The 57,324-nt window shown below is 62.2% G+C and carries 51 protein-coding genes (2 of these 51 only partly in view); 21 read left to right on the top strand and 30 right to left on the bottom strand.

Features of this window, described 5'->3' with window-relative positions; translation table 11 throughout:
• Positions 1–835 carry the 3' portion of an acyltransferase family protein gene (locus tag R3F72_RS08615; protein ID WP_332779439.1) on the top strand. 191 nt of this gene lie to the left of the window's left edge, so only the last 835 of its 1,026 coding nucleotides appear in the window; the start codon falls outside the window, past its left edge; it ends in the stop codon at positions 833–835.
• Between the two features lie 65 nt (positions 836–900).
• Here the strand turns inward: R3F72_RS08615 and pnp are convergent, their stop codons facing one another.
• From pnp to kdgD, 4 genes are all read right to left on the bottom strand, one after another.
• Complete coding sequence (gene pnp, locus R3F72_RS08610) at positions 901–3,030, bottom strand: polyribonucleotide nucleotidyltransferase (RefSeq protein ID WP_332779438.1); 2,130 nt, start codon at positions 3,028–3,030, stop codon at positions 901–903.
• A gap of 218 nt (positions 3,031–3,248) precedes the next feature.
• Entirely contained in the window at positions 3,249–4,826 is a 1,578-nt protein-coding gene (locus tag R3F72_RS08605) for an aldehyde dehydrogenase (NADP(+)) (RefSeq protein ID WP_332779437.1), read from the bottom strand.
• Positions 4,827–4,986: 160 nt separating this feature from the next.
• Entirely contained in the window at positions 4,987–6,342 is a 1,356-nt protein-coding gene (locus R3F72_RS08600; RefSeq protein ID WP_332779436.1) for an enolase C-terminal domain-like protein, read from the bottom strand.
• 159 nt (positions 6,343–6,501) lie between these two features.
• A complete protein-coding gene (gene kdgD, locus R3F72_RS08595; protein WP_332779435.1) occupies positions 6,502–7,419 on the bottom strand; it encodes a 5-dehydro-4-deoxyglucarate dehydratase in 918 nt (305 codons plus the stop codon).
• A gap of 330 nt (positions 7,420–7,749) precedes the next feature.
• On the opposite strand from kdgD, the gene R3F72_RS08590 reads away from it, so the two are divergent.
• Positions 7,750–9,234 carry an amidase gene (locus R3F72_RS08590; protein ID WP_332779434.1) on the top strand — a complete coding sequence of 495 codons (1,485 nt, stop codon included), beginning with the start codon at positions 7,750–7,752 and terminating at the stop codon, positions 9,232–9,234.
• Between the two features lie 179 nt (positions 9,235–9,413).
• Here R3F72_RS08590 and R3F72_RS08585 read toward each other — a convergent pair whose 3' ends face one another.
• Positions 9,414–10,715 carry an SLC13 family permease gene (locus tag R3F72_RS08585; RefSeq protein ID WP_087720449.1) on the bottom strand — a complete coding sequence of 434 codons (1,302 nt, stop codon included), beginning with the start codon at positions 10,713–10,715 and terminating at the stop codon, positions 9,414–9,416.
• 89 nt (positions 10,716–10,804) lie between these two features.
• The gene (locus R3F72_RS08580) at positions 10,805–11,638 is read right to left on the bottom strand and encodes an amidohydrolase family protein (RefSeq protein WP_087720448.1); all 834 of its coding nucleotides are present in this window, start codon (positions 11,636–11,638) and stop codon (positions 10,805–10,807) included.
• A gap of 192 nt (positions 11,639–11,830) precedes the next feature.
• On the opposite strand from R3F72_RS08580, the gene R3F72_RS08575 reads away from it, so the two are divergent.
• The gene (locus R3F72_RS08575) at positions 11,831–12,568 is read left to right on the top strand and encodes a GntR family transcriptional regulator (RefSeq protein ID WP_332779433.1); all 738 of its coding nucleotides are present in this window, start codon (positions 11,831–11,833) and stop codon (positions 12,566–12,568) included.
• A gap of 34 nt (positions 12,569–12,602) precedes the next feature.
• On the opposite strand, the gene R3F72_RS08570 is transcribed toward R3F72_RS08575, so the two are convergent.
• The 7 genes from R3F72_RS08570 to R3F72_RS08540 all read right to left on the bottom strand — a co-directional run bounded on the left by R3F72_RS08570 (position 12,603) and on the right by R3F72_RS08540 (position 20,085).
• A complete protein-coding gene (locus R3F72_RS08570; protein WP_332779432.1) occupies positions 12,603–13,049 on the bottom strand; it encodes a universal stress protein in 447 nt (148 codons plus the stop codon).
• Positions 13,050–13,281: 232 nt separating this feature from the next.
• The gene (locus R3F72_RS08565; RefSeq protein ID WP_071232340.1) at positions 13,282–14,286 is read right to left on the bottom strand and encodes a dipeptide ABC transporter ATP-binding protein; all 1,005 of its coding nucleotides are present in this window, start codon (positions 14,284–14,286) and stop codon (positions 13,282–13,284) included.
• On the bottom strand, positions 14,283–15,383 hold the full coding sequence (locus R3F72_RS08560) for an ABC transporter ATP-binding protein (RefSeq protein WP_332779431.1): 1,101 nt from the start codon (positions 15,381–15,383) through the stop codon (positions 14,283–14,285). The genes R3F72_RS08565 and R3F72_RS08560 overlap by 4 nt, the downstream gene beginning before the upstream one ends.
• Positions 15,384–15,399: 16 nt before the next feature.
• The gene (locus R3F72_RS08555; RefSeq protein ID WP_218777064.1) at positions 15,400–16,299 is read right to left on the bottom strand and encodes an ABC transporter permease subunit; all 900 of its coding nucleotides are present in this window, start codon (positions 16,297–16,299) and stop codon (positions 15,400–15,402) included.
• Positions 16,300–16,311: 12 nt separating this feature from the next.
• Positions 16,312–17,316: an ABC transporter permease subunit gene (locus tag R3F72_RS08550; protein WP_332779430.1), complete on the bottom strand. Its 1,005-nt coding sequence runs from the start codon at positions 17,314–17,316 to the stop codon at positions 16,312–16,314.
• A gap of 75 nt (positions 17,317–17,391) precedes the next feature.
• Positions 17,392–18,978 carry an ABC transporter substrate-binding protein gene (locus tag R3F72_RS08545; protein WP_083387401.1) on the bottom strand — a complete coding sequence of 529 codons (1,587 nt, stop codon included), beginning with the start codon at positions 18,976–18,978 and terminating at the stop codon, positions 17,392–17,394.
• A 225-nt stretch (positions 18,979–19,203) separates the two neighbouring features.
• Positions 19,204–20,085, bottom strand: coding sequence for a glycine betaine ABC transporter substrate-binding protein (locus tag R3F72_RS08540; protein ID WP_332779429.1), 882 nt, complete (start codon positions 20,083–20,085; stop codon positions 19,204–19,206).
• Between the two features lie 258 nt (positions 20,086–20,343).
• Between R3F72_RS08540 and R3F72_RS08535 the strand changes: the two genes are divergently transcribed.
• The 3 genes from R3F72_RS08535 to R3F72_RS08525 all read left to right on the top strand — a co-directional run bounded on the left by R3F72_RS08535 (position 20,344) and on the right by R3F72_RS08525 (position 22,097).
• Positions 20,344–20,718 (top strand): DUF488 domain-containing protein, encoded by a 375-nt coding sequence (locus tag R3F72_RS08535; protein ID WP_303854667.1) that lies wholly within the window; start codon positions 20,344–20,346, stop codon positions 20,716–20,718.
• The gene (locus R3F72_RS08530) at positions 20,715–20,909 is read left to right on the top strand and encodes an acetyltransferase (RefSeq protein WP_071232347.1); all 195 of its coding nucleotides are present in this window, start codon (positions 20,715–20,717) and stop codon (positions 20,907–20,909) included. Before R3F72_RS08535 ends, R3F72_RS08530 begins: the two co-directional genes overlap by 4 nt.
• A 177-nt stretch (positions 20,910–21,086) precedes the next feature.
• Complete coding sequence (locus tag R3F72_RS08525; RefSeq protein ID WP_332779428.1) at positions 21,087–22,097, top strand: Ldh family oxidoreductase; 1,011 nt, start codon at positions 21,087–21,089, stop codon at positions 22,095–22,097.
• Between the two features lie 27 nt (positions 22,098–22,124).
• On the opposite strand, the gene R3F72_RS08520 is transcribed toward R3F72_RS08525, so the two are convergent.
• Positions 22,125–22,424 carry a HigA family addiction module antitoxin gene (locus R3F72_RS08520; RefSeq protein ID WP_442978341.1) on the bottom strand — a complete coding sequence of 100 codons (300 nt, stop codon included), beginning with the start codon at positions 22,422–22,424 and terminating at the stop codon, positions 22,125–22,127.
• A gap of 480 nt (positions 22,425–22,904) precedes the next feature.
• Here R3F72_RS08520 and glpD point away from each other — a divergent pair, with 480 nt between their 5' ends.
• The 3 genes from glpD to glpK all read left to right on the top strand — a co-directional run bounded on the left by glpD (position 22,905) and on the right by glpK (position 26,907).
• The gene (gene glpD, locus R3F72_RS08515) at positions 22,905–24,425 is read left to right on the top strand and encodes a glycerol-3-phosphate dehydrogenase (RefSeq protein WP_332779427.1); all 1,521 of its coding nucleotides are present in this window, start codon (positions 22,905–22,907) and stop codon (positions 24,423–24,425) included.
• A 197-nt stretch (positions 24,426–24,622) separates the two neighbouring features.
• Positions 24,623–25,351: an MIP/aquaporin family protein gene (locus R3F72_RS08510; protein WP_071232351.1), complete on the top strand. Its 729-nt coding sequence runs from the start codon at positions 24,623–24,625 to the stop codon at positions 25,349–25,351.
• Between the two features lie 47 nt (positions 25,352–25,398).
• Positions 25,399–26,907 (top strand): glycerol kinase GlpK, encoded by a 1,509-nt coding sequence (gene glpK, locus R3F72_RS08505; RefSeq protein WP_087720551.1) that lies wholly within the window; start codon positions 25,399–25,401, stop codon positions 26,905–26,907.
• A gap of 99 nt (positions 26,908–27,006) precedes the next feature.
• Here the strand turns inward: glpK and R3F72_RS08500 are convergent, their stop codons facing one another.
• Positions 27,007–27,189 carry a hypothetical protein gene (locus tag R3F72_RS08500; protein WP_143543309.1) on the bottom strand — a complete coding sequence of 61 codons (183 nt, stop codon included), beginning with the start codon at positions 27,187–27,189 and terminating at the stop codon, positions 27,007–27,009.
• On the opposite strand from R3F72_RS08500, the gene R3F72_RS08495 reads away from it, so the two are divergent.
• Complete coding sequence (locus R3F72_RS08495; RefSeq protein WP_332779426.1) at positions 27,173–29,368, top strand: OsmC domain/YcaO domain-containing protein; 2,196 nt, start codon at positions 27,173–27,175, stop codon at positions 29,366–29,368. The genes R3F72_RS08500 and R3F72_RS08495 overlap by 17 nt on opposite strands.
• A gap of 262 nt (positions 29,369–29,630) precedes the next feature.
• The gene (locus tag R3F72_RS08490; RefSeq protein WP_332779425.1) at positions 29,631–31,220 is read left to right on the top strand and encodes an alkaline phosphatase D family protein; all 1,590 of its coding nucleotides are present in this window, start codon (positions 29,631–29,633) and stop codon (positions 31,218–31,220) included.
• A 25-nt stretch (positions 31,221–31,245) separates the two neighbouring features.
• Here R3F72_RS08490 and R3F72_RS08485 read toward each other — a convergent pair whose 3' ends face one another.
• Positions 31,246–32,700 carry an FAD-binding oxidoreductase gene (locus R3F72_RS08485; RefSeq protein WP_332779424.1) on the bottom strand — a complete coding sequence of 485 codons (1,455 nt, stop codon included), beginning with the start codon at positions 32,698–32,700 and terminating at the stop codon, positions 31,246–31,248.
• Between the two features lie 303 nt (positions 32,701–33,003).
• Between R3F72_RS08485 and parS the strand changes: the two genes are divergently transcribed.
• On the top strand, positions 33,004–33,453 hold the full coding sequence (gene parS / locus R3F72_RS08480; protein ID WP_087720548.1) for a type II RES/Xre toxin-antitoxin system antitoxin: 450 nt from the start codon (positions 33,004–33,006) through the stop codon (positions 33,451–33,453).
• On the top strand, positions 33,453–33,914 hold the full coding sequence (locus R3F72_RS08475) for an RES family NAD+ phosphorylase (RefSeq protein WP_322529545.1): 462 nt from the start codon (positions 33,453–33,455) through the stop codon (positions 33,912–33,914). Before parS ends, R3F72_RS08475 begins: the two co-directional genes overlap by 1 nt.
• Positions 33,915–33,976: 62 nt before the next feature.
• On the opposite strand, the gene R3F72_RS08470 is transcribed toward R3F72_RS08475, so the two are convergent.
• Positions 33,977–34,600 (bottom strand): NAD(P)H-dependent oxidoreductase, encoded by a 624-nt coding sequence (locus tag R3F72_RS08470; RefSeq protein WP_087720546.1) that lies wholly within the window; start codon positions 34,598–34,600, stop codon positions 33,977–33,979.
• Between the two features lie 165 nt (positions 34,601–34,765).
• On the opposite strand from R3F72_RS08470, the gene R3F72_RS08465 reads away from it, so the two are divergent.
• The 3 genes from R3F72_RS08465 (at position 34,766) to R3F72_RS08455 (ending at position 36,628) form a co-directional block, all read left to right on the top strand.
• Positions 34,766–35,668 (top strand): LysR substrate-binding domain-containing protein, encoded by a 903-nt coding sequence (locus R3F72_RS08465; RefSeq protein WP_303856657.1) that lies wholly within the window; start codon positions 34,766–34,768, stop codon positions 35,666–35,668.
• A gap of 155 nt (positions 35,669–35,823) precedes the next feature.
• A complete protein-coding gene (locus tag R3F72_RS08460; RefSeq protein ID WP_332779423.1) occupies positions 35,824–36,030 on the top strand; it encodes a DUF2795 domain-containing protein in 207 nt (68 codons plus the stop codon).
• Positions 36,031–36,115: 85 nt separating this feature from the next.
• A complete protein-coding gene (locus tag R3F72_RS08455; RefSeq protein ID WP_071232359.1) occupies positions 36,116–36,628 on the top strand; it encodes a ferritin-like domain-containing protein in 513 nt (170 codons plus the stop codon).
• Between the two features lie 207 nt (positions 36,629–36,835).
• On the opposite strand, the gene R3F72_RS08450 is transcribed toward R3F72_RS08455, so the two are convergent.
• On the bottom strand, positions 36,836–38,008 hold the full coding sequence (locus R3F72_RS08450; protein WP_087720270.1) for a zinc-dependent alcohol dehydrogenase: 1,173 nt from the start codon (positions 38,006–38,008) through the stop codon (positions 36,836–36,838).
• Positions 38,009–38,172: 164 nt separating this feature from the next.
• Complete coding sequence (locus R3F72_RS08445; protein ID WP_087720271.1) at positions 38,173–38,892, bottom strand: SRPBCC family protein; 720 nt, start codon at positions 38,890–38,892, stop codon at positions 38,173–38,175.
• 334 nt (positions 38,893–39,226) lie between these two features.
• Between R3F72_RS08445 and R3F72_RS08440 the strand changes: the two genes are divergently transcribed.
• Positions 39,227–39,526 (top strand): hypothetical protein, encoded by a 300-nt coding sequence (locus R3F72_RS08440; protein WP_071232362.1) that lies wholly within the window; start codon positions 39,227–39,229, stop codon positions 39,524–39,526.
• A gap of 81 nt (positions 39,527–39,607) precedes the next feature.
• On the opposite strand, the gene R3F72_RS08435 is transcribed toward R3F72_RS08440, so the two are convergent.
• From R3F72_RS08435 to R3F72_RS08405, 7 genes are all read right to left on the bottom strand, one after another.
• Positions 39,608–40,135 (bottom strand): YciE/YciF ferroxidase family protein, encoded by a 528-nt coding sequence (locus R3F72_RS08435; RefSeq protein WP_332779422.1) that lies wholly within the window; start codon positions 40,133–40,135, stop codon positions 39,608–39,610.
• A 449-nt stretch (positions 40,136–40,584) separates the two neighbouring features.
• The gene (locus tag R3F72_RS08430) at positions 40,585–42,363 is read right to left on the bottom strand and encodes an alkaline phosphatase family protein (RefSeq protein WP_332779421.1); all 1,779 of its coding nucleotides are present in this window, start codon (positions 42,361–42,363) and stop codon (positions 40,585–40,587) included.
• Positions 42,364–42,385: 22 nt separating this feature from the next.
• Complete coding sequence (locus R3F72_RS08425; protein WP_332779420.1) at positions 42,386–43,033, bottom strand: enolase C-terminal domain-like protein; 648 nt, start codon at positions 43,031–43,033, stop codon at positions 42,386–42,388.
• Positions 43,030–43,533, bottom strand: a complete 504-nt coding sequence (locus R3F72_RS08420) for a hypothetical protein (RefSeq protein WP_332779419.1) — start codon at positions 43,531–43,533, stop codon at positions 43,030–43,032. The genes R3F72_RS08425 and R3F72_RS08420 overlap by 4 nt, the downstream gene beginning before the upstream one ends.
• 60 nt (positions 43,534–43,593) lie before the next feature.
• Positions 43,594–45,120, bottom strand: a complete 1,527-nt coding sequence (locus tag R3F72_RS08415) for a tripartite tricarboxylate transporter permease (RefSeq protein WP_071232366.1) — start codon at positions 45,118–45,120, stop codon at positions 43,594–43,596.
• Position 45,121: 1 nt separating this feature from the next.
• A complete protein-coding gene (locus R3F72_RS08410) occupies positions 45,122–45,559 on the bottom strand; it encodes a tripartite tricarboxylate transporter TctB family protein (protein ID WP_322528469.1) in 438 nt (145 codons plus the stop codon).
• 50 nt (positions 45,560–45,609) lie between these two features.
• Positions 45,610–46,539 (bottom strand): Bug family tripartite tricarboxylate transporter substrate binding protein, encoded by a 930-nt coding sequence (locus R3F72_RS08405; RefSeq protein ID WP_332779418.1) that lies wholly within the window; start codon positions 46,537–46,539, stop codon positions 45,610–45,612.
• A 639-nt stretch (positions 46,540–47,178) separates the two neighbouring features.
• On the opposite strand from R3F72_RS08405, the gene R3F72_RS08400 reads away from it, so the two are divergent.
• Together R3F72_RS08400 and R3F72_RS08395 are read left to right on the top strand one after the other, a co-directional pair.
• A complete protein-coding gene (locus tag R3F72_RS08400; protein ID WP_332779417.1) occupies positions 47,179–48,198 on the top strand; it encodes a LacI family DNA-binding transcriptional regulator in 1,020 nt (339 codons plus the stop codon).
• A 216-nt stretch (positions 48,199–48,414) separates the two neighbouring features.
• On the top strand, positions 48,415–50,550 hold the full coding sequence (locus tag R3F72_RS08395; RefSeq protein ID WP_332779416.1) for a TonB-dependent siderophore receptor: 2,136 nt from the start codon (positions 48,415–48,417) through the stop codon (positions 50,548–50,550).
• Between the two features lie 173 nt (positions 50,551–50,723).
• Here R3F72_RS08395 and treA read toward each other — a convergent pair whose 3' ends face one another.
• The 4 genes from treA to R3F72_RS08375 all read right to left on the bottom strand — a co-directional run bounded on the left by treA (position 50,724) and on the right by R3F72_RS08375 (position 55,829).
• Entirely contained in the window at positions 50,724–52,382 is a 1,659-nt protein-coding gene (treA, locus tag R3F72_RS08390) for an alpha,alpha-trehalase TreA (RefSeq protein WP_332779415.1), read from the bottom strand.
• 187 nt (positions 52,383–52,569) lie between these two features.
• Positions 52,570–53,832 carry a D-mannose isomerase gene (locus R3F72_RS08385; protein WP_087720282.1) on the bottom strand — a complete coding sequence of 421 codons (1,263 nt, stop codon included), beginning with the start codon at positions 53,830–53,832 and terminating at the stop codon, positions 52,570–52,572.
• A gap of 99 nt (positions 53,833–53,931) precedes the next feature.
• Positions 53,932–54,795 carry an SDR family oxidoreductase gene (locus R3F72_RS08380; RefSeq protein WP_332779414.1) on the bottom strand — a complete coding sequence of 288 codons (864 nt, stop codon included), beginning with the start codon at positions 54,793–54,795 and terminating at the stop codon, positions 53,932–53,934.
• A 338-nt stretch (positions 54,796–55,133) separates the two neighbouring features.
• Complete coding sequence (locus R3F72_RS08375; RefSeq protein WP_087720284.1) at positions 55,134–55,829, bottom strand: VIT1/CCC1 transporter family protein; 696 nt, start codon at positions 55,827–55,829, stop codon at positions 55,134–55,136.
• A 237-nt stretch (positions 55,830–56,066) separates the two neighbouring features.
• Here R3F72_RS08375 and R3F72_RS08370 point away from each other — a divergent pair, with 237 nt between their 5' ends.
• Both R3F72_RS08370 and R3F72_RS08365 read left to right on the top strand, forming a co-directional pair.
• Positions 56,067–56,660, top strand: a complete 594-nt coding sequence (locus R3F72_RS08370; protein ID WP_179208945.1) for a MalM family protein — start codon at positions 56,067–56,069, stop codon at positions 56,658–56,660.
• Between the two features lie 192 nt (positions 56,661–56,852).
• A protein-coding gene (locus tag R3F72_RS08365; RefSeq protein ID WP_087720286.1) for a cytochrome b crosses the window boundary here: on the top strand, positions 56,853–57,324 show its 5' portion. Its footprint extends 68 nt past the window's final position; 472 of the gene's 540 nt are visible here — the first part of the coding sequence; its start codon is at positions 56,853–56,855; the stop codon falls past the right edge of the window.

Below are 57,324 nucleotides of genomic sequence, written 5' to 3'. Positions count from 1 at the left end.
ACGGCTGACGATGCCGCAGTTTCTGCTGCATCGTGTCGTCCGCATCGTTCCCGCCTACTGGCTCTATACTGCCATTACTGCGCTGGTCATCTACTTCGCCAGCGACGTCATGCCCGAGTATGGCCTGGGCCTGAAGCAGTTGCTGCTGTCGCTGTTCTTCATCCCGACGGAAAATCCTGCCGGCTACGGCTACTACCCCATTCTGCCGGTGGGCTGGACGCTCAATTTCGAGATGCTGTTCTATGTCGTCTTCGCCGCCTCGCTGGTGCTCAAACGCGAGTGGCGACTGTGGGCCGTGGTGCTGGCCATCGTGGTCATCAACACGTTATTCGCGCATCAACCGTTCATCAGCAACTTCTATACCGATCCGATCATCTTCCAGTTCCTGCTCGGGCTGGGGATCGGCGCCGTCTACTCGCGCTACGGCATTCCCGGCGGGCGCTGGTGGCCGATCGCGCTGGCGCTCGCCAGCACCGCGACGATTCTCTGCTACAACGATCCTGCCGGGGCTACGCGGTTCTTCGCCTGGGGCCTGCCGAGCGCACTGCTGGTGATCGCCTTCATCGGGCTGGAATCCCGCATCGGTGACAACCGCATCTTCAAGGTGATGGGAGACTGGTCCTACTCGACGTACCTGCTGCACGTGATCGTGCTGTGGTCGGGCAACTACGTCCTGACCGAACAGTTCGGGCTCAGCCCCTATCTGGCGCTGGCAATCTGTCTGCCCGTCATCGCGATCTGTTCCTGGCTGAGCTACGAGTTCGTGGAGAAGGCATTCTCGCGACAGCTCAAGCGTCATCTGCCCACGTTACGTCCTCGAACCGTTACGGCATGAGCGCAGCATAAAAAAACGCCCGGCCTGCGTGATGCAGGCCGGGCGTTTCGGTTAGCGCCGAAGAATTACTCTTCGATCGCGAGCGACGCTTCGAAGGCAGCCTTCTCTTCCGGCGTGATCTCCTTGATCGACAGCTTCACGCGATTGCGGTTGTCGATATCGAGCACCTTGACGGTCACTTCCTGGCCTTCGCTCAGGAAGTCTTTCACGTCATTGACGCGCTCCGGCACGATCTGGGAGATGTGCACCAGACCGTCAGTACCCGGCATGAAGTTGACGAAGGCACCGAAGTCGGCCAGACGCACCACCTTGCCGCGGTAGAGCTTGCCGATTTCGGCTTCGGCGGTGATTCCGAGCACAGTGTCGATGGCGCGCTTGGCCGCGGCACGGTCTTCGGCGTAGATGCGCACGGTGCCGTCGTCGTCGATATCGATCGAGGCGCCGGTCTCTTCGCAGATACCACGAATCGTTGCACCGCCCTTGCCGATGACGTCGCGAATCTTGTCCGGCGAGATCTTGATCGTCTGCATCGCCGGCGCGTGGTCGGAAACCTCGCTACGGCTCTGTGCGATCACGGCATTCATCTTGTCGAGGATCTCGATACGAGCCTGGTGCGCCTGCTGCAGCGCCGTCTCCATGATCTCTTCGTTGATGCCTTCGATCTTGATGTCCATCTGCAGCGCGGTCACGCCGTTGGCGGAACCGGCCACCTTGAAGTCCATGTCGCCGAGGTGATCTTCATCGCCCAGGATATCGGTCAGCACGGCGAAGCCATCGTCGTCCTTGACCAGACCCATGGCGATACCGGCCACCGGCGCCTTGATCGGCACACCGGCATCCATCAGCGCCAGCGAGGAGCCGCACACGGAAGCCATCGAGCTGGAACCGTTGGACTCGGTGATCTCGGAGACGACACGAATGGTGTAGGGGAAGTCCGCTTCGCTCGGCAGCATCGCCTGGATACCGCGTCGGGCCAGACGGCCATGACCGATCTCGCGACGCTTGGGACCGCCCATGAAGCCGGCTTCGCCCACGCTGTACGGCGGGAAGTTGTAGTGCAGCAGGAAGCGATCCTTGCGCTCGCCTTCCAGCGACTCGATCAACTGGGCATCGCGCAGCGTACCCAGCGTGGCAACGACGATGGCCTGGGTTTCGCCGCGGGTGAACAGCGCCGAACCGTGGGTGCGCGGCAGCACGCCGACGTTGATGTCCAGCGGGCGCACGGTCTTGTGATCGCGACCGTCGATACGCGGCTCGCCGGCGATGACGCGACGACGCACGGTGTGCTTCTCAAGGCTGGCCAGCGCACCGCTGACTTCATCGGCGCTGAACTGCGGCGCATCGCCACTGGCCAGCTGCTCGATCGCCTTGGCGCGAATCTCGGCCAGCGCATCCTGGCGCGCCATCTTGTCGGTGATGCGATAGGCCTCGCCCACGGCGGACGCGAAGCTGCCGGCGACGGCTTCCTTGAGCGCCACGTTGGCGGCGGCCGGCTGCCAGTCCCACTTCGGCTTGCCGGCTTCACTGACCAGAGACTTGATCGCATCGATCGCGACCTGCATTTCCTGATGCGCGTAGAGCACCGCGCCCAGCATCTCGTCTTCGGTCAACTCCTGGGCTTCGGACTCGACCATCAGCACGGCCTTGTCGGTACCCGCCACGACCATGTTGAGTTCGGAAGTGTCCAGTTCCTCGACCGTGGGGTTGAGGAAATAGCCACGTGATTCCGTGAAGCCGACACGCGCCGCACCGATGGGACCGCTGAACGGCAGGCCGGAGATCGCCAGCGCCGCGGAGGTGCCGATCATCGCGGCGATGTCGGGGTCCTGGTTACGATCGGCGGAGAGCACGGTGCAGATGACCTGCACTTCGTTCATGAAACCTTTCGGAAACAGCGGGCGGATCGGCCGGTCGATCAGACGCGAGGTCAGCGTCTCTTTCTCGGTCGGACGCCCTTCGCGCTTGAAGAAGCCACCCGGGATCTTGCCTACGGAGTAGGTCTTCTCCTGGTAGTGCACGGAGAGCGGGAAGAAATCCTGGCCGGGCTTGAGATCCTTGCGGCCGACCACGGTACACAACACCACAGTGTCGTCCATGGTGACCAGCACAGCGCCGGTGGCTTGGCGCGCAACGCGCCCGGTTTCTAGGGTGACGGTACTCGAACCGTACTGGAACGTGGTCTGAACCGGATTCACGGGCTTTCCTTGACTTGTCGAATTCATTGGGGTCGTTTGACTCGGCGCTCATTCTAGGCGTTCGTGAAGGATAGAGCTACCAGTGGCCAATCTTGGTCTTCTGTCGGCCGGTGCCGGAAAGCGCCGTCTACAAACGCAAGAACCCCTGCCCTGAAGGCAGAGGTTCTTGTTCTGGGCGACCGGACCGTCGACGACGGCCCGGCCTTGCCGGCGACGACTTACGCTTCGCGCTTGCCGTCGACCAGGCGCCGCAGTTTCAGCGGGTTGTCCTGCTTGATCGCTTCTGGCAGCAGCGCATCCGGCAGATCCTGATAGCAGACCGGACGCAGGAAGCGGAAGATCGCCGCGGTGCCCACGGACGTGGTGCGCGAGTCGGAAGTCGCCGGGAACGGCCCGCCGTGAACCATGGCATCGCACACTTCCACCCCGGTCGGCCAGCCGTTGACCATGATCCGGCCCGCCTTGCGCTCGAGGATCGGCAGCAACGCCCTGGCGGCGTCCAGATCGGCATCGTCCATCTGCAGCGTGGCGGTCAACTGGCCTTCCAGATGTTCGGCCACCTGCTTGAGTTCGGCCGCGTCGGCGCACTCCACGACCAGTGACGTCGAACCGAAGACTTCTTCCTGCAGCGCATCGCTGCTCAGGAAGTCCTGAGCGGAAGCTAGGAACAGGCCGGTCTGGCACTGGTTGGGGCCTTCGCCCTTCTGACCGCGCGCCACTTCCTTCGCCTTGCCACTGCCTGTCAGGGTACTGACGCCATTTTCGTAGGCATCGAAGATACCCGGCGTGAGCATGGTCTGCGCAGCGCTACCCTTGACCGCCTCGCTGGCGGCGTTGACGAAGGCATCGAGCTCCGGCCCCTTGATCGCGATCACCAGCCCCGGATTGGTGCAAAACTGGCCGGCGCCCATGTTGAGCGAAGCGACGAACGCCTTGCCCATCTCTTCGCCCCGCGCCTTCAGCGCTGCCGGCAGCGGGAAGACCGGATTGATGGAGCTCATTTCGGCATAGAACGGGATCGGCTCGGGACGCGACTGCGCTGCCTTCCACAGCGCCAGACCGCCGCTGCGCGAACCGGTGAAGCCTGCCGCCTTGATACGCGGATCGGTGACCAGCGCGGTGCCGACTTCACGACCGGAGCCGTACATCAGCGAGAACACGCCTTCCGGCAGGCCGCACTTCTTGACCGCCGCCTGAATGGCGCGACCCACCAGCTCGCTGGTGCCCGGATGCGCGCCGTGCGCCTTGACGATCACCGGGCAGCCGGCGGCCAGCGCCGATGCGGTATCGCCACCGGCGACGGAGAACGCCAGCGGGAAGTTGCTGGCACCGAACACCACGACCGGGCCCAGCGCGATGTGGCGCTGACGCAGGTCGACCCGCGGCATCGGCTGGCGGTCCGGCAGCGCCGGGTCGATACGGACATCGAGCCACTCGCCGGCGCGCACGGTCTTGGCGAACAGGCGCAACTGACCGCAGGTACGGCCCCGCTCGCCCTGGATACGACCCTGCGGCAGGCCGGACTCGGCCACGGCACGCTCGATCAGGTCATCACCGATCGCTTCGATCTCGTCGGCAACGGTTTCCAGAAACGTGGCGCGCTCCTCCAGCGAGGTTTCGCGATAGCTGTCGAAGGCGCTCCACGCCAGTTCGCAGGCGCGATCGACTTCGGTCTGAGTGCCACCGGGATAGCTCGGATCCAAGCGCTCGTTGGTCGCCGGATTGATCGCCTGGATCGGATCGCGACTACCCTTGACGGCCTGCTGACCGATCAGCATTTCACCTGTCAGATTCATGTTGCCTCCTGCAGTGATGGTGGATACTCATTCATCTTCCGGCATTAGGCCGGATGCAACTTGTCTTTCACCCGCTTTGGCATCGTGTCTCGGCATCGTGACCGAGCGGGATCGTTCCCGCCGGGCAATCCTGACTACATGCGTCCACCGCACGGCCATTTCAACGTACCAGCGCCGGACGCTTGGGATCGAACTCCCAACCGTCGATCAGATACTGCATTGCCATCGCATCGTTGCGACCACCGGCCGGCAGGCTGCGATAGAGCGCGTTGGCCTGCTCGATCTGTTCCATGTCGACCTCGATACCCAGCCCGGGAGCGTCGGTGACGGCAACCTTGCCATCGACGATCTGCGGCGACTCACGGGTCAGCCGGGCATCGCCCTCCTGCCAGATCCAGTGGGTATCCAGTGCGGTGGTGCGGCCGACGGCCGCCGCCCCGACCTGGGCGAACATCGCCAGCGAGATATCGAAGTGATTGTTGGAGTGCGAGCCCCAGGTCATGCCGTGATCCTGACACAGCTGGGAGACTCGCACCGCACCGGAAAGCGTCCAGAAATGCGGATCGGCCAGCGGAATGTCGACCGAGCGCAGCATCAGGGCGTGGGCCATCTCGCGCCAGTTGGTGGCCACCATGTTGGTCGCCACCGGCAAACCGGTGGCATGGCGGAACTCGGCCAGAATCTCGCGACCGGAGAAGCCCTGCTCCGCTCCGCAGGGATCCTCGGCGTAGGCGATGACGCCGTGCAGGTTCCTGCATAGCCGGATCGCTTCGTCCAGCGACCAGGCACCGTTGGGATCGATGGTCGTACGCGCCTCGGGGAAGGCATCGTGAAGCGCGGTGACGGCCTCGATCTCCTGCTCGCCGGGCAGCGCGCCGCCCTTGAGCTTGAAATCCCTGAAGCCGTAGCGATCGTGCGCCGCTTCGGCCAGCTGGACGACACTCGCCGGCGTCATCGCCGCTTCGTCGCGCAGGCGGTACCAGTCATGACTGACAACTTCGGTGCCGCGACGCTCAGTACCACGACGATAGCCCAATGGCGTGGCGTGACCATCACCAACGAAGAACAGATAGCCCAGCACCTCGACGCTATCGCGCTGCTTGCCATCGCCCAGCAGCTCGGCCACCGGCACGTCGAGGAACTTGCCGAACAGATCGAGCAGAGCGGCTTCGAGCGCCGCCACCGCATTGACACGCAGCTCGAAGGTCCAGGAACCCTTGCCGAAATCCTCGAAATCGGCGCCACGACCGGCGGCATGCAGCGACGCCACCATCGAGCGCAGCTTGCCGATGGGCTGGCCGACGACCAGCGGGCGAGCCTGCTCTAGGGACTTCTGGATCGTCTCACCGCCGGGCGCTTCGCCGACACCGACATGGCCGGCGCTGTCTTCGAGAATGACCAGGTTGCGAGTGAACCAGGGCGAATGAGCGCCACCGATATTCAGCAGCATGCTATCGCGGCCCGCGACCGGAATGACCTTCATATCCGTGATAGTGGGCGTAGCGTGGCTCGACATAATGGGTTTCTCCAACCATCGGACGGCACGGCGTACGCTCACTGACAGTGAAGAGTCACCGAACCATTGATTCACATTGAAAGTCGTTCGCAGCGAAAGCTATTCACAGCGAAAGTCACGGAGCGGCTCGATGCCGCCCCGATGGCCTTGAACGCTGGATCAGAGCACGTTGGCTTTTTTGATCAACTGCTTGAGCGTGGCCCGCTCTTTCTCGTTGGGCATGGTCAGCGGCGCACGCACGTCGCCACCCGGATAACCGACCAGGTCGGCACCGGCCTTGATCAGACTGACGGCATAGCCTTTCTGGGTATCGCGCATAGTGACGAACGGAATGAAGAACTCGCGAGTCGCCTGACGCACGAACTCGCTGTTGCCCTTGCGCAGTTCCTTGTAGAACTTCACAGCCATGTCCGGCACGAAGTTGAACACCGCGGAAGAATAGGTGCTGACGCCAATGGCCAGATAGGCTTCGGCAATGATCTCGGCCGTCGGCACGCCACCAACGTAGGCGAGGCGATCGCCCAGCGTCTTGATGATGATGTTGAGCGCCTGCATGTCGCCCTTGCCGTCTTTCAGGCCGACCAGGTTCGGGCAGCGATCGGCCAATGCCTGAACGGCATTGACGGTGAGATAGCCGTTGGCACGGTTGTAGTAGATCACGTTGAGGTCGGTGGAATCGCAGACGCTGGCGGCGTACTCGACGATGCCGGATTCCGGGCACTCGGTCAGGTACGGCGGCATCAGCAGAATGCCATCGGCGCCCGCTTCCTGGGCGGCCTTGGCGTGCGCCTTGGCGAGTTCGGCACTCTGGCCGGCGCTGGCGATGACCGGCACGTGCCCACCGATGGTTTCCACGGCGACTTTGACGATTTCACGATATTCATCGATGGTGATGTTGAAGAATTCGCCAGTGCCGCCAGCCACGAAAAGGGCGGAAACTTCATACTCCTTCAGCCACAGCAGACGGCGACGGTAGCTTTCGACATCGAACTTGCCGTTGGCATCGAAATCGGTCACCGGGAACGACAGCAAACCGTCGGTGATAGAGGTAACGACCGCTTCTTTGGAAAAATTCACCTGATTCCCCTTATCATGGGTTAACGTATGCAGACATTCGGCCGACTGCCGCCGCGCTAAAATGGCGCAAGCGGAAGCAGGATTCTATCGATATGTTGTCATACATCATACCAGAATGCCGTTAGACCTTCGATGGATTCTGCTGGGTGCATGTCTCGTCTTTGCTGAACCTGGCGTCACCCAGGGCTGCATGGCCGAATCCGAGCGCCCAGACGAACGGTTGCATCAAGATCGGATCGGAGAGAAGACTGCCTGACGTGCCGTAGCGGCATGACAGTCACCTGACTGCGGTATGCTGATCGACACCCTCTTTTGCCGGGATCTTTGCCGATGTCTAACGCTTCCGACCGCACGCCTGTCCGACCGCCGCTGAACGAGATCGTCACCTGGGACGCGACCAGGCTGTCGCAGCGCATCCATGACCGATCGGTCTCCTGTCGCGAGGTCATGATCGCCTATCTCGATCATATCGACGCCGTGAATCCTGTCGTCAACGCCATCGTCTCCCGCCGCGAACGCGCCCCGCTGCTCGCCGAGGCCGAGCTCGCCGATCGCGAACTCGCTGCGGGGCAGTCGCGCGGCTGGATGCACGGCTTTCCCCAGGCGATCAAGGATCTCTCCGACGCCCAAGGCTTCCCGACGACCCAGGGTTCGCCGCTGTTCTCCGGCCAGATCGCCCAGCAGGACAGCCTGATGGCAGAGCGCATGCGTGCAGCCGGCGCGATCTTCATCGGCAAGACCAATACGCCGGAATTCGGCCTGGGCTCGCAATCCTACAACCCGGTATTCGGCGCCACTCGCAACGCCTTCGATCCTTCGCGCACCGCCGGCGGCTCCAGCGGTGGCGCGGCGGCAGCGCTCGCCATGCGGATGCTGCCGGTCGCCGACGGCAGCGACATGATGGGCTCGTTGCGAAACCCCGCCGCCTTCAATCACGTGATCGGCTTTCGCCCCTCGTTCGGCCGCGTACCCGGTCTCGTCGCCGACCCGTTCGGTCAACAGCTCGCCACCAACGGCCCGATGGGGCGAACCGTCGAAGACGTGGCCCGCCTGCTCGACACGCAGTCCGGCTTCGACCCACGCGTCCCGCTCACGCTGGGGGAGCCGCTGATCCCCGATGGCAGCAGCGTCTCCGGCGCGCTCGACCGCGACATTCACGGGCTGCGGATCGGCTGGCTCGGCGACTGGCAGGGGCATCTGGCGATGGAAGCGGGCGTGCTCTCGCAATGCAGAGCGGCACTGGATCGCTTCGCCCCGCTGGGCTGCGAGGTGGAAGCGGTCGACCTGCCGTTCGATGCCGAGATGCTGTGGGAAAGCTGGACGACACTGCGCCACTGGGCCGTCGCCGGCAACCTGGGGGCGCTCTACGTCGCCCCCGCCACCCGAGAGCGCTTGAAGCCGGAAGCGCAGTGGGAGGTCGAACGCGGTCTGGCGCTCTCGGCGCAGGATATCCACGTGGCCAACGTCCAGCGTGGCGATGCCTACCGGGCCTGGAGCGCGCTGTTCGAGCGCTTCGACTACCTGGCCATGCCCAGCGCCCAGGTCTTTCCTTTCGACGTCGAAACGCACTGGCCGCGCGAGATCGCCGGGAGCGCGATGGATACCTATCACCGCTGGATGGAAGTCGTGATTCCCGCCTCGATGCTCGGCGCCCCGACGATCAGTCTGCCGGCCGGACTCAACGGCGCCGGCCTGCCGATAGGCTTCCAGCTGATCGGCCGACCCCGCGACGACTGGGGCGTGTTGCAACTGGCACGCGCCTTCGAAAAGGCCAGTGGCGATCTGGCGCGATTGCCGCCGACGCTAGGCGAATAACCCGGTCACGGGCAAAAAAAGAGGCGACGGGATTCCGTCGCCTCTTTTCTTTCATTCGAACGTCTTCGACTCATTCCAACGTCTTCGATCCGTCCCCACTGCTTCGATGCATCCCCACTGCTTCGATGCATCCCAACGGCGTCGATACCCGGAGGGACCGCTGAATCACCGCCGGTTTGCTAGAACACGAACGCCAGCATCAGGTTGAACACCAGCGCAGCGACGAAGCCCAGCGGGGCCGCACGGAACAGCAGCTTGGGCAGCAGCCCCGCGCGCGCCTCGTCCGTGGGACAGGAGCCGAGGATCAGGCTGCCACCGGAGGAAAACGGCGAGATCGAGGTGGCCTGTGCGCCGACGACGATGGCGATGAAGATGATCATCGGGTCGATCGAGAGTGTGGTGGCCAGCGACGGCACCAGCGGGAACAGTGCCGGCGTGACCACCCCCAGCGTGCTCGCGAACAGCGACATGAACGCGGCAGCGATGCCGAACGCCACGGGGATCAGGACCGGCGGAATGTTGGTGCCGATCCAGGAGCCGAGCAGATCGATGGTGCCGGCCTCGATCGCCACCGAGATCAGCATGCCGACACCGCAGATCATGATGATCGTGCCCCACGGCAGCGAAGCGATCGCCTTGCGCTCATCGCCCAGCTTCATCAGTAGCGCGATGACCGAGAACACGCTGGCGATCAGGCCGATATCCACCTTGGAATCGATGAGTGCCACGACGCCGTTGTCGGGCAGCACCAGGCTGGCGATCGGAGGCAACAGCACGGTAGCCATCATCAGCAGGGTCAGAATCAGCGTGGAGCGCTGTTCGCGATCGAGCGGGCCGGGACGCTCGACGTGCGCCAGCGATACCATCGCCGCGCCCCGCTTGCGGCTGAACAGGATCAGGCCAGCGAGAACGACGATCGGCACGATCATGGTGCTGGCAAAGATGCCGAAGCTGTTGATGAACGCCTGGTCGTCGGAAATGCCGGAATTGGTCATCAGCGTGCGGAAGATGATGCCGCTCTGGCTGGAGACGAAGTTGGCACCCGCCAATGCGCCGTAGTTGACCGCCATGGCGCCGACGATCAGGTTGAGCCGGGTGCGCTCACACAGTAGCAGCGTGATCGGCGCCATGAACGCCAGCACGGTGTAATAGCCGGCCCCCAGGGCGGAGATCACCACCGCCGCCAGGAAGATGGCAAAGGGCAGCAGGTGCGGAAAGTGCCGACAGCGATACATCAGATGCTCGGCCAGCTTCTCCAGCGTGCCGTTGACGATCGCGAAGCTGTAGAACAGACACACCGAAAAGATGATGAAGAATATCTTCAGTGGCCACATGGCAACCACTTCCTTGGGGCTCAGGCCCAACCCGAAGCAGCCGATCAGATAGGCGAAGGCAATCGCGAACAGACCGATATTGATCCTGGTGCGATATCCCAGAACGATGGAAACGACGATCGCTCCCACCACCAGAAGACTCATCATGACGTTGTTCCCCGTAGCGCTTGTCTTTATGGGTTTTCAATCGATCCCTTTCGAGGATCCCTTCTCGACGAAACCTGGCCGACTGGCCTTCAGGCAGCCCGATCGATTCCGAACAGCCTGGCCGGGTTATCGATCAGGATCTTCCGGCGTTCGGCGGCGTCCGGCAGCAGCGTCTCCATCAGCGAGAACTGGGCGTCGTAATCGGTGTGGGCTTCGAACCGCGTGTGAGGCCAGTCGCTTCCCCACACCAGCCGATCGCCATGGCCATAGGCATCGCGCAGACGCTCGATCGAGCGCCGTGCCTGAGCCGGCGTCGAGCGGCTGCGGTAGGTCGCCGACAACTTGATCCAGATCGCCTCGCTCGGCAGCAGCGACAGCAACGTCCGGTGATCCGAATTGGCCGGGTCGATCTCGCCGTCGGGCAAGCCGAAGTGGTCGATCACCACCGCCACGCCGGACTGCAGAATCTGCGGCACGATCTCGCCCAGATCCTCCACGCCCCGCTGAATCTCCACCGACCAGCCGAGCCGTGCCACCTTGGCGAACAACGTCCGCCAGGACGCGCTACGATAGTCTTCCAGCGGCTGCCCGATCAGGTTGAGCCGAATGCCGACCACACCCGCCTCGGCCAGTTCGTCCAGCGTCTCCTCGGTCACGTCACGCGCCACCACCGCCGTGCCGCGCAGACGCTGCGGAAAGCGACGCAGGGCATCGACCAGATGTCGGTTGTCGGTACCCAGAAAGCTCGGCTGCACCAGCACGCCATGAGAAAGGCCGCAATGATCGAGATGCGCCAGATACTGCTCGACGGTCGCGTCATAATCCGGGCTGTAGCGGCGATTGCCGGCCAGCTCCAGCCCCTGGTGAAAGATATGCGCATGCGTATCGACGCCGGTCAGCGCGACGGAAGCGAGTTGCGTCATGAGTGGCCCTTGGTGAATGACATGAACACGTGACGGCGAACGAAACGTTCGGTCTCAATGAAAGATCTATTCATATAGTTGAATAACAGCGGGCGCAAGCATACACCGCATCGGACGCATTCTTCCGGGGTTACGACTAAAGATGAAAACAAAGGTGATACATTTGTCTGGAACATCGTGGAGGAAACATTCATGAAGGGAACAGGCTCCATGACCGACGAACGCCTGCCGCTCTACCAGCGCCTGCGCGACGACATGCTGGCCAAGATCGCCGCCGGCGAATGGGCGCCGGGCGGCGCGATTCCGACCGAAGCCGAGCTGACCAAGCACTACGGTGTCGCCGTCGGCACGCTGAGAAAGGCCGTGGACACGCTGGTCCAGGACGGGCTGCTGAAGCGCAGCCAGGGACGCGGCACCTTCGTCCTGCGCCCCAACTTCGAGAGCTCGCTGTTCCGTTTCTTCCGCCAGGTGGATGCCAGGGGCGAGCGCCGAATTCCCAATGGACGGATCCTGGCCCGGGAACTCACATCACCGCCGTCCTACGTGGCGGATGCGCTGGCACTGCCTTCGTCGGAGAACGTGATTCGACTGGAGAGAGTGCGGGAACTCGACGGGACGACGGTCTATCACGAAGAAATCTGGCTGCCGGCCAGCCGATTCGAAGCCCTGATACAGATCGATCCCGACGATTTCGGCAATCTGCTCTACCCGTTCTACGAGACCCAGTGCGGGCAGCTGATCGGTTCGGCGCGAGAAACCCTGACCGTCGAGACGGCCGACGCGACACTCGCCGGGGTTCTCGGTATTGGCACCGGCCAGCCGGTCGTCATGATCGAACGACTGGCGTTCGGCTACGACCGCACGCCGCTGGAATACCGGCGTTCACGCGGCGCCGCGAACACCTTCCGTTATCAGGTCGACATCTCCTGATCGACGGCCTTACGGCGAGCCGCTCGTCCGGCGTCTAGCCGGGCACGTGCAGCGTCAGCACCGCACAAGGAGCAAGATGCGCCACCTTGTGCGACACGCTGCCGACAGCGAGGCTCTTCAGATCGCTCAGGCCACGGCTGCCCATGATGATCATGTCGACCCCGAGTTCGGTCGCCTGCCGCACGATGGTCTCGACCGGATGCCCTTCCACGATGTGATAGGTCACCTCGTCCGAATCGCCACACATCGCCTGCCAGGCTTCCTCGAGCAGGCGCTCCCCCAGCAGCCGCCCCTTCTCGGGCGTGTAGTCGGCTGGCGCAGCTCCCACCTTCGCGCCGAGCGCATCCTTGGCAACCGGCACCTCGGGCACATGCAACAGGTGGATTCTGGCCTGGGTCGCACGCTGGACCAGGCACGCATGTGCCAGCGCCTGGCGTGCGCTGGCCGAACCATCGATGGGTACCAGTATCTGCTGAGTCATGACCGCCACCTCCTGATGTGATGACTGACTTGGTGTGATGATTGACTTGGCGTGACTGTCTGGGTGTAAACGACGCGATTCGACTACCCGGCTCGTTGCGATACCGGATAACGATCCTGACTACAGCGTAGACAATGCACGCCAGGAGGCGACATCGAGAGTGGCAGGATGAGGGCCGAGCGCCGACTGTCTTGCAGCAATCGGCGCTCGCATTGGGCGGGAGGCTTTCGGTTCAACCCGCCCGGGCGTACTTGGCGACCGCCTGGTCGACATGGATGCAGGCAACCTTGACCCGGTCGTTGACGCTATCCAGCGGCGGATCGGCCTGGGTGCAGGCCTCGGTCGCCAGATGGCAGCGCGGGGCGAACGGGCAACCCGGCGGCGGCGCCAGCGGCGACGGCGGCTCGCCCTTGAGGTGGACACGCTCGCGTCGGCGGTTGGGGTCCGCCACCGGCGTGGCCGAGAACAGCGCCTGGGTGTAGGGGTGGCGCGGCGTGGTGAAGACCTCCTCCGCCGGCCCGGTTTCCACCGGCTGGCCGAAGTACATCACAATCACGTCGTCGGCGATGCGGCGCACCACCGACAGATCGTGCGAGATGAACACGTAGGCCAGCCCGAACTCGTCCTGCAGATCCGCCAGCAGGTTGAGCACCTGCGCCTGGATCGACAGATCCAGCGCCGAGACCGGCTCGTCCAGCACCAGAATCTTCGGGTTGAGCATCAGGGCGCGCGCGATGGCGATACGCTGACGCTGCCCACCGGAAAACATGTGCGGATAGCGATCGGCATGTTCCGGACGCAGCCCGACCTTGGCGATCATGTCTAGCGCCGCCTGGCGTCGTTCGGCCGCGCTCATCTCCTTGCGGTTGAGCTTGAGCGGCTCTTCCAGCATGGTCGCCACCGTCTTGCGCGGGTTGAGCGAGCCATACGGATTCTGAAAGATGATCTGCACCTCCCGGCGCAACGCCGCCGGGGGCCGCTGCCCCTCCTTCAACGATACCTCGTGCCCGCTGATCGTCAGCTTGCCGCTGGTGGGCGGCTCGATCATCGTCAGCACCCGGGCCAGGGTCGACTTGCCGCAGCCGGACTCGCCGACCACGGCCAGCGTCTGGCCGGGATAGAGTTCGAAGGTGGCCTCGTTGAGCGCCTTCACCGTCGCCGGCTTGGAGAACGGCCCACCCTTGATCTGATAGTGGCGCGTGAGATTGACGGCACTCAATACGGCGTCACGGCTCATGGGCGCACCTCCGGTCGCGACGGGTTCTGGAAAGAGGGGTTCTGGGGAGAGGAGCTCTGGGAAGACGGATTCGTCGGCAGCGGTTCTTGCGGTGGCTCTTGCGACGAAGCGGCCGAAGGCGGCATACCGGCTGCCGGGTGATCGAGCGGATAGTGACACAACGTACGGGCCGGATCGTCCGGCGCCGCCACCGGCTCGACCTCGCGGCAGTGCTCGGTGGCATAGCGGCAGCGCGGGTTGAACAGGCAACCCGTCGGGCGATCATGCTGACCGGGCACGACGCCGGGAATGGTCGGCAGGCGATCCTGATCGCCGGCGCGCTCCGGCAGCGCCGACAGCAGCGCCTCGGTGTAGGGATGACGCGGATTGGCGAACAGCGACTTCACGTCCTGCTTCTCGACCTGGCGGCCGGCGTACTGGACCACCACGTGCTTCGCCGTCTCCGCGACCACGCCCATGTCATGGGTGATCAGGATCAGCGCCATGCCGGTGTCTTCCTGCAACCGCAGCAGCAGCTCGAGAATCTGCGCCTGGATGGTGACGTCTAGCGCCGTGGTCGGCTCGTCGGCGATCAGCAGGCGCGGGTTGCAGGAGATCGCCATGGCGATCATCACCCGCTGGCTCATGCCGCCGGAGAGCTGATGCGGATACGCCTTGATCCGACGCGCCGGGTCGGGAATCCCCACCTGCGCCAGCAGATCCAGCGCCCGCTCGTGGCGCTCCTTGCGCGATCCGCCCAGGTGCTGCTTGATCATCTCATCGATCTGGGTGCCGACGGTGAAGCAGGGATTGAGGCTGCTCATCGGCTCCTGAAAGATCATCGACATCTCGCCGCCGACGATGCGCCGGCGCTGGCGCGAGCTCAACTGCTGCAGATCCTGGCCATCGAAGGCCATCTTGTCGGCGGTGACCTGTGCCGTCCACGGCAGCAGGCCCATGGTGGCGAGCATCGACACGGACTTGCCGGAACCGGACTCGCCCACGATCGACCACACCTCGCCGCGGTCGACGTTGATATTGACGCCCTCCACGGCCGCGAACAGGCCACTGCTCGTCTGGAAGCGAACGCTGAGCCCTTCGATATCTAGTAATGCCATGAAAGAGCCTCCTGCGTCATGAACGCTTCATTTTGGGATCGAGCGCATCGCGCAAGCCGTCACCCATCAGATTGATCATCAATACCGTGAGCAGAATGATCAGCCCCGGGAACGTGACCGCCCAGTAGGCGCTACCCATGAACTCGCGCGCATTGGCCAGCATCGCGCCCCACTCCGGCGTCGGCGGCTGGACGCCCATGCCGAGAAAACCCAGCGCCGCGATATCGAGAATCGCGGTGGAGAAAGAGAGCGTCGCCTGCACGATCAGCGGCGCCATGCAGTTGGGCAGCAGCGTGTTGAACATCAGCCGCAGGTGCCCGGCGCCGGAAAGCCGGCTGGCGATGACGTACTCGCGACTCTTCTCGCCGATCACCGCGGCCCGCGTCAGGCGCACGAAATAGGGTAGCTGCACCATGGCGATGGCGATCATGGCACTGGTCAGGCCGGGACTGAGAATGGCGACCAGGCCCAGTGCCAGCAGCAGGCTGGGGAATGCCAGCACCACGTCCATCACGCGGGTGATCACGGTCTCGATCCAGCCGCGGAAGTACCCGGCCAGCAGGCCGAGGAAGATCCCGGCGCCCATCGAGATGATGACCACCATGGCGCTGATCGAGAGCGAATAGCGCGCCCCGTAGATCAGACGGGAAAGAATGTCGCGACCCACGGCATCCGTACCGAGGAGATAGTCCCAGCTTCCTTCGGCATGCCAGACCGGCGGCACCAGCAGCGCCGAACGGTCCTGCATCGCCGGGTCGTGCGGGGCGACCCAGGGCGCGAACAGCGCGACCAGCAGAATGAGAACGATGAAGATCAGGCCGACCAGCGCACCGCGACTGGCGCTGAAATCGCTCCAGAAGGAGGCCAGCTGGTAGCGGAACGTCCCGGGTGCGGCGGGGGTGGAAATTGCAGCCATTGTCATGCCCCCTTAATGGCGAATGCGTGGATTGATGACGCCATAGGCGATATCAACCAGCAGATTGACGATCATCACAATGAACGCGATCAGCACCAGACCACCCTGCACCGAAGGATAGTCGCGCCGCGAGATCGCATCGATCATCCACTTGCCGATGCCCGGCCAGGAGAAGATCGTCTCGGTCAGAATCGCCCCCGCCAGCAGCAGGCCGACCTGAAGGCCGATCACCGTCACCACCGAGATCAGCGCGTTGCGCAGCGTATGCACCATGATCACGCGGAAGTTCGACAGCCCCTTGGCGCGCGCGGTGCGAACGTAGTCCTCGCCCAGCACTTCGAGCATCGAGGAGCGCGTCTGACGCGCGATGACCGCCAGCGGAATCGTGCCCAGCACGATCGCAGGCAGGACCAGGTGATGCAGCGCGGAGAGAAACGCGCCCCAGTCGCCGGCGATCAGGCTATCGATGGTCATGAAGCCGGTGACGGAGTCGATGAAATACAGAAACGAGATGCGTCCGGAAACCGGCGTCCAGCCTAACGTGCTGGAGAACAGCATGATCAGCAGCAGGCCCCACCAGAAGATCGGCATCGAGTAGCCCGTCAGACTGACACCCATGACGGTATGGTCGAGCGTCTTGCCACGCTTGACCGCCGCCAGCACGCCGGCCGGCAAGCCAATGATGACAGCGAACGCCAAGGCGAACAGCGAAAGTTCCAGCGTGGCCGGAAAGCGGCTCATGAACTCATCCATCACCGGCGAGTGGGTCACCAGGGAATTACCGAGATCGCCGTGCAGCAGCCCCTTCAGAAAATCGAGATACTGGACGACCAGAGAGCGGTCGAAACCCATTTGCGCCTTGAGCTCGGCATAGCGTTCGGCCGAGATGCCGCGCTCTCCCGCCATCAGCAGAATCGGATCGCCCGGCAACAGGCGAATGAAAGCGAACGCAACGATGGTGACGCCAATGAACGTCGGGACCAGCTGCGCCAGCTTGACCAGAAAGAATTTGAACATTTTGGAGTACTAGCTAGTCGCGCGATAAGAGACGGGGCGGCTTCAGAGCCGCCCCGTGTCCTCGCTAGGAGAGAATCACTTGATGTCGACGCCTTCGAAGCTGTGGCCGCCGAGCGGATCGATCTTGTAGCCGGTCACTTCCTTGCGGATCGGCATGAAGACCGTGGAGTGGGCCAGGGTGTCCCACGGTGCCTGCTCCTTGAAGATCTCCTGCGCCTGCTCGTAGAGCTTGGCACGCTCGCCCTGATCGCTCAGCGTGCGCGCTTTCTGGATCAGCTCGTCGAACGGCTGGTGGCACCACTGCGAACGGTTGGCACCGCCGACACCATCACAGCCGAGCAGCACGCCCATGAAGTTGTCCGGATCGCCGTTGTCGCCGGTCCAGCCCAGAATGACCGCGCCCTCGCGCTTGGTATCCGAAGAACGCTTCAGATACTCGCCCCACTCGTAGGTGACGATCTCCGCATCGACACCGACCTTGGCCAGATCCGACTGCATCAGCTCGGCGGTACGCCGCGCATTCGGCATGTACGGACGCTGAACCGGCATCGCCCAGATGTTCATCTTCAGGTTCTCGACGCCCGCATCGGCCAGCATCTGCTTGGCTTTCTCGGGATCGTACTGATCATCCTGGATGTCGTCGTTGTAGCCCCACATGGTCGGCGGGATCGGGTTCTTGGCGACTTCGCCAGCGCCCTGGAACACCGCGTCGATGATCGCCTGCTTGTTGATCGCCATGTTGAGTGCCTTGCGCACTTCCGGCTTGTCGAATGGCGCCTGCTGGGTGTTGTAGGCCAAGTAGGCCACGTTCAGACCCGCTTCCTGGAGTACGTTGATGTCGTCGTTCTGCTTCATCTCTTCGACATCGGACGGATTCGGGAACGGCATCACATGACACTCGCCCGCCATCAGCTTCTGGTAGCGAACCTGGGCATCGGAAGTGATGGCGAAGACCAGGTTGTCGATCGGCTGCTTGCCGCGGAAGTAGTCCGGGTTGGCCTGATAGCGAATGGCCGCATCTTCACGGTAGTTGACGAACTGAAACGGACCGGTGCCGATCGGCTGCTGGTTGGCCAGCTCCGGCTTGCCCTCGTCGAGCAACTGCTGCTCGTACTCCTTGGAGTGGATCGAAGCGAAGTCCATTGCCAGATTGGCGACGAATGGCGCGTTGGGCTTGGTGAGCACGAACTTCACGGTATGATCGTCGACCTTCTCGATCGACTTGATCAACTCGCCCATCGACATCGAATTGAAGTACTCGAAGCTGCCGTTGGCGAGCTTGTAATACGGGTTGTTCTCGTCCATCTGACGCTCGAACGTCCAGATGACGTCGTCGGCGTTGAGTTTTCGACTCGGCGTGAAGAAGTCGGTGGTCTGGAACTTGACGTCATCGCGCAGATGGAAGGTCACTTCCAGGCCGTCGTCGGAGATTTCCCAGCTCTTGGCGATGGCCGGTTCGACTTCGGTGGTACCCGGCTTGAACTGGACCAGACGGTTGTAGACCGTCTTGCTCGACGCGTCGAAGGTGGTCCCCGCAGTGTAGAGCGAGGGATCGAAGCCTTCCGGAGAGCCTTCGGAGCAGTAGACCAGCGTCTTGGCCATGACCGGGGTCGCGCCCAGCATCATGGCGGCGATGCCAGCCGCAAGCAGCGTCTTCTTCATTGTCAATCTCCTGCACAGCAGCACGCTGTTATTGTGATATCGGCTTGTGGCCGATTGTCATTGTGTTACCGGTCTGTCAGGTATCCGGTAATCGGCACAGACTAGAGCGTGAAGCAGCGTTTAATCAATTGTCCAATAGCGTAACCCGCAGTGGTTGCACTGACTGACCGTTCCGTTTAATAGAAGCGGCCAGCCACGCAGGACAAGACGCGATCTCCGCTATCGCTACGGTTGAATCTGCTCGCCGGCCGCCAGCCATTCGTCGACCTGATCGCGGTTTTCCTCGAGCCAGGTCCGTGCGCCCGCCACCGGATCGTCCTGAGACTCGATCTCCGACATCAGCTCGCCGAGACTTTCATCGCTCATGTGCCAGGCATCGAGCACCGCCGTCAGCCACGGATCGTCTCCCGAAAAGCCCTCGCGGGAGAACCAGTAGATCGTGTCACCGTCGCCATAGACCTTCTCGGGATCCTTGAGATACTTCAGATCGTAGTCCGCGAAGGCCCAGTGCGGATTCCACAGCGTTACCACGATCGGCTCTTCACTCTTGTAGGCGCGGTCGAGCGCGGACATCATCGCCGGTTCGGAGCTGTTCACCTGGTTCAGAGGCAGATCGTAGGTTTCGATAGCGTCGTCGGTCATCCCGGCGATCGCCGAGCCCGGGTCGATCCCCAGAATCGTCGGGCTGCCCTGGTATTCGAACTCGTCGGCACGCTTCGCCAGTTCCGGAATGGAATCGATGTCGACATAGCTCGGCACCACCAGGCCCAGCCCGGTCCTGTCATACCAGGCGTCGTGAACCTCGAGCGTATCCTTGTACGGCTCGAGAAACGCCTTGTCGGTATACGGCAGCCACAGTTCCAGCGACAGATCGAAATCGCCGCTCGCCAATCCCGCAAACAAGGCACTCTTGCCGACATCCGATAGCTCGACGTCATACCCCTGGTCATCCAGCACCAGCTTCCAGAGGTTGGCGACGGCAACGTTCTCGGCCCAGTTGTTGGTGCCGATGACCAGCGGCTTCTCCTGGGCAGGAGCCACAGCCGAGGCGGTCGAGCCGACGGCGAAAAGAGCGGCAGCGGCTGGAACCACAAAAGCCTTTTTCATAATTTTTTATCCTTGCTTGTTGTTAGAAACAAAAACACAGCGTTATAAGTATCCGGATATTGGCGGAGATTGCTACCGCTAACCGCCCAGCCAACGGTAATTCGCGGGCAGCTGCCGGCCTGATACCTCCTCCTGAGCGGACGTTCCTGCCCATGCAGCTTTGGCTACATTAGGGTTATCGTCGGTGACGGCAGCGCCCTGATTCAGTTCGGATTCAGCTCGTCCGGCCACCGCCATGCCCACTCCGCAGGAGAGCCCATGAAGATCCAGCTCAAACGGATTTACGACGACACCGCCCAGAACGACGGCTATCGAGTACTGGTCGACGGCATGTGGCCGCGCGGCATCGCCAAACGAGATGCCAGGATCGACGAGTGGTACAAGACGCTGGCGCCCAGCAAGGCACTACGCCAGTGGTTCGGCCATGACCGGGAACGCTGGCAAGCGTTTCGAAAGGCGTATCTCGCGGAACTCGCCGAGGCCGACACCACCGCTCTCGACGAGCTATGTGAGATCGCCCGCCAGCAGCAGCTGACGCTGCTGTTCGCTGCGAAAGACGTCGAATGCAATCATGCCGTGGTGCTCAGAGAGTACCTGCAAATGCGCGATGGACGATTGGAGAAGAAGCGATGAACGAGACGGAAGCGCTGCAGCTCGCCACGAAAGTCCAAAAAGCCTGCATCGAGGCCGCACTGTCTGGCTATGAAAACGCCGCCCTGTCCGGCTTGTGCCAGGAAGGCGCCATCGAGGCCGCAATCAGCGCGATCCAGATGCTCGATCTGAACGCGCTGGCGGTGCCGGGATCTCATCAGGATCCGACCTAGCCCGACATGCAACCACACCATTCGTGGGCATCACGCTCGACGAACTATCACTTTCGTCTAACAGGCGCTGACGTTTCAGACGTTTATGCTGGCTTCCTGCTTGTATGACAAAGAGCCGACTCACTGTCTGGCGTCTTTGCATGCCAATGTCTGATGCACCCGCCGAAGAGCCCGATCATGGAACAAGACATTACCCTTTCGCTTCGAGACGCCGAAGCGCTGAGCCTGCGCATCCTCGGCAATGCCGGATTCAGCGACGCCCACGCCGGCGCAATCACGCGCAGTGTGATCGCGGCGCAACGTGACGAATGCCATTCCCACGGCCTTTATCGCCTCATCAGTTGCGTGGAAACCGCCAGAAAAGGCGGTGTCGATACCCAGGCCGAGCCGGAGATCATCGATCAGGCGCCCGGCATCGTGAGGATCGATGCGCATCGGGGCAACTCGCTGCTCTCTTTCGAACGAGGCAAGTCGCCTCTCAAGGAGAAGGCCGAACGTAACGGCATCGCCGCACTCGCCATCAACAACTGCTTCCACTTCTCCGCACTCTGGCCCGAGGTCGAAGCGCTCGCCGAGATGGGGCTGGTCGGCCTGGCGATGAACCCGACCCATGCCTTCGTCGCCCCCACGGGCGGCAACCGCCCGCTGCTCGGCACCAACCCCATCGCCTTTTCCTGGCCGCGGCCGGGCAAGCACCCTTACACCTTCGACTTCGCCACCAGCGTCGTCGCCCGCGGCGAGATCGAACTGCACAAACGCGCCGGCGACTCGATCCCCGAAGGCTGGGCACTGGACGACCAGGGCAACGCGACCACCGATCCGACAGCCGCACTCGAAGGCGCCATGCTTCCCTTCGGCGGCCACAAGGGCTCCGCGCTCTCGACCATGATCGAACTGCTCGCCGGCCCCTTGATCGGCGACGTGCTCAGCCACGAAACGCAACCCGCCAACGATGAAGGCACCGGCAAGCCCTACCACGGCGAGATCATCATCGCCCTCTCCCCCGCCACCTTCCTGGGCGAACGTGCCGACACGCATCTCGCCCACGCGGAAGTGCTGTTCGAGCGCATTCTCGACCAGGGCGCCCGGCTGCCCTCGCAGCGTCGTTACGAAGCGCGGGAACGCAGCCGCGTCAATGGCGTGAAGATTCCCGTGGCGCTGTATGAAGAACTGCAGAAGCTGGCGTGAAATATGAGACAGCGACATGAGAGGGATTCAGCTGCAAGTTAGGCGGAGAGAGGCGGATACGGCGGTTCGTGCCGAGGGCGACATTGGCGCCGCCCTTCTGATTACCTGGCTAGACCAAGCCACCCGAGGGCGAATCCCCTCGTAGTGACCGTGGCGTCTGGCCTCATCCAGATCATAGGAATTCTGTAGCCGCAGCCAATAGCCCGGGCTGGTACCGAAGTAGATCGACAGGCGCAAATCCGTGTCTGCCGTGATCGCCCGCGCCCCGCGCGTGATTTCGCCGATACGGGTCGCCGGCACACCAATGGCCATGGCATTGTTGGTCAAACCCAACGGCTCGATGACATCCTCCAGCAGAATCTCGCCAGGATGGATATTGGGGGTCGCTCTTCGGTCATCGTTTACCTCCTGTACCTTACTGAGTATTACGGTCTCGAACGCAGACCCAATGTTCGATTTCGAAAGCCCTCTCCTCGCCCCGTCCGCGCTTCCACCCCGCCCCAGGCAGGCCTATCGCGAGTCGTCATGATGACCGCCACCAGCCCCTCCCTCTGACACTTGTCTCTACACGATTCAAGCTCATGAAATTCGGATAAAAACTTCTGACCCAAGAAATTTTCATTGATGAAAATCTCGTAAACGAATGGATAAAGTCGCTCTAGACTATTGATTCATCAGGCAGTTATCGCTCTCGCAATCCACAACAGACATACGACTTGTCCAGCATCTAATACTTTTTGATTAATTAAAAATGTTCGATAGCGAGCCACAATGAGTCAATTCGAACATTAGCGAGCAGATCCGAACATGGCCAACGCAAGCTACGATCTGATTGTCATCGGCGGCGGTATCAACGGCGCGGGTATCGCGCGTGACGCCGCGGGTCGCGGCCTTTCGGTGTTGCTGGTCGAGGCGGATGATCTTGCCAGCCATACGTCTTCGGCTTCGACCAAGCTGATCCACGGAGGCCTGCGTTACCTGGAGCAGTACGAGTTCAAGCTCGTGGCCAAGGCACTTTCCGAGCGCGAGGTACTGCTCAAGGCAGCGCCGCACATCATCTGGCCGATGCGTTTCGTCCTGCCTCATCAGAAGCATCTGCGGCCGGCCTGGATGATCCGAACCGGGCTTTTCCTGTACGACCACCTGGGTGGACGCCAGACGCTGGCGGGCTCGCATGGCGTCAAGTTCGCCGATCACCCGGCCGGGACGCCACTGAAGCCCGAGTTCGCCAGGGGCTTCGCCTACTCGGATGCCTGGGTTCAGGATGCTCGGCTGGTGGTGCTCAACTGCATGGACGCGGCCGACCGTGGCGCCCGTATCATGACGCGTACCCGCGCGGAAACGGCAGTGCGCAACGCCGACGGTTGGCAAGTCACTCTAAAGACGATGGACGGCGAGACAATCGCGGTTCACTCGCGCGGGCTGGCCAATGCGGCCGGGCCCTGGGCCGTACGTTTCCTCGACGAGGTCGCTTCGCAGAAGCACCCGTATTCGCTGCGCCTGATCAAGGGCAGCCATATCGTGGTGAACCGGCTGTTCGACCACGACTACGCCTACATCTTCCAGCAGCCCGATGGCCGCATCGTGTTCGCCATCCCCTACGAGCGTGATTTCACGCTGATCGGAACGACCGACGTCGAGCACGAGGGCGCACCGGGCAGAGTGGCGATCGAGGAAGACGAGGTCCGCTATCTCTGCGAATCCGCCAATCGCTATTTCGAGCAGTCGATCGGTCCCGACGACGTCGTCTGGAGCTACTCCGGCGTGCGCCCCCTGCTCGACGATCGCGAGGACAACGCCAGCGAAATCACCCGCGATTACCGCATCCAGCTCGATACCTCCGGCGGCGCCGTCCTGCTCAACGTCTTCGGCGGCAAGCTGACCACCTATCGGCGGCTGGCCGAGGATGCCGTCGATCAACTGGCCCCTGAGCTCGGCAACCAGGGAAAAGCCTGGACCGGCAAGGGCCACCCGCTCCCCGGCGGAGAAGAAGCGAAACCCCAGCATCTGTTCGAGTCGCTACAGGCCAGTCACCCCTTCATTCCCCTGGGCATGGCCAACCGCCTGGTCTTCAACTACGGGACCCGCGTGCGCGACATCGTGGAGGGTGCAAAAAGCCTGGAAGATCTGGGCGAGCATTTTGGCGCCGACCTGTATGCCGCCGAAGTCGATTACCTGCGCGATCACGAGTGGGCACGAACTGCCGAAGATATCCTCTGGCGGCGATCCAAGCTCGGGTTACGGCTCGACGATGATCAATGCCAACGGCTTGCCGACTACCTCGCTCGCTCTTCCGACGGGCCCACCAAGGCCGAGCCGGAAATCTAGGTACGCTCCCGGACCCCATAAGCGAACGCCGCCGTCGCGAATGACGGCATCAATCCGACTGCCATCGATACGAGAGGCGCAACACGAAGGAGGAAGCACATGGCACGCCAGCCCATCATTTTTATCGGCATTCACCTTGCTGGGCATGCAAGTCCGGCCTTACCCAGCCACGACACTCATGACATTAAGGAGTATTCATGGGAATTGTAGAAACGATACTGGTTCACGAGATCGCCGGAACGGCGTTCCTGACGCTACTGGGTTGCGGCGTCGTGGCCAACGTCCTGCTGAACAGGACGAACGGCAACGGCAGCGATGGCATCGTGATCTTCTTCGGCTGGGGGCTTGCCGTGTTCTGCGGGGTCTACGTTGCCTACGATACCGGTGCGCATCTCAACCCAGCGGTGACTCTCAGTTTACTTATCGGTCCGGCTCAGGAGTACGCCGATGGTATTCCGATCAATGTCGTCACGACTGTCACGTACTTTGTGGCTGAGTTCGTCGGCGGCTTTCTCGGGGCGGTCGTTTGCTACCTCGCCTATAAAAAACAGTACGATGACACCGAAGATAGCTCCATCAAACTGGCTACGTTTTCCACGGCACCGACCATCCGATCCTACGGCTGGAATCTGGTCAGCGAGATCGTCGGCACCTTTGTACTGATCTTCGTGATCATCATGTTCGGTAACACGCCATCCGGCCTCGGGCCATTGGCGGTCGCACTGCTGGTGGTCTCGATCGGGGCCTCGCTGGGTGGGCCGACAGGCTACGCCATCAACCCAGCGCGTGACCTCGGCCCCCGCATTGCCCATGCCGTACTGCCGATCAAGAACAAGGGCCCTAACGACTGGCGCTATGCCTGGGTTCCCGTGGTCGGCCCTGTCATCGGTAGCACGCTGGCTGCGCTTGTAGCCTACATCTATTAACCCGTCTGACTGATCGATTTCCGCAACGAATACGAGGAGCAACCGCCATGAGCGACGAAAAGAAATACGTACTCGCGATCGACCAGGGTACGACCAGTTCCCGCGCCATGCTGTTCGATCACAATGGGCAGATCGCAGGCGTTGCCCAGCGCGAGTTCGAACAGATCTTTCCGCGACCGGGCTGGGTGGAACACAACCCGCGCGACATCATGACCAGCGTGCTGACAACGCTGACCGAGGTGATCAACAACACCCAGGTCGACGTCTCGGAAATTGCCGGCATCGGCATTACCAATCAGCGTGAGACCACGGTGATCTGGGACAAGCACACCGGCCAGCCGGTCTACAACGCCATCGTCTGGCAATCGCGGCATTCGGCCGAGATCTGTGACCAGCTGCGCGAAGCGGGCCACGCCGACATGATCCGCGACAAGACCGGCCTGGTGATCGACGCCTATTTTTCAGGCACCAAGGTCAAGTGGATCTTCGACAACGTCGACGGCGTCAAGGAGAAGGCCGAAAAAGGCGACCTGCTGTTCGGCACCATGGATTCCTGGCTGATCTGGAACCTGACCGGCGGCGCCGAACACGTCACCGACGTGACCAACGCCTCGCGCACGCTGATGTTCAACATCCGTGAACGCCGGTGGGATCCGGAGCTGCTCGAGCTGTTCGGCGTGCCGGAATCGATGCTGCCCGAGGTCAAATCCTCCAGCGAAGTCTATGGCAACGTGCTGCCGAAATACTTCTTCGGCAACGAGCTGCCGATCGCGGGTATTGCTGGCGACCAGCAAGCCGCCCTGTTCGGCCAGGCCTGCTTCAAGCCCGGCATGGCCAAGAACACCTATGGCACCGGCTGCTTCACGCTGATGAACACCGGCAGTGAGGCCACGAAATCGGAAAACGGTCTGCTGACGACCATTGCCTGGGAGATCGACGGCGAAGTCGAATACGCCCTGGAAGGGGCCATCTTCGTCGCTGGCTCGGTAGTGCAGTGGCTGCGCGACGGGCTGCGGATGCTGGGCAAGGCGTCGGACTCCGAAGCCTATGCCGAGCGCGCCGGCAGCAACGACGGCGTCTACCTGGTACCGGCCTTCACCGGCCTCGGCGCGCCCTACTGGAATTCGAACGTGCGCGGCGCGATGTTCGGCCTGTCGCGGGGTACCAGCAAGGAGCAGTTCATCCGCGCCGCCATCGAGTCCATGGCCTATCAGACGGCGGACGTCCTCAAGGCAATGCAGTCCGATTCGGGAATCGATCTGACCGAATTGCGCACCGACGGTGGCGCCATCGCCAACAACTTCCTGGCTCAGTTCCAGGCGGATATTCTCAACGTCGACGTGCTGCGTAGCGAAATCAACGAAACGACGGCGCTGGGCGCCGCCTACCTTGCCGGTCTCGCCCTCGGATTCTGGGAGTCGCGCGAGCAGATCGCCGAGCAATGGGCGATCGAACGCCGCTTCGAACCCCACATGAGCGACGACAGGCGCAATGAACTGTATGACGGCTGGAAGCGAGCCGTACAGGCCACCATGGCCTTTCAGGTCGCCTCGTAGCAACTGTCGCGCCCAGCGAGACCGCTTGGCGATGCTGTTCAACGCATCGTTAGCAAGAGAGCTGGCCCGATCCCCATTGGATGGGGGTCGGGCCTTTTGTCATCCGGTCGAAATGGTCATCCGGTCGAAACGGGACGCCTTCGAGCCGAAACGCCACTCCGACAAAACACCCCCAAGACGCAGCGCCCCCAAATCCGGATAATGGCCGCCATCCGCCCGGGTCCAGAATTCGAGGCGCAGCCACTTACCAACGCGGTCCTTCTCCATGGAAATCAAGGTCAACTATCTCGACAACCTGCGTCAGGAAGCGCTGTTCGATGACTTCACCGTCATCACCGACCAGCCGATCCGCTACAAGGGCGATGGCTCCGCACCGGGGCCGTTCGACTACTTCCTGGCGTCTTCGGCGCTGTGCGCAGCCTACTTCGTGCGGGTCTACTGCAACGCGCGGGACATTCCGACCGAGAACATCCGGCTTTCGCAGAACAACATCGTCGACCCGGAGAACCGCTACAACCAGATCTTCAAGATCCAGGTCGAGTTGCCGGACGATATCTCCGAGAAGGATCGCATCGGCATCCTGCGCTCCGTCGAGCGCTGCTCGGTCAAGCGGGTGATCCAGAACAACCCGGAATTCCAGATCGAGACGGTCAAGAGCATCGACGAAGACGCCCAGGCGCTGCTGATGGCGGGGACTCATGTCAAAGACGGCGAAGGCGAATCGACCTGGATCGAGGGCAAGGATCTGCCGCTGGAGCAGACCATCGCCAACATGACGAAGATCCTTGCGGACCTCGGCATGAAGATCGAGATCGCTTCGTGGCGCAATATCGTGCCGAACGTGTGGTCGCTGCACATTCGCGACGCCGCCTCGCCGATGTGTTTCACCAACGGCAAGGGCGCCACCAAGGAAGCCGCGCTCTGCTCCGCGCTGGGCGAGTTCATCGAGCGCCTCTCCTGCAACTTCTTCTACAACGATCAGTTCTTCGGCCCGGAGATCGCCGATAGCGATTTCGTCCATTATCCCGGTGAGAAGTGGTTCCAGCCGGGGCCGAATGACGAACTGCCGGTAGAAATTCTCGACGACCACTGCCGGGCGATCTTCGATCCGGAAGGCGAGCTGCGCGGCTCGCATCTGTTCGACACCAACTCCGGCCGGACGGATCGCGGCATCGTCTCGCTGCCCTTCGTGCGCCAGTCGGACGGCGAGACAGTCTGGTTCCCGTCGAACCTGATCGAGAACCTGTATCTCAGCAACGGCATGAGCGCAGGCAACACCATCGCCGAAGCGCAGGTGCAGTGCCTTTCGGAGATCTTCGAGCGCGCGGTGAAAAGACAGATCATCGAGCAGGAGATCGTGCTGCCGGACGTGCCCGAGGCCGTGCTGGCGAAATATCCCGGTATCGTCGAGGGCATCGAAGCGCTGGAAGCGCAGGGCTTCCCGGTACTGGTGAAGGATGCCTCCCTCGGCGGCCGCTATCCGGTCGCCTGCGTCACGCTGATGAACCCGCGCACCGGCGGCGTGTTCGCTTCCTTCGGCGCGCACCCGAGCTTCCAGGTGGCGGTCGAGCGCAGCCTCACCGAGCTGTTGCAGGGCCGCAGCTTCGAAGGCCTCAACGACCTGCCACCGCCCACCTTCAATTCCCAGGCGGTCTCCGAGCCCAACAACTTCGTCGAGCACTTCATCGACTCTTCCGGCGTGATCTCGTGGCGTTTCTTCAGCGCCCAGGCGGACGTCGAGTTCGTCGAGTGGGACTTCTCGGGCTCCAACGCGGAGGAGGCAGCGGCACTGTTCGGCATTCTCGAAGCCGAGGGTCTAGAAGCCTACGTGGCGACCCATGAAGACCTGGGCGCGCCGGTCTGCCGCATTCTGGTGCCCGGCTACTCCGAGGTGTACCCGGTGGAAGACCTGGTGTGGGACAACACCAACATGGCGCTCGCCTTCCGCGAGGACATCCTCGACCTGCACGCGCTGGATGAGGCGCAGCTGGCCGACCTGCTCGAGCGTCTGGAGGAGAGCGAGCTCGACGAGCAGATGAAGATCATCACCCTGATCGGCATCGAGTTCGACGAGAACACCGTCTGGGGCCAGCTCACCATTCTCGAGCTGAAGCTGCTGATCAACCTGGCGCTTGGCCAACTCGAGGACGCATTGGATCAGGTCGAGATGTTCCTGCAGTTCAACGACAACACCCTCGAGCGCGGCCTGTTCTATCAGGCGCTGCTCGCGGTGCTGCAGATCACCCTCGACGACGATCTTGAGCTCGACGATTACCGTCACAATCTCAAGCGCATGTTCGGCGAGGAAACGATGACGGCAGTCGTCGGTTCGGTAGAAGGCTCGGTTCGCTTCGCCGGACTTGAGCCGACTGACACGCAGCTCACCGGGCTGGAGCGCCACCAGCGCCTGCTCGAAAGCTACCGGAAGCTGCATGCGGCACGGGCGGCCCGCCAAGTCTGAGCTACGCGCATGGAAAAGCCGCCCGTTGAATGATTAGCGGGCGGTTTTGCGTCTGACGTCAGCGATCGGAAGGATGATTCACGCCGTCGGTGGCCGCAATCGACTCCAGGTCACAGGGATCGTCACCGCAGCATGGTGCGATCCGATCTCGGCCTATCGTGTCGCGCTATCCCCTTTCTCACGAGCTTCACACCTTCGTCACTCGCGCCGCCTAGCCTGTTGTCACTGGCACCAATGACCTCGAGCGGATGGAGACGGCACGATGACGATGAATCGAAAGGGCTTTTCCCGGCGTGACTTCCTGACCACGAGTGGCCGTCTCGGCATCGGCCTCGGGTTGGCCGGCACCGGGCTGCTGAGTGCGCCGGCGATCATCATGGCGGAAGGCCGACGACCGACGGTCGAAGGTGGCGTGATGAGCGGCGACGTGTTGCCCGACCGCGCCATGCTGTGGGGGCGTGCCAGCCTCCCCTCGCGGATGCTGGTCGAGGTGGCCGACAACCCGGAGTTCCGAGGCGCCCGCCAGCTTCCCTGGGTCGACGTGCTGCCCGGCACCGATCTGATCGGCAAGATCGACGCGACCGGCCTGACCGGCATGGATACCGTGCACTACCGGGTGCGCTTCGCCGCGCTGGGCGACTCGCGGGCAGTGGGCGAGCCGATGGTCGGGCAACTGCGCTTGCCGCCATCCGCACCGCGCGATCTGCGTTTCGTGTGGTCGGGCGACGTCGTCGGTCAGGGCTGGGGGATCGACGAATCCCGTGGCGGCATGCGTACCTGGGAAGCGATGCGCCAGGTCCGGCCGGATTTCTTCATCCATTCCGGCGACACCGTCTACGCCGACGGCCCGCTTCAGGAGCGCGTCACGCTGCCGGACGGCAGTGCTTGGCGCAATATCGTCACCCCGGCCAAGCAGAAGGTCGCCGAGACGCTGGACGAATATCGCGGCCAGCACGCCTACAATCATCTCGATGCCAATTTTCGCCGTTTTGCCGCCGAAGTGCCGATGCTGGCGCAGTGGGACGATCACGAGACGACCAACAACTGGTATCCGCAGGAGATCCTCGACAACGATCTCTATACGGAAAAGAATGTCGCGCTGCTCGCCGCCCGGGGCCGCCAGGCGTTTCTGGAATACATGCCGATTCGCCTGCCCGCTTCCGCCCCGCAACGGATCTATCGACGTTTCTCTTACGGGCCGGGGATGGAGGTCTTCATGCTGGATATGCGCAGCTATCGCGGACCCAACAGTGCCAACCTGCAAGGCGAGGAATCCTCGGCCACCGCGTTCCTCGGCGAAAATCAGTTCCGCTGGCTGCGGCAGGCGCTGAACGACTCCACCGCGACCTGGAAGATCATCGCCGCGGACATGCCCATCGGCATGGTGGTGCCGGATGGCGATCGGTTCGAAGCGATCGCCAACAAGGATCCCGGCCAGCCGCTCGGGCGGGAACTGGAACTCGCCCGGCTGTTGCGGGCCATTCGCGATGACGATATCCGCAACGTGGTCTGGTTCACCGCCGACGTTCACTACACCGCCGCGCACCACTACGCCCCGGAGCGCGCCAGTTTCAAGGCGTTCAAGCCGTTCTGGGAGTTCGTCAGCGGGCCGCTCCACGCCGGCACCTTCGGCCCCAGCGAGATGGACGCGACCTTCGGCCCCGAAGTGGTCTTCCAGAAGGCGCCACCGGAGGGCCAATCCAACCTGCCGCCCTCGGCGGGCTATCAGTTCTTCGGCCAGGCCGATCTGGACGCCGGGAGCGAGACGCTGACGGTCACGTTGAAGGATAGCGACGGGAACACGCTGCACACCCAGGTGCTCGAGCCGGAAGCCCGCTCCGCCAACACCTGAAGGGAACGGACTGGAAACCGGAAACTTACACCAGTTTGCCCGGATTCATGATGCCGAGCGGATCGAGCGCGGCCTTGATCGCGCGCATCACCGCCCAGCCTTCGCCGTGTTCGGCTTCCATGTAGGCGCGCTTGCCGGTGCCGATGCCATGCTCGCCGGTGCAGGTGCCGCCGGCAGCCAGGGCGCGTTCGATCAGGCGCTGGTTGAATGCCGCCAGCGTCTCCAGCTCTTGTTCACTATGGCGATCCACGGCGACGACCAGATGGAAGTTGCCATCGCCGACATGACCGAGCAGCGGCGCGACCAGGCCGCTTTCGGCGACATCGGCTTGGGTCGCTTCGATGCACTCGGCCAGCTTCGATATCGGCACGCAGATATCGGTGGCGAGAAATTCCATTCCCGGACGCAGCGCCTTGGCGGCGTAGGCGGCATCGTGGCGGGCCTGCCATAGCCTCTGGCGCTCTTCTTCCCTCGTTGCCCAGGCGAAATCGCTGCCGCCGAATTCCTGGCACAGTTCCGCCATCGCTTCGGCCTGCTCCTTCACGCCGGCGTGAGTGCCGTGGAATTCCAGGAACAGCGTCGGCTTCTCGGCGTAGTCGAGCCCGGAGAAGCGATTGACCGCCTGTATCGCGAGGGCGTCCATCAGCTCGATTCGCGCCATGGGTATGCCGTACTGGATCGAGGCGATGACGGTATCGATGGCGCCGGCGACGGTCTCGAACGCCACCGTCGCCGAGGAGATCGCCTCCGGCAGCCCGTGCAGTTTCACCGTCAGCTCGGTGATGATGCCGAGCGTGCCTTCGGCGCCGATCATCAGATGCGTCAGGTCGTAGCCGGCGGCGGACTTGCGCGCCCGCGTGCCGGTCTTGACGATGCGCCCGTCCGGCATCACCACCGTCATCGACAGCACGTTCTCGCGGATGGTGCCGTAGCGCACGGTGTTGGTGCCGCTGGCGCGGGTCGAGGCCATGCCGCCCATGCTGGCGTCCGCCCCCGGATCGACGGAAAAAAACAGACCGGTGGCACGCAGATGGGTGTTGAGCTGGGCACGCGTCACCCCGGGCTGGACGGTGGCGTCCATGTCTTCGGGGCGAACGTCGAGAATCGCGTTCATGGCGGAAAGGTCGACACACAGGCCGCCATGATCGGCGATCACCTGGCCTTCGATGGAAGTGCCGACACCGTAGGGAATCACCGGCACCCGGTGGGCCGCGCAGGCCCGCACGATCGCGGAGACTTCTTCGGTGGAGTGCGGAAAGCAGACGGCGTCCGGGGCGGCCGGATGGTGCCAGGACTCGTCATGCCCGTGCTGCTCGCGAATCCCCGCCACCGTGGTGATGCGATCGCCCAGCATTGGCTCGAGATCGGCGATCAGCGCCCAGAGCGTTTCCGCATCGGGGCGTGGGGGCAGTTTGGTCGCAGAGACAGTGGCATTCTCATTCCCGGCGGTCGATGGGGTTCTGGCGTTAAACGTGCTCATGGCAGTACTCTCAGCGTGGCGTGCGAGCTCACTTAGTAAGCGAGCTATCTTTCGCACCACAGCATACCGCAAGCCATCGCTACCGACTTCATGTCGAACGCGACAGATCAACGGATTCGCGCCGCTATCCGACAGATGAGCGACACGCATGACAGGACCGGATACCGTCCACGGCTGAGACAGCTGTGGAATACCCGTCAGCCCGGTCGACGATATTTTCTGACAGCGGTATCGCTTGACGGAGACGACTGCGCCACGTATACCAATTGATATGCCTTAAGGCTATCAAACGGAGTAATCGTCATGGACGTCCGCTTTACTCAATACCAGCCACCGAAAGCCTCGGCCTCCGGCTTCTGGCAACAGATCGGCCTACCGGCGCGAGGCCGCAAGTTGCACGAACTGCTGCATGAAGGCGTGGAGTACCGGGTCTATCCCAGGCTTGCCCAGGTGTCGGGGATCGAGCAGAAGGCACTGGCGCGCTATGTCGATATTCCTTCGGCCACGCTTAGCCGCCGTGCCAAGTCGGGCCGGTTCAAGTTGGCGGAAAGCGACCGACTGTATCGCTTTGCCGAGCTTTTCAAGGCGGCGCTGGATCTGTTCGAGGGCGATGCCGAAGGCGCTCGCGCATGGCTGCTCAAACCCAATATCGGCCTTGGTGGGCGCAAACCCATCGAGATGAGCGCGACGTCAGCCGAATATCAAACGGTACTGAACCTGATCGGGCGATTGGAGCACGGAGTCTCGGCGTGATGGAGGTGTACGCTTATCGGCTGGTCAAACGTAAATATCAGGACACCGCCTTCGATGGCGAAGGCGCACGGCTTTACGGGGGGCGCTGGAACAGCCCGGGCCGTGCCTGTGTCTATGTGGCAAGTTCCGAATCGCTGGCGCTGCTGGAAATCATGGTGCATCTGGAAAGCTATCGGTTGCTCGATGCCTATGCACTACTGCGCCTGACACTGCCCGCCGAGAGCATCTTGAGAGTTGGCGCAGAGGATTTACCGGACAACTGGCAGGAAGCGCCAGCGCCAGCAGAGACTGCCGATCTGGGCGATGGCTGGCTGACCTCTGGTCAAAGCCTGGCACTGGCGCTGCCCAGCGTGGTGGTGCCAAGAGAGTTCAACTACATGCTCAACCCCGGACATCCGCTGTTTGATCCGATTGTCGCAGCGGCCGAGCCCCTCCCCTTCAAGCCCGATCCGAGGTTGTAAACGGACGAAGGCAGCCAAGGCTGCCTTCGTGTCACGCGCTAGGTTCTCAGGGAACGCAATTCTCAGGCGGATACCGAATCTCGTGTCTCGGCCACCGGCGCTTCGGCCCGACCGATCACGCGTTCCAGATGCTCGCGGTATTCCGCCTGGTAGCGTTCGACTTCCGGCGCCTTGATCACGTCGTTGGCGATGAAGCTCGGCAGCCCGGCCAGCCCGACGAATTCCTGCGACTTGTGGAAGGCGAAGTAGACACCGTCGACGCCGAGGCCTTCGAAGAAGTTGCCCGGCTCGTCGAACGCTTCGATCGGCGCGTTCCAGGTCAGCGACAGCATGTAGCGACGCCCCTGCAGCAGCCCGCCGCTGCCGTACTGCTTGCTGGGATCGGTGCGCGTGCGCCCGTCGCTGGCATAGAGAGAACCGTGGCCGGCGGTGAACACTTCGTCGATGTAGCGCTTGAGGGTCCAGGGCGCGCCCATCCACCAGCCCGGCATCTGATAGACGATGACATCGGCCCAGAGATAGTTCTGCACTTCGGCGTCGATATCGTAGCCCTGCTCGATCACCGTCTCGCGGAGCTCGTGGCCCAGTTCGATCAGCGTGTGCCAGGCGATACCGTGCAGCGTATTGTTGAGCTCGCCGCTGGAATGGGCAAACGGCTTGCCGCCATTGATCAATAGAATCTTCATCGTTCGAGCGTTCTCCGTCGCGATCTTGAATGCCGCACCCCGGTGTTTCTCTGGCGCAGCGCAATGGCACCATTGTGGCGACAAACCGCAATGGATAAACCACGCTGGCGACAAGTCACTTTTGACTTAAAATCAATAACCGTCCGATCTCGCTGGGAGGCGTCCATGAAAAGCACGCTCGAGGAACAGCTGGCGTTCGTTGCCGTGGTCGACCGGGGTTCAATCACGGCCGCCGCCGAGGGGCTGGACATGACGGTCTCCGGCGTCAGCCGCGCGCTCAATCGTCTCGAGCGCAAACTGGGCACGACGCTGTTGCGACGGACGACGCGACGGCTGGAGTTGACCGAAGAAGGCGAGACGTTCCTCGGCCACGTGCGGTCGATTCTCGCCGCCGTCGACAGCGCCGAGGAAGCCATCGCCCACCATCAGGACCGGCCCCAGGGGCGGCTTCGCATCAACGCGGCGCCAAGCTTCATGCAGTTCGTGCTCGTGCCGGTGATCGGGGAATTCCATCAGCGCTACCCCGGCATCGCGCTGGAGCTCGACACCCACGACCGCTTCGTCGATCTGCTCGAACAGCGGGTCGATCTCGCCATCCGTATCGGCGAGCTGGAAGACTCTTCACTGCACGCTCGCCCGCTCGGCAATAGCCCGCTGCGACTGTTGGCGAGCCCCGAGTACCTGACGCGCCGCGGCGTCCCCCAGAGCGTCGACGATCTCGCCCACCACAGCCTGCTCGGCTTCAGCCAGCTGGACCATCTCAATCGCTGGCCGCTGCTCGACGGGCGCGGCGAGCCGTTACATGTCAGGCCGACGCTTTCCGCTTCCAGCGGCACGACGCTGCTCGAACTCGTCATGGCGGGCGAGGGCATCGCCTGCCTGGCCGACTACGTGACGATCGCCCCGCGCCGGCAAGGCCTTCTCGTCGATATCCTGCCCGATCAGACGCAATTCCAGACCCAGCGCATCAATGTCGTCTACTACCGCCAGACCGCCCTCTCCCAGCGCGCCCGGCTGTTCATGGATTTCCTGGCCGAACGGCTGCCGGGACGGTATGTGAGCGCGTGACCGCGAACGACTTCACTGCCCGAAATCTCGCCTGCCCCTACTCCTCGCCACGTCGTTAACCCCCGTCAATCCAGCGCGCGGTTCTCGCTGGTATGCGGTCGGCCGCCGACTAAGCTCGATAAGTGACAAGCATGAACCTACAAGGAGTATCGATGATGACTCGAGGTCTCGGAGGCCAATCCCCGGCCAATATCTCCAACTATCTCGGTGGTATCGATTTCCCGGCAGGCAAGAACGATATCGTTGAGCACGCCAAGAAAAATGGTGCGGAATCCGACGTCATGAAAGTCGTCGAAGCCTTGCCCGAAGGCCAGTACGAAAACATGGCCGATGTCATGAAAGGCGTGGGGGAGGCCGAATAAGCCGGACGGCTTCGATTCAGGGATGCGTAACCCAACGATGGCCTTCGTTCGACTACGAGGCCGGTAGTTTTCAAGGAGATGAACGATGAGTAGCGATCCCATGCAACAGCTTCATTCATGGCTCAAGGACGCTCATGCCATGGAAGAGCAGGCCGAGCAGATGCTGACCGCCCAGGCCAAGCGTCTGGAGCATTATCCGAAATTGCAGGCGCGCATTACCCAGCATATCGATGAAACCAAGTCCCAGGCCGCTCGGCTCGAGGAGTGTCTGGAGTCGATGAATACCAGCACCTCGACGATGAAAGACCTGGGCGGGAAGTTCGCCGCGATGGGCCAGGCGATCGGCGGTTCCATGGCGCCCGACGAAGTGGTCAAGGGTAGCGTCGCCAGTTACGCCTTCGAGCACTTCGAGATCGCCAACTACCGTGCGTTGATCGCTGCCGCCGATCAGTTGGGTGAGATTCGTATCAAGGAAGTCTGCGAAAGCATCCTCCAGGAGGAGCTGGCCATGGCGAAGTGGCTGGAAGACAACCTCGACGACGTTACCCGTGCCTTCCTCGCCCGGTCGGAAAGTGACGAACTGAGCGGTAAACGGTAAACGGTAAACGGTAAACGGAAAAGACAGATATTGCTGGCTTGTCGAACCGAGGCTCAACATCATCGTTGAGCCTCTTTCGTTGGTGCCTTTCCCAGAGTTCCTGATTTGCCGGGCTTACTCTATGGCCTCTGACCTCGAGCTTTATGACCTCGAGCTTTATGACCTCGAGCTTTATGACCTCGAGCTCTATGACCTCGAGGCTTGGCCTCAAGGCTCAAAGACGACACGCAGGCAGTCGTCGCTCTTGTGCTTGAACATGGCGTAGCCTTGGGGGCCCTCTTCCAGCGAAGCGGTATGGGTCATGAGGTAGGAAGGGTCGAGTTCGCCGGCCTGAATGTGTTCGAAGATCCGTTCGACATAGCGCTGCCCCGGCTGCTGGCCCGATTTCATCGTCAGCGCCTTGTTGACGACCGCGCCGATCGGGAACTTGTCCATGAAGCCCGCGTAGACGCCAAGCACGGACACGGTCCCTCCCTTGCGACAGGAGTGGATCGCCTGGCGCAGCGCCGCACCGCGTTCCGTCTGCAGCCGCATCATCTGCTTCGTACGGTCGTAGACATCTTCGAGCTTGTGTTCGGAATGCGCTTCCATGCCCACGCAGTCGATGCATCGGTCGGGGCCGCGCCCGCCGGTCAGGCTCAACAGCGCATCATGAATGTCATGCTGGGTGTAGTTCAGCCCGATCGCCCCGCCCTGCTTGCGAGCGAGGTGCAGCCGATCCTCGAAGCGGTCGATGGCGATGACCTGCTCGGCGCCCATCAGATAGGCGCTCCGAATGGCCATCTGCCCGACGCCACCGCAGCCCCAGACGGCGACCGTGTCGCCCGGTTCGATATCGGCGATGTCGGCGCCGTAATAGCCCGTGGGAACGGCATCCGAGACGAACAGCGCCTTCTCGTCGCTGATGCCTTCCGGCACCTTGAACAGATTGACGTCGGCGAACGGCACCCTGACGTAGGTGGCATGGCTGCCGGCGTATCCGCCGAATGCATGGCTGTAGCCGAAGATGCCCGTACAGGCGTGTCCGTAGAGTTCCTGGGTGAACGTGGGATTGGGGTTGGAGTTGTCGCAGCAGGAAAATTCCTGACGCTGGCAAGGCTGACAGTCGCCACAGCCAAGGATCGAGATCGCGATGACCCGATCCCCACGGCTGAACTGGGTCACCCCGCTTCCTGCCTCGACCACTTCTCCCAGAAACTCGTGCCCGAGCACGTCGCCGGCGTGCATCGTGGGTACGTAACCATCCAGAAGATGCAGGTCGGAGCCGCAGACGGACGACAGCTTGACCCGAACGATGACGTCACGGGGGTTGATCAATTCCGGATCGGGCAACGTCTCGACGCTCAGCCGATTGGTGCCTTGCCATGTCAATGCTCGCATGAAGACTCTCCTTGTTCCTGTTCGGCCTGTGCCACGTCCCGCGGAACATTCATGATCGACAAGGCCAGCCGACGACAGGCTTCGTCTGAAAGCGGGGCGTGCCTTGACAACGTCTGGTGGTCCACGAATTCCTGGACAAGCCCGATTTTCCAATCTCCCAAATCTCAGGTAAACGGCCGCGATGCCGTGATCTCGCCGGTTTCCATCTTCTGCTTGAAGCGCCGGAGGTTGCGGTGCAGCCAATGGGAAGTGCCGCCCGATCCCTTGTCGGCCAGATAGCCCAAGTGGCCTTTGGCGGGTTCGTAGGTCACGTAGCACTGGACTTCCGTCCCGCCTCTGCCTGGCGCGTCCTGAAAACGCACCCAGCCGGAAAACGGCGGCAGAGCTTCCGAGTCGGAGACCCACTCGAGGAACTCCCCCTCCCGATCGTCGACGAGACGCACGAGAAGCTGTTTCGCGGGGTCGCTATCCAGGATCCAGCGTGTCGTCCGATCGTCGACCTGCTCGATATGCATGGCGGGCGTCAGGACTTCGGCCAGCTTGTCGGGCGCGCGCCAGAAACGGTAGAGCTCATCGCGAGGCTTGTTGACGGTCACGCTGTGCGAGACCACCCTGGCCGCCTGCCAATGATGCGCTTCGGCCACGTGCTTCTCGTAAGGAGAGGCCGAGAGTGCGCCCTTGAGCCGACACTCTCCCTTGATGGCCCGATAGACCAGCATTCCTGACAGGATGGCCTGCCCCCAACCCATGAGGCCGCCTTTTCTCAAACCGCCTGCTATCCCCCACAAACCACCGCCCAGCGAAGCCCAGCGTTCCACGCCAGTGACCGGAGCCATATCCTGCTTGCGGGTATGCGAAAGCGTATGTCGCGCTTCGGAAGACATCGAATTTCTCCCTTTTCAGCCGGATCGCGGTAGGTCGCGGTCACGGTCGACGATAGTGCCTGTTGGCAATGTTTAACGTTAGCCGATCGCCAATCCCGCGAGCGCACCGATGCCCGGCGGCGTTAAAGCACATCAAATCCGATCGCAGAATCCCGATCGCGAGGCAACGTCAAGGCAGCGTCAACGCTTTGACAGGTATCGATTAGCGCAGATAAACAACCGCGGTTCATCGTACCGAAGGAGTGCTTCTCGACACCCGAAAAAAGGGCTATGTTGAGAAAGCAGTTGTCTGAGGAGAACTCATCCACGAACGGATTCGGTATAGGTTACCAACATGGAAAATGAACGTAGCGCTGTCTATGACGGCGAAAGTCGGTTGGTAGGTAATGTCATCAAGGAAAACGGTACGCAAAACGTATTGATGGAAACCGAGGAAGGCACCACTTACCGTATTCCGATGGAAAAGCTGACTCGCCATGACACGCACTGGGTCTTGAACGATCCGGTGGATCACTTTCCTGCCGTTCCTTCCGAGCAGGAAATGCAGGCCCGTGTGGACGACATGAGCGCGGACAGTTTCCCGGCGAGCGATCCACCCAGCTTTACGCCCGGCAAGCCGGATATCGAAAGATGATTTCTTTCGGATGGAAACCGCTTACTGAAACCTCAAAAAAGGCCCTCGCCATGAGGGCCTAATCGATCCGGAACTCGAGACTTATCCCGCTTTCTGATTCACGTTCTGCTTGGCCAGCTTGGAGAGCTTGTCATCGGTGGCCTTCTCTTCCTTGAGCGTCTCGGCAAGGATATCTTTGGCTTCGGTATAACCGAGCTGCTCAGCCATTGCGCACAAGGTGCCATAGGCGGCAATTTCATAGTGCTCCACCTTTTGAGCCGCACCTATCAAGCCTGCGTCCAGAACGGGGCCTTTCTCCGCATTATCGATGAGTTCTTGAGACTCTTCGATCAGACTCTCCATGACATAGCACTTGGTGCGCTTGATTCGAATATCAGGAATCGTATCCGCCACTTTCTCGAGCCGTTCCACCTGCCCGCGGGTTTCTTCAAGGTGTTTTTTGAAGGCTTCCACCAGCTGATCGTTATCGGCGGCACGTGCCAGCTTGGGAAGTGCGCGAGTAATTTGCTTTTCTGCACTATTGACGTCAGAAAGCAAGTGAATAAAAAGATCGTTAGCGCTTTTAATGACCATATCGAAACTCCATTGGATTGACCAAGCGATAGCCATGATCGGTTTCGCGACAATGCTTGCGAAACTGATAGCCAAAGGCTCACTCGCTTAGTTGATGCATTCCATGCTTCTCGTTGTGCAATTGGCAATCGCCAAGCACGACCTAAAGGTAGCAGCTCCTGCCAAACGACAAAGCCTCGTATCAGGTTTTCTATGTAACCAATGTAGAGGCGAGCCGTTGGCGTCACCGGCTAGCCAATAGGTCAATGTATAGTCATAAAAGAGAAGTGTTTATCGACAAAAACTCCCATGAGTTAATGTCGATAAACTCGACTAACGAAAAGCAGCGCACACGCGGCCGGGTTGTTCAGGATGAGCGAGTATTATTGATATCCATTAACCTTGGCGCCGCGTAAAAACAGACTGGACGCAATGCGAGGCGTCTTTCCATCGCTCAACTCGAGACGCCTCTTCCTCCATGAGCAGCCGTTACGTTCAGTGATGAATCAAGCCGGGTCCAGCAGCGCAGTCAACGGCTTGCCGTCCAGCGAGTCGGTGGGCAGGCCGAGCAGCCTGGCGAAGGTCGCCCCGGCGCTGTCCATGCGTTGAATGCCGCGAGCCGTATCGAATGGCAACTCGACACCGCCACGAATCCCCAAGCCATGGAAAAACGCCACGCCGTGATTGGAAGCGAACGCGGTGCTGGCGGTAGGCACCTGCGGGCCGTGGTTGGCGCCGGGGGTAACGAGTTCGGCCACCGTATCGCCGCGTTCGTTGGTGCCCCAGACGAACCCGGGGGCGTAGGCGAACAGCACGTCACCCATCAGCTCGCCCCAGTAGCCCAGCGGGCTGGCATCCTGCTTCTTGAGTGCCAGAGCGACCACGTTGCGTTCGCCGCTTGTCGTCTCGACGTACCAGGTGGTCAGCGCCTTGAGGATGCGCGTCTGTACCCGCTCGATCTCGGCTGTCGGCACGAGATTGCGATTGACGAAGATCTCCAGTCCGCCACGCTCGTCCTTGAGAAACGCCTGGCTCGCGGCGACGTCGGGCTTGCCTTCGCCATCGATCGTGCACAGGTCGAATTCGGCCAACCGCCTGTGGATATCACAAAGGTGGCTATTGGGCACGTCGCCGTGATCGGAGGCGAGCACCACCACCGTGTCGTCGTCGCAACCGGCCAGCGCCCGGCCCACAGCGTCGTCGAGAATGCGGTAGGAATGGCGGATCACCTCGAGATAGCGATCGCGATCATTGGCTGTGTAGAACTTGGATTCGGGATCGCATTGCGCCAGACAGGTGTGATGAGTCTCGTCGTTGAGCCGGAAGACCGTGGCAAAGAGCTGGAAGCCTTTTTCGTTGAGTAGCGTCAGGGCACTGTCGACCAGCCACTCGAGCTGATAGCGCCCTTCCTCGAAGCTGGTCTCGAAGTAGCGTGTATCCGGGTCGGCGGAGACCGCCCATTTGGAAATGAACGGGCCATGGCGCTCGATCAACCGCTGGGCCACCTCGGGTTGCCCGCTGGCGGACGCGGGCGCGGTCACCTGGGATTGCAGCAGATCGATTCTGCCGCTGGCGGCGTCGAAGTCGAGCAGCTTGAAGCGTATCGCCGTGCGCTTACCTTCGAGTTCGAGCGGCAGCCATTCGCTCCACTCACCGACGCTCAGGCTGGCCTCGCCGTCCGCCAGGGTGAGCCGTAGACGTTCGCCGTTCGGGCTCAGCGTTACCGGCACGGGCTCGCCACGATGCGCGGGAATCAGCGCGACGAAGCCGTCACCCGCACGCTCGACGGCAAAGCGATTGTGCTTCTGGTGATGGGCCAGCGTGCCGGTGGGCGGCCACCCCAGGGCTTCGGTCTGGGGTGTATTGGTCCACTGATCGAGATGGGTGCTGTGCAGGCACGCCGGGGCGAGCTCCATCGGTGCCGGGCCGCTACCGCTCCAGAACGGGGCGAAGCAGAGATCGTCGGAGCCTGTCGGTTTGAGGCTCTCGGGAAAATGCACCAGCGCCGCTCGTTGCCCCGCGGCGCTCATCAGCTCCAGCAGATGTTGCGTGCCGCTGGGCGGCAGTCGCTGGCCGACCCAGCTGGTGCCCGGCGCCTGGCCGGTCAGAAACGTCACGAAGTTGGTATCGCCCCAGGTCGAGATGTAGGGCAGCAGCCGCGTCGAGCCGCCTTCGTCACGCAGGCGCTGGATGTTGGGCAGCACACCCTCGGCGCAGAAGCGCTCGACCAGCTCGGGGATCAAGCCGTCGACGCCCAACAGCAGGATTTTACGGTTCTGACTCATGCGACTCTCCTGTGGGCACGGCTTAGCGGATGGTGTAGTGATCGATGATCGAGCGGTCGATATCGACTCCCAGGCCGGGCTTGTCGAGTACCTCGACGCAGCCGTTGGCATTGAGCTGGAATTCGCCGCCGATCAACTCCTGACGGAACGGATGGGCGGACTGATCGTATTCGAGCATGGGTTCGTCGGGTGTCAGCGACAGCGGTTGCGGCGGAAGCGTGGCGATGAACTGCACCGCTGCCGCCAGCCCGATGCCGGTTCCCCAGACATGGGGAATCAACGGGACGTGCCAGGCCTGAGCCATGGCGGCGATCTTCTGGCACTCGGTGAGACCGCCGGCGGCGCCGAGATCCGGCTGGATGACATCCAGCACGCCTTCGCTGATCAGGTCGCGATAGCCGATCTTGGTGTACTCGTTCTCGCCGGCGGCAATCCAGGTGCGAGAGATGCCCTTGAGCTCGCGATAGCCGTGACGGTTCTCCGGGCTCAGCGGCTCCTCGAACAGATGTACCCGTGTCTCTTCGAGTTCCATCAGAATGCGACGCGCCGCCGGCACGCTGTAGGCGCAGTTGGCATCCATCATCAGCGCGATGTCGTCACCCACCGCTGCGCGCACCGCGCGCATGTCGCGGATGTCCGCCTCGATGCCGAAGCCGGTCTTGAGCTTCATGCCCGGTAGCCATTGGCTTGGTGACGCAGCGCCTCCTCGACCACCTCTTCGGGATACTTTCCGCCTTCGCGACGATAGAAGCCGGTGGCGTAAGGCCGGATCTCGTTGCGAAATGCGCCCCCCATCAGGCGATGAATCGGCTGCCCCAGCGCCTTGCCGGCGAGATCCCACAGCGCGATGTCGATCGCGGCGATGCCGAACAGCGCCGCCCCTTTCTGACCGTAGGGCCGGGTGTGGTTGTACATCGTCTCCCACAGCACTTCGCGGTCGAAGATCGAGCGGCCGATCACCAGCGGCTTGAGCGCATGCTCGACCATCGCCTGGGCGACCTGCGGCGGCTGCAACCCGTGATTGATGCATTCGCCCCAGCCCACCAGGCCGTCATCGGTATGAATTTCCACCAGCATTGCCGTGCGCTGATGCACCCAGCCCTGAGAGAAGGAGAAAGGCTGCTCCAGCGGCGCGGCCAGCACGTGGGTCTTGAGGTCAGTAATGATCATGGCAAGAAATCGCTCTGCGGGTAGTATCGGCGAAGGAAGAAAAATCGAAGGTGTCGATGCTCATGCGCGGCTACTCGAAGGCGATACGGGCTCGCGTCGGGCTGCGATCTTCGCCCGCCAATCGAGCACGCCCGCCACCGTCGTCCAGACCAGGAACAGCCCGATCAACGCGAACAGCGTCGTGGCGATGCCGCTATGGGTGAAGAACGAGAAGAAGTCGCCGCGCGAGATCAGAAGCCCCCGGCGTAGCGAGCTTTCCAGCTCCGGCCCCAGCACCATGCCAATGACCAGCGGCGCCAGCGGATAACCGCCGCGTCGCAGCACGTAGGCGAGAATGCCGGTCAGCGCCGCGACCACCAGATCCAGCGGATTACCGCGCACCGACACCGCGCCGATGAAGCTGAACATCACGATGCCACCCATCACGAAGCCCAGCGGCAGCTTGAACAGGTAGCGGAACAGGCCGATGGAGGGTTTGCTGAGAACCAGCATGGCCACGTTGACGATGATCAGCACCACGAACAGCGCATAGACCGTCTGCGCCTGGTCGACCATCAGACGAACGCCCGGCGTAATGCCGTGGATCACCATCGCGCCCATCATCATCGCCGTGACCACATCGCCGGGAATGCCCAGCGCCAGGGTGGGGATGAAGGCGCTGCCGGTCACCGCGTTGTTGGAAGATTCCGAGGCGATGATGCCGTCGGGCTCGCCCTTGCCCAGATTGGCCCGCCGCGGCGACAGCTTCTGGGCCGCGGCATAGCTGATGAAGGCCGCTGCTGCCGCCCCGGTGCCCGGCAGCGCGCCGACGAAGCTGCCGATGAACGAACCCCGCACCAGTTCGATCAGACGGCGGCCGATCTCGCGCAGGTTCGGGAAGCGCAGCCGCGCCTCGGGAATGGTCGTCGCCTCTTCGTCTCGCGCCGAGAAACGCACGAAAACTTCCGACAGCGCGAAGGCCCCCACCACCACCGGGATCAGATCCAGCCCGGAGCTGAGCGCGTAGGTGCCGAAGGTGAAGCGGTCGGCGCCAGTGATCGGGTCACTGCCCACCGTCGAGAAGAAGAAGCCCATCATCCCGCAGACCAGCCCCTTGAGCAGGCTGCCGCGGGAAATCCCGACGATGCACAGCATCGCCAGACAGACCAGCGCGAACACCTCGATCGAGCCGAAATTGACGGCGAACTTCGCCAGCTGAGGGGCGCAGAAGATCAGCAGCACGCAAGAGAGCACGCCGCCGAAGAAGGAAGCAAAGGTGGCCCAGCCCAGCGCTTCGTCGACGCGGCCCTGCTGGGTCATCGGATAGCCATCGAAGGTGGTCGCCGCCGACTGCGGCGTGCCGGGGGTATTGATCAGAATCGCGGTGATCGAACCGCCATAGACCGAGCCGCAGTAGACGCCGATCAGCAGCGCCATGCTGGTAATGACATCCATGCCGAAGGTGAACGGCAGAAAGATCGTCAACCCGACCACCGACCCCAGCCCGGGCAGGCCGCCAATGATGATGCCTGCCCAGGTGCCGATCACGATGGCGAGCAGCGCCTGCCAGGTGAAGGCATCGTTGATTGCCGCCAGAATCACATCCATCTCAGATCACTCCATTCGTGAGCAGCGCCGGCAACCGGATCATCAGCACGTGGTGAAACAGGAACCACAAACCGCCACCGATCACGATCGTGCCCAGCAGCAGCGGCAATGGCCGCCGGATACGAAACAGCCATAGCGTCAACGCCACCAACGGCAACGCCGGGATCAGAAAGCCGAGACTCGCCGTGGCAATCGCCGCGATCAATATCGCCGCCATCAACAGCGGCAGAGGCGTCAGCGTCACGCGTTTCACCGGGACGCGGCGGATCAACTCGCCGATCAGGATCGCCAGCGCCACTACGCACCAGATCGTCAGCACGATGCGGGGGACCAGCATGGCGCTTGCCGGCCCCTGCCACGCGGTGATCGAAAGACCGGCGCCAGCCAGCAACAGGGCCAGCGCGGTCAATACTCGAGGATGGATCAAGAATGCGAACATGGGACCGCGGCTCCTGAGAAATCGAGAGAACAAGAGGTCGAAAGAACGGGTTACGGCGTCAGGCCAGCGTCCTTGAGCACCTGCTTGTTGGCCGCGAAGCGCTTTTGCACGAACGCCTTGAACTCATCCGGTCCGAGATAGGCGATATCCGCCTTGGCCTTGTCGGCGAATGACTTGAACTTGTCCGATTCCACCGTCGCCTTGCACGCCTCGGCATACTGCTGAGTGCGCTCCTCGGAAATTCCCTTGGGCGCGACGACGCCCTGCCAGACGGCGAAGTCCATCTCCGCCAGGCCGAGTTCCTGCATCGTCGGCACGTCGGGATAACCCTCTACTCGGTTCTCTGCAAAGACCGCCAACGGGCGCAGGTCGTAGTTTTCGAGGATGGTCTCGGTATCGGCCATGATCTGAATCTCGTTGCCGGCAAGCGCATTCATCGCCGGGCCGGAACCGCTGTAGGGCACGTGCTCCGCCTTGAGATCGCTGTTGACCGTCAATGCCGCCATGGCCAGATGCGGCAACGTGCCGGGGCCGGAAGAGCCATACAGGAAGGGGTATTCCTGCGACTCCTCGACCAGTTGCTTGAACGACTCGATATCGGAAGACTTCGAGACCATCAGGAACATCGGGTTGGAAACGGTGCGGCAGATATAGGTGAAGCTGTCCGGGCCGTAGGGCAGCTTCTTCAGCGAGGGCTGGATCGACAGCGCACCGGCGGGTTCATAGCCGATGATGTTGGGATTGCCTTCGCTATTGGCGACCTCCGCCGTACCGACTGTTGCGCTGGCGCCGGCCACGTTACGTACCACCGAGGTGACACCCAACCGCTGCGAGAAGATCGGCTCGAAGCTGCGCGCGACGATGTCGGTGGCGCCACCCGCCGAGAACGGCACGATGATGTCCAGATGATCGGCGGCCATCGCCGAATGGGTTGCGCCAATCAGCGCAAGGGCGGCCAGCGAATAACGCAATGTTGTCATGGTTAGCTCCATTTTTCGTAGCGCTGCGAAAACGGCGGAAAACAGAACGCATGGCTGACGTCGTCAGACTTGTGTGCGCTCTTCCCGAGCTGATTCGAACTCTTGCTCTCGCCTAAGCCTTTGGGCGAATAACGGATGCCCGCCGAGATGGACTAGAATCGTAGCGCTACGATTTTGACCGGACAATCTTTGCCAATCGTCCATTCGTCGTAGCCTTAGACCAAAGGACAAGTAGCCGCGCCGACACGGCAGAGCGTCGCTTCAACCCGGACCGCAGCCGGCGAGAAAGACGAAACCTCAGCGTGGACTGGATACACTAGCTCTGTCTGAAAAGTCGGCGAGCGATAGCCAGACAAGGCGCAACGACTTTAGGGAGTAACAGCCGAAGGCTGACCCGAAGGGTGAGCGTAGCGAATCAAAATCGGCGAAAAAGGACCGGGCTGGCGTCCCAGTTTACGCGGAGTAAATGAGCATTTTGAGTCGATTTTTAACGCCGTATGGGTGAGCGCAGACATTTTTCAGACAAAGCGTAGCGAACGGCATCGACACGAAAGCACAAGACATTCATACGTTATCAGCGAGACACCGGGTGCGAGGACCGATACACCCCGGTGATCGCGAAGGAAGGGGCCAGAAGCCATGGCAAGAAGCAGACGCAGTTCCCAGCGCGTGACCATGGGCGAAGTCGCCCAGTTGGCCAACGTTTCGCCGAGCACGGTATCGCTCTACCTGCGTCGTCCCGATGAGGTCTCCCCCCGGCGCGCCGAGAAGATCCAGTCGGCCATCGACCGGCTGGGCTATCTGCCGAATACCATGGCTGGCGGGCTGGCCTCGTCGCGCTCCAACGTGATCGGCGTGCTGGTGCCGACCATCACCAACTCGTTCTTCTCGGAAACGCTCGAGACGCTGGAGCGCCATCTGCGTAGCGCCGGTTATCAGCTGTTGATCGGCAATACCGAGTTCGACGACTCCCGGGAAGAGGAACTGATCCGGTCGATTCTGAGCTGGAACCCCGCCGGCCTGGTGCTGACCGGCTTTCTGCACAACCGCAAGTCGCTGTCGGTGCTCGCCAGCAACGACACGCCCATCGTCGAAATGTGGGATTACGGCCAGCCGGGGCTGGATATGATCGTGGGCTTTTCGCATCACACCTGTGGCCGCCTGGTGGCCGAACACATGTTGCGCCAGGGCCGGCGCCGAATGGCCTTCGTCAGCACCAACTTCCAGCGTGACGTGCGCGCCCGCGACCGCTATCACGGCTTTCGAGACGCGGTCGAAGCTGCCGGCGGCACCGTCGAGCTGCGCGAGCTGAGCGGACGCAGCCATGCCGAGGAGACCGGCCATCTGACCCAGGCACTGATGCAGGCCCACCCCGAGATAGAAGCCATCGGCTGCTCCAACGACATGGTGGCGCTTGGCGTACTGTGCGAATGCCAGCGCCAGGGCTGGGAGATCCCCGGCCGGCTCGCCCTCGCCGGCTTCGGCAACCTGGACTTCACCACCAGCACCGTCCCGCCGCTGACCACCGTCGAGCCACCGCGCCGGGAAATCGGCCAGCACACCGCCCGACTGCTGCTGTCACGCCTCAGGGGGGAACTGCCGGAAAGCGATAAACGGCTGGACCTGGGGGTGAGGCTGGTGGAGCGGGAGAGCGCATGACGATCCGGGGTGTGAGGCAACATAGTGGATCGACGCCTTACGCGGCAGTGGCTGCGCAAGATTCTACAGCATCGCATAGCCAATCATGAACGCGAATGAAATTGAGAAGAATTATCATTATTGACTGATAGGTGTGTCCTCCGGATAATCCTCGAGCCCGCCATAAAAAAACCGCGGGTATATAAGAAGAGATCATTCACTTTCGGGGACACCACGATGAGCGGTCGCAATCGCACGATCGTGAGCCGCGAGAAACCGTCATGGTGTCATCACACCACCACGGCGATTCTCTGCGGTTCAGCACTATTCACCATTCCCGCGCTCGGAAACGCGCAGCAGACAGGGAGCGACGATGGGGCGTACCGCCTATCTCCCGTTATCGTCAACGCTCAGGCAGCGCCTGACGACGACGCCGATACCGTCGTAGCGCGGGAGCTTTGGGTAGGCGGGAAGGTCGCTACCAGCATTCAGGACACGCCCGCTTCCGTCTCGGTGATTACCCAGAAAGAGATCGAGCAGCGCGACGCCCAGACTACCGAGGAGGTTCTGCAATACACCCCCGGGGTCATCACTGACTATTACGGTACCGATGACCGCAACGACTATTTCCAGATTCGCGGCTTTCAGGCCACGACCTATCGCGACGGGATGACGCTGGGCTCCATGCGTGGCGTGCGTGAAGATCCATACGCCTACGAGCGCATCGAGGTGCTGCGCGGCTCGAACTCGACGCTGTTCGGCCCCGCCGACCCGGGCGGATCGGTCAACTTCGTCAGCAAGCGACCACGATTCGAGCGCTTCGGCAACGGCTTTCTCTCCTACGGATCGTTCGATCACAAGGAAGCCGGCATCGATGTCGGCGATGTCCTGGACTCAGGCCAGACACTGGCCTATCGCTTCACCGGAAAGATTCAGGACAGCGACCGAGAGTACGATCACTCGAAGGATAACAGTGGTCTTTTGATGGGCGGCCTGACGTGGGAACCGACGGATCAAACCACGGCAACGCTGATCGTCGACTATCTCAACCGAGACGACACGCCCAATAGCGGCGGCTATCCGCTCGACCGAGAGTATGACCGCGACGACTTCTTCGGCGAGCCCGGCTTCAACGATCAAGACGTCGATCGCACTAGCATCACCGGCCAGCTGCGCCACGACTTCGAAAACGGCCTGACGCTGAGCACGAACCTGCGTTATAGCGATCTCAAGGATGACTTTCAGTACGTCTATATTAACGATGTCGCTGCGCGCACCAGCACGGTGGTGAACCGAGACTATTTCGGTACCGATACCGAAGCTCACGAGTTCATCGGCAATACCATCCTGCAGTACGATGCCAGCTTCGGCGAGATCGACAGCAGCACCCTCGGTGGTATTGAGTACCGCGACGCCTCGACTGATAGCCAGTCGATCTACGGGAATGCGGAACCCATCGATATCACCAACCCGGTTTATAGTGGCGGTCCCGAAGACCTGACGCCCTACCGGTACGAAAACCAGGATTACCAGACTCGTTCGGTCTTCCTGACGCAGAATCTCTCTTTCTATGATCGCTTCGTGGTCAGCGCCGGCGTACGCAACGACTCGATGGATCTCTCGAGCGAGGGGGAATCCTACGGCGCCGCTTTCGACGACAGCGACGATTTCTCGGAGACCACCGTGCGTGGCGCACTGACCTATATCGTCAACGACGAACTCTCCACTTACGTCAGCTACGTAGAGTCGGTCGCACCGCCCACCATTGGCGTCACACCGGAGCGCGGCAAACAGCAGGAGATCGGCCTGAAATACTCGCCCGACGGGATGAACGCCCAGTTTTCTGCGGCGATCTACAACCTGGAAAGAGACGACGTGACCATCGCCGTAGTGCAGGACAATGGCGCCATCGACCAGCAAACCATCGGAACGTCCCGGGCGCGCGGTCTCGATCTCGAGGCCAAAGCCGAGCTGACCGATAATCTGAGCATCGTCGGCGGTTACTCCTATCTGGATACGGAGGTCGAAGAGGGCACGCTGCGTGATGGCACCTCGATCAAGGGCAACGATTTCGCCATCGCTCCGAAACACACCGCCATGCTCTGGGGTTACTACACGCTGCCGGGCGAGAAGATGAGCGTCGGTCTGGGCGCCCGCTATACCGATGGCTACTACTTCGACGCCGCCAACACGTCGAAGAGCGATTCGGCGACGCTGTTCGACGCCGCCTTCGACTATCGGATCGTCCAGAACACCGACTTCACGCTCAACGTCAGCAATATCTTCGACGAGCAGCACGTCGTCGGCTCCGGCACGGCCAACTATTACAATCCTGGCCGCGAGATCCGGGCGAAAGTCAGCTACCACTGGTAACGCCAACGATAGCGTTTTAACGTCCTCGAGCGGTCGAGATCGCTCGGGGGAGTGCTTGTAGCTTTGCCGTATACGTCGCCTTCGGATTTCCAGTTACAGCGACGCTGCCGAGCGTGCTGACACACAAAACGGCCGGACCTTGTGGCCCGGCCGTCTTCAATGGCGAGACTTGGCTACTGGCTGGCTTGCGACGGATAGCGGTGCATCAGATCCAGCAGGACGCCGTTGGTCCAGCCGAACCCGTCGACGACATCATATTCACCGCCGCCGCCCACGGCGGGGTCGACCACGTCGTATTTTTCGACCAGCTTGCCGGTCTGTTGGTAGACCGCGCGATTGGTTTCGATCCAGCGCCGGGCGATGGTTTCGGCCAGGTCGTCGTGTCCGTAGCGGTCGAGACCGGAAACCGCCAGCCACTGCAGCGGCGCCCAGCCATTGGGCGCATCCCACTGTTCGCCGGTGTTATGCGTGGTGGTGACCATGCCCCCGGCGCGCAGCAGCTCGCGCCGCACCGTCTCGGCCGTGGCATCGGCCTTGGCCGGATCGGCGACGCCAAACGCCAGCGGATAGACCATGGCCGCTGAAATGGCATCGGTCAGATGCCCCTGCCGCCAGTCGTAATCGGTGTAGTAGCCCCCGTCAGGTTGCCAGAAGACCCGGTTGATCGCGCTTCGACGTTGTTCGGCCAGCGCCTCGAAGCGTGCCGCCTGGGAGTCATCGCCCTGGACCCGCCATGCATGCGCCAGGGTGCGTTCGAGCTGGTACAGCAGCGCATTGAGATCCACTGGCAGGATATCGCGGGTCTCGATGGTGGTCTGGTGCTGGCCATCGGCCATCCAGCGCGAGCTGAAGTCCCAGCCACTTTCGGCAGCGGCTCGTAGATGGCCGTACAGTTCGGGAGCCGGCCGGTCGCTACGCGCGGCCAGCTCGCGTTCGGCGGCGTAGGCTTCCGGCCGGGGCCAGTTCTCGCTTCCGTGATAGCGATTGAGCAAGGTGCCGTCGGCCAGTCGAACCACGTGCTCACGTACCTCGCCGGGGCCGATTTCATCGGCGCCGCGCATCCAATAGTCGTGTTCCCGCATCAATTCGGGCAGATAGCGGCGATAGACGGCTTCTCCGTCATGCTCCGCCAGCAGCGCTACCATCGGAGCGAAGAACGGCGGCTGACTACGCGTCAGAAAATAGGTCCGCGTACCGTTGGGCACGAACCCGTAGGTGTCGATCAGCCAGGCGAAGTTGTCGACCATGTCGCGCACCAGGTCGAAGCGGTCGCTGCGCGCCAGGCCCAACATGGTGAAGTAGCTGTCCCAATAGAACATCTCATTGAAGCGCCCGCCCGGTACCACGTAGGGCTCGGGCAGCGAGACCAGACTGCTCCAGGGGCCTTCGTCGGTATCCGCTGGGTCCCGGGTCAAGTAAGGCCACAGGTTGACGACGTGGGTCTCGATCGAGGTATCGGCCGCCTCGCTAAGGCGCGTTTCGTTCTCCGGACGCGGATCGAAGTTGGCATCGACGAAGGCTTGCAACCGGGCCTTGTCGATTTCCCCTTCCTGCTGCTGCAGCCGTTCGAAGTCGGCCACGATAGCCGCGGGGTCGCGCTTGGGAACCAGATCGACCACCGACTTCCCATCCGGATAGAGCTGCGCCATGGCGACGGCCTTCATTACCGGCCCCCAGGTACGATCCGGGGACTGCCTGGCGGTCTTGGCAGGCGCCTCTTGCACCGGTTCCCGCTCGATGCCCTGCGTGCCGCAGCCGCCCAGCAGCAGCGCTGTCAGCAGTAACGTGGTCCACCCCAGCCTCATCTGCCGATAATTCCCAAGCCATTCCATTGTCGTTCTCCTCACGGCCATGTGTCGGAAGTCAGTATCGGAAGTCATAGCTAGCCAGACTTCAGCGACGAAGCCCATGCCGCTTTCGAGGTATGGCGTCTGTCCGAATGACAAACGCCCCGATCATGAATCGAGGCGTTTCCAAGAGTGGAGATTCGAATATCCCCAGCGGTTACAACGCTCCGTGTTACAACGCTCCGTCGGCGATGGCTCTGGCCATGGTGGGAGACAGCGGCAATCTGGGCAGCAGCGTTGCCTGATAGGCATGATAGAGATCCGCCTTGCCGCTCCAGATTTCGCTGGATGGGTTGTTGTGGCGGTCGAGTTCCTGCCACCAGCTGCCCCGTTCGCGATCGATCAGAAAACGATCGATGTAATCCCAGAAACGGCGATACCAGGTTTCGTAGGTTGCGTCGCCGGTACGCTTGAGCAGCGCCGCGGCCGTGGCGGCGGCTTCGGCCAGCGTCCAGTGCATGCGCTCGTGAACCACCGGCTGGTTTTTCCAGTCGTGAGTGTAAATGAGCCCTGGCTCGCCATCGACGTTCCACGCCAGCTCGGTCGCGCTATGGAACAGCCCCTGCGCATCCTCCAGCAGCCAGCCCGGCGCCGCTTCGCCATGGCGCAGCAGCCCGCCTTCGAGATGCAGCATCAGCCGCGCCCATTCGAAGGCGTGACCAGGCGTAGCGCCGTAAGGTCGGAACTGATCCTTGGGTGTTTCCTGGTTGTAGTCGCGCCATTCGTTCCACTCGCTGTCGAAGTGCTCGACGACACGATAGTCGTTGGGCCTGGCGTGGGCGTGAATGATCCTGTCGACGATGGAGAGCGCCCGCGCCCGCCACTTCGGCTCGTCGAGAACGTCGGCGAGTTGCAGGAAGGCCTCGGTCGAGTGCATGTTGCTGTTGCCGCCGCGATACGCCTCGTCTTCGCGCCAGTCGCGGGAAAACCCCTCACGCATGCGCCCTTCGTCTTCGGACCAGAACCGGGTCTCGATCACGTCGATGATATCGTCCAGCAGCGGCTTGGCGTCTTCGTTGCCGGCTTGCCAAGCGCTGGCCGCCGCCAGCGCGACGAAGGCGTGAATGTAGGCCTGCTTGGTCTGCGTTTCGCCCGCCTTGGGCCGTTCGCCATACCAGCCGCCGTGCTCATCGTCGTGAAGCTCGCCTCTCAATGCCGCGACGCCGTGTGCCACCAGCGGTGCCATGCCGGGCTCGCCACGCATAGCGGCCAGCGCGAAACAGTGCGTCATGCGGGCAGTGATCATGGTGTCGGGGTTGGCATCCGCCGGCAGTCGGCCGTCTTCGTCCAGCGCCGCAAAACCGCACTCGGCATGGCGCGAGGCGCGATAGAACGCCAGCAGGCGCTGGCCTTCGCTCTCCAGCCAGTGATGATGTGCCGGCCGATCCAGCCAGCTGTCCTGACGTGGCGGCAGATTGTGAGTCGTACCTGGCATGTTCGGGGCCTCCTTTTGCCCGAGAATTGCTGTTGGTGCTCGAAGACCCTGGGCGATTCCCGAGCAGGGCTCCATGACTTTCGATCTTTTGGTGACCGCTCAACCGTTGACGATCATGCCGCCGTTGGGGTGTAGCGTCTGGCCGCTGATGAAGGACGCGTCCAGCGATGCCAGAAAGACATAGCACGGCCCCAGCTCGGACGGCTGCGCGGCCCGCCCCATCGGCGTGTCGGAACCGAAATCTTCCAGCATCTGCGGATCATGGGCACCCAGGGTGGCGGGTTGCAGCGGTGTCCACACCGGGCCGGGCGCGACCGCATTGACCCGGATACCGCGCGCTACCACCTGATTGGAGAGCGAACGGGTGAAGCTGATGATCGCGCCCTTGGTGGCGGTGTAGTCGACCAGGAAATCGGGCCCGATATACGCATTGACCGAAGCGGTGTTGATGATCGAATCATCTTCTCCCAGGTACGGCAATGCCGCCTTGGTCAAATAGAACATGCCGTGAATGTTGGTGGCGAAGGTCTGTTCCCACTGGTCATCGTCGAGCTCGGTAAGATCGGTGCACACCTGCTGGGTGCCGGCGTTGTTGACCAGAATGTTGAGCCCGCCGAAGGTGTCGACGGCCTGCTGGAGCGCCGAGCGGCAGAACGCGGCATCGCGAATGTCACCGGCAATCGACAGGCAACGCCGTCCTTCCGCCTCGATCAGACGCTGCGTCTCTCTGGCGTCCTCGTCCTCGCTGAGATACATGATCGCGACGTCGGCGCCCTCGCGAGCGAAGTGGATCGCCGCGGAACGGCCGATACCGCTGTCGGCGCCGGTCACCAGGGCGATCTTGCCCTCCAGCTTGCCGCTGCCGCGATAGCCCGGGCGGATGAACTCCGCCGGCGGCTGCATCAAGCCTTCCTTTCCGGGTAGTGACTGCTGTTGCGCATGGATTTCGGTCTTCTTGACCATCTGGGCCGCTCCTTGGCTTCGGGTTGGATACACTGACTGAATCGAGTCATCCGCGATGCAAAGCGAACGCAAGAGCGATTGCCCATGAGCGTAGCTTTGCTACGCGACGCTATCGGTCTTAGGCTTTGTCTGAAAACTGCCTGCGCTCGGCCATACGGCGTTAAAAATCGGCTCAAAGTACTCATTTACACCGCGTAAACTGGTACGCCAGCCCGGTCCGTTTTCACCGATTTTTGCCTTGTCTGACCTTCGCTCGACGACTTTTCAGACAAAACCTAGTCGAGCGCTGTTCTCTCGACAAGCCGAGCGCGATCGGAACGGGCCGAACGCGAAGCCGATCAGGTGCCGACAACACCGAACACCCAACCGACCCCGGCCGTGGCGGCCATGGCCAGCACACCCCACACGACCACTCGGACGACAGCGACCCGCACGCGTGAACCGCCCACTTTGGCAGACAGGATCCCCAGCAGGCCCAGTGCCAGTAGCGAACCGATGGCGACGACCAGCGCGATCCCCTGGCGAGGCGCCAGCAGCGAGGCGACGATCGGCAGCGCGGCACCGGCGAGAAAGGTCAGCGCCGAGGCCACCGCCGCTTGTAGAGGCCGCGCTTCGTTGACATGGCTGAAACCGAGTTCATCACGCGCATGGGCCGCCAGCGCGTCGTGGTGCATCAGCTTTTCTGCGACCTCCTGCGCAAGCGCAGAGGAGAGGCCCCGCGCTTCGTAGATATCCGCCAGTTCACGGGTTTCAAACTCATAGTTGGCAGCCAGCTCGCGACGTTCGCGCGCCAGGTCGGCGCGTTCGGTATCCTTCTGCGAGCTGACCGAGACGTACTCGCCCGCGGCCATCGACATCGCTCCGGCTACCGCCCCGGCCGCCCCGGCGGTCAGCACGCCAGCCAGCGTCGCGCCCGCCGTCGCCATGCCGATGACCAGGCTGGCGGTGGAAACGATGCCGTCGTTGGCGCCCAGCACCGCCGCTCGCAGCCAGCCCACACGATCCGAGTAGTGACGCTCCTTGGGTATGGACATCCCTGACCCCTGCCCCGGCTCCCATTTCATGACGCCTCCTACGCTTGCAGACCCAGTGCAGCCTGGTGCTTGTCGTCTTTCTCTCCTCTCATCCTAGGCTAACCCGATGGGGACCGGAGAGGTTGTCTCTGGCGATGATGTGTCTTTTTGCTGATGCGACATGCCGCAATACACTCTCTCGATGCATCGCCCCGATGTCGATATGTCTCGTCAAAGAACCGTTCAACGCCATACGGCATGAAACTTCTCACTCCGAACTGGCGCGATGCACTATGCCGCAACGTCACCTTTCGAAAATACGATTTCAACACTAGGAAGTTCCCTCCTATCACAGCCCGTCGTGGCTTTTCCACTGCCCGGCTCGACGGTCAGTTCAGCGTGACGCCCGGCCCGAACGCCCAATATCTTGTCATCTACTCGAGCGAAGCGGATCGTCAGGCTTCGACCACCTACGAGTCCGAAGAAAAAGCGTATGCCCGGGTAAGAGGGCTCTCCGAACCCGCCGGCCCCGATCCGCGCGCCGTGCATACCGCCACCGGCGAAGTGACGCTCGAAATCGTCTCGCTGACCGGTAGCACCGGCATGACCTCAATGATTGGCGATACGCCAGTCCCGATACCCGAGGCTGCCGGCCCTCGCCCGCAAGCCGCCACCCCGGCACCCGCTCCGGAGCCCACCACAGCGGACTTCGATTACCGCCGAATGATCGATGCCGCGCTCAAGGCCGGCGATGTCGAACTCGCGCTGGATCTTGCCGAACGCGCCGAACGCAGCGGGCACCCCGGTACCCGGGCCTGGCTGGCCGATCGGCTGCAAGCCAAGACGCCCTGAGTCATCCTGGGTTTCCGGACTCGCGACGCCCGGCGACGAGACAGCCTCTTTCTTACCATCGTGACCCTTGCCATTGCGACCCTTACCATCGTGACGCGGCCAACGCGTCACGATGGCGAGCCTGGCTTAAGTCAATCCTAAGCCGATGCTGCCTAGGATGGGGCTGACTCGTTCACTCAAGGATCACCCAACGTGAACCACTCGTTGCCCAACCGTTATTCGGCCAAGGCCCGCCACTTTCACTGGACCCTTGCCGCACTGATCGCCCTGGCTTACGCGCTCATCCTGTCGACGGATATCTTTCCGCGAAGCACCGGCATACCGGCCTTTCTGCTGCAGAGCCATTTCTGGACCGGTATCGTCGTGCTGCTGCTGGCGATTCCCCGCTTGATCGAACGCCTGCGACAGCCGCCACCCCCGGTGTCGCCGCCACTTCATCCCCGGCTCGAGCTGGCGTCACGCATTACCCACTGGGCGCTCTACGCGTTTCTGTTCGCGCAGCCGCTGCTGGGCATCATGACGGTCTGGCTGAGCAATGGCACGATTCCGGTTCCCGGTACGTCGCTGGCGGTGCCGTCGCCGTTCGGCGTGACGCCGCATCTCGGCCACTCGCTGGAGTCGATCCACAAGACGCTGGGAACGGCGTTCTACTACGTGATCGGGC

The sequence above is a fragment of the Salinicola sp. 4072 genome (assembly GCF_036663415.1).
GTDB classification, from domain to species: Bacteria; Pseudomonadota; Gammaproteobacteria; order Pseudomonadales; family Halomonadaceae; genus Salinicola; species Salinicola salarius_A.
This window is presented reverse-complemented; position numbering and strand designations above follow the sequence as displayed.

Excerpts from the sequence above, each read along its gene's own strand:
- R3F72_RS08605 (WP_332779437.1), bottom strand. The coding sequence starts at position 4,826 with ATGAATCTGACAGGTGAAATGCTGATCGGTCAGCAGGCCGTCAAGGGT.
- R3F72_RS08600 (WP_332779436.1), bottom strand. The coding sequence starts at position 6,342 with ATGTCGAGCCACGCTACGCCCACTATCACGGATATGAAGGTCATTCCG.
- R3F72_RS08590 (WP_332779434.1), top strand. The coding sequence starts at position 7,750 with ATGTCTAACGCTTCCGACCGCACGCCTGTCCGACCGCCGCTGAACGAG.
- R3F72_RS08585 (WP_087720449.1), bottom strand. The coding sequence starts at position 10,715 with ATGATGAGTCTTCTGGTGGTGGGAGCGATCGTCGTTTCCATCGTTCTG.
- R3F72_RS08580 (WP_087720448.1), bottom strand. The coding sequence starts at position 11,638 with ATGACGCAACTCGCTTCCGTCGCGCTGACCGGCGTCGATACGCATGCG.
- R3F72_RS08575 (WP_332779433.1), top strand. The coding sequence starts at position 11,831 with ATGAAGGGAACAGGCTCCATGACCGACGAACGCCTGCCGCTCTACCAG.
- R3F72_RS08570 (WP_332779432.1), bottom strand. The coding sequence starts at position 13,049 with ATGACTCAGCAGATACTGGTACCCATCGATGGTTCGGCCAGCGCACGC.
- R3F72_RS08565 (WP_071232340.1), bottom strand. The coding sequence starts at position 14,286 with ATGAGCCGTGACGCCGTATTGAGTGCCGTCAATCTCACGCGCCACTAT.
- R3F72_RS08560 (WP_332779431.1), bottom strand. The coding sequence starts at position 15,383 with ATGGCATTACTAGATATCGAAGGGCTCAGCGTTCGCTTCCAGACGAGC.
- R3F72_RS08555 (WP_218777064.1), bottom strand. The coding sequence starts at position 16,299 with ATGGCTGCAATTTCCACCCCCGCCGCACCCGGGACGTTCCGCTACCAG.
- R3F72_RS08550 (WP_332779430.1), bottom strand. The coding sequence starts at position 17,316 with ATGTTCAAATTCTTTCTGGTCAAGCTGGCGCAGCTGGTCCCGACGTTC.
- R3F72_RS08545 (WP_083387401.1), bottom strand. The coding sequence starts at position 18,978 with ATGAAGAAGACGCTGCTTGCGGCTGGCATCGCCGCCATGATGCTGGGC.
- R3F72_RS08540 (WP_332779429.1), bottom strand. The coding sequence starts at position 20,085 with ATGAAAAAGGCTTTTGTGGTTCCAGCCGCTGCCGCTCTTTTCGCCGTC.
- R3F72_RS08535 (WP_303854667.1), top strand. The coding sequence starts at position 20,344 with ATGAAGATCCAGCTCAAACGGATTTACGACGACACCGCCCAGAACGAC.
- R3F72_RS08530 (WP_071232347.1), top strand. The coding sequence starts at position 20,715 with ATGAACGAGACGGAAGCGCTGCAGCTCGCCACGAAAGTCCAAAAAGCC.
- R3F72_RS08525 (WP_332779428.1), top strand. The coding sequence starts at position 21,087 with ATGGAACAAGACATTACCCTTTCGCTTCGAGACGCCGAAGCGCTGAGC.
- glpD (WP_332779427.1), top strand. The coding sequence starts at position 22,905 with ATGGCCAACGCAAGCTACGATCTGATTGTCATCGGCGGCGGTATCAAC.
- R3F72_RS08510 (WP_071232351.1), top strand. The coding sequence starts at position 24,623 with ATGGGAATTGTAGAAACGATACTGGTTCACGAGATCGCCGGAACGGCG.
- glpK (WP_087720551.1), top strand. The coding sequence starts at position 25,399 with ATGAGCGACGAAAAGAAATACGTACTCGCGATCGACCAGGGTACGACC.
- R3F72_RS08495 (WP_332779426.1), top strand. The coding sequence starts at position 27,173 with ATGGAAATCAAGGTCAACTATCTCGACAACCTGCGTCAGGAAGCGCTG.
- R3F72_RS08490 (WP_332779425.1), top strand. The coding sequence starts at position 29,631 with ATGACGATGAATCGAAAGGGCTTTTCCCGGCGTGACTTCCTGACCACG.
- R3F72_RS08485 (WP_332779424.1), bottom strand. The coding sequence starts at position 32,700 with ATGAGCACGTTTAACGCCAGAACCCCATCGACCGCCGGGAATGAGAAT.
- parS (WP_087720548.1), top strand. The coding sequence starts at position 33,004 with ATGGACGTCCGCTTTACTCAATACCAGCCACCGAAAGCCTCGGCCTCC.
- R3F72_RS08475 (WP_322529545.1), top strand. The coding sequence starts at position 33,453 with ATGGAGGTGTACGCTTATCGGCTGGTCAAACGTAAATATCAGGACACC.
- R3F72_RS08470 (WP_087720546.1), bottom strand. The coding sequence starts at position 34,600 with ATGAAGATTCTATTGATCAATGGCGGCAAGCCGTTTGCCCATTCCAGC.
- R3F72_RS08465 (WP_303856657.1), top strand. The coding sequence starts at position 34,766 with ATGAAAAGCACGCTCGAGGAACAGCTGGCGTTCGTTGCCGTGGTCGAC.
- R3F72_RS08460 (WP_332779423.1), top strand. The coding sequence starts at position 35,824 with ATGACTCGAGGTCTCGGAGGCCAATCCCCGGCCAATATCTCCAACTAT.
- R3F72_RS08455 (WP_071232359.1), top strand. The coding sequence starts at position 36,116 with ATGAGTAGCGATCCCATGCAACAGCTTCATTCATGGCTCAAGGACGCT.
- R3F72_RS08450 (WP_087720270.1), bottom strand. The coding sequence starts at position 38,008 with ATGCGAGCATTGACATGGCAAGGCACCAATCGGCTGAGCGTCGAGACG.
- R3F72_RS08445 (WP_087720271.1), bottom strand. The coding sequence starts at position 38,892 with ATGTCTTCCGAAGCGCGACATACGCTTTCGCATACCCGCAAGCAGGAT.
- R3F72_RS08440 (WP_071232362.1), top strand. The coding sequence starts at position 39,227 with ATGGAAAATGAACGTAGCGCTGTCTATGACGGCGAAAGTCGGTTGGTA.
- R3F72_RS08435 (WP_332779422.1), bottom strand. The coding sequence starts at position 40,135 with ATGGCTATCGCTTGGTCAATCCAATGGAGTTTCGATATGGTCATTAAA.
- R3F72_RS08430 (WP_332779421.1), bottom strand. The coding sequence starts at position 42,363 with ATGAGTCAGAACCGTAAAATCCTGCTGTTGGGCGTCGACGGCTTGATC.
- R3F72_RS08425 (WP_332779420.1), bottom strand. The coding sequence starts at position 43,033 with ATGAAGCTCAAGACCGGCTTCGGCATCGAGGCGGACATCCGCGACATG.
- R3F72_RS08420 (WP_332779419.1), bottom strand. The coding sequence starts at position 43,533 with ATGATCATTACTGACCTCAAGACCCACGTGCTGGCCGCGCCGCTGGAG.
- R3F72_RS08415 (WP_071232366.1), bottom strand. The coding sequence starts at position 45,120 with ATGGATGTGATTCTGGCGGCAATCAACGATGCCTTCACCTGGCAGGCG.
- R3F72_RS08410 (WP_322528469.1), bottom strand. The coding sequence starts at position 45,559 with ATGTTCGCATTCTTGATCCATCCTCGAGTATTGACCGCGCTGGCCCTG.
- R3F72_RS08405 (WP_332779418.1), bottom strand. The coding sequence starts at position 46,539 with ATGACAACATTGCGTTATTCGCTGGCCGCCCTTGCGCTGATTGGCGCA.
- R3F72_RS08400 (WP_332779417.1), top strand. The coding sequence starts at position 47,179 with ATGGCAAGAAGCAGACGCAGTTCCCAGCGCGTGACCATGGGCGAAGTC.
- R3F72_RS08395 (WP_332779416.1), top strand. The coding sequence starts at position 48,415 with ATGAGCGGTCGCAATCGCACGATCGTGAGCCGCGAGAAACCGTCATGG.
- treA (WP_332779415.1), bottom strand. The coding sequence starts at position 52,382 with ATGGAATGGCTTGGGAATTATCGGCAGATGAGGCTGGGGTGGACCACG.
- R3F72_RS08385 (WP_087720282.1), bottom strand. The coding sequence starts at position 53,832 with ATGCCAGGTACGACTCACAATCTGCCGCCACGTCAGGACAGCTGGCTG.
- R3F72_RS08380 (WP_332779414.1), bottom strand. The coding sequence starts at position 54,795 with ATGGTCAAGAAGACCGAAATCCATGCGCAACAGCAGTCACTACCCGGA.
- R3F72_RS08375 (WP_087720284.1), bottom strand. The coding sequence starts at position 55,829 with ATGTCCATACCCAAGGAGCGTCACTACTCGGATCGTGTGGGCTGGCTG.
- R3F72_RS08370 (WP_179208945.1), top strand. The coding sequence starts at position 56,067 with ATGAAACTTCTCACTCCGAACTGGCGCGATGCACTATGCCGCAACGTC.